This is a genomic window from Pseudomonas sp. 1D4, assembly GCF_001728925.1.
GTDB classification, from domain to species: domain Bacteria; phylum Pseudomonadota; class Gammaproteobacteria; order Pseudomonadales; family Pseudomonadaceae; genus Metapseudomonas; species Metapseudomonas otitidis.
The window spans coordinates 1-54,729 of the sequence record NZ_LXJQ01000003.1 but is presented as its reverse complement, the minus strand read 5'-3'; the positions used below and the strand labels follow the sequence as shown (position 1 = coordinate 54,729).

Sequence of the window (54,729 nt, the reverse complement as noted above, 5' to 3'; positions counted from 1 at the left end):
ACCGCCCCTGCCCTGTCCGGCCCGCAATACCTCGGCGAAGGCCTGAAACTGATCCTCCGTCCCGGCCTGCGCCTGTTCGTGCTGCTGCCGCTGACCCTGAACCTCGTGCTGTTCATCGCCCTGATCGGCTTCGCCATGCGCGAATTCGGTGGCTGGGTCGATGCCTTCATGCCCAGCCTGCCCGACTGGGCGAGCTTCCTCGAATACCTGATCTGGCCGCTGTTCGTGGTGCTGGTGGTGCTGCTGGTGTTCTTCAGCTTCACCATGATCGCCAACATCATCGCTGCGCCCTTCAACGGCTTCCTCGCCGAGAAGGTGGAAGTGGTGGTACGCGGCCAGGACGACTTCCCGCCCTTCAGTTGGGCCGAACTGGTGGCCATGGTGCCGCGCACCATCGGCCGCGAACTGCGCAAACTGGGCTACTTCCTGCCGCGCGCGGCGGGCCTGCTGATTCTCAGCTTCATCCCCGTGGTGAACCTGGTGAGCACGCCGCTGTGGTTCGTCTTCGGCATCTGGATGATGGCCGTGCAGTACATCGACTATCCGGCGGACAACCACAAGCTGGGCTGGAACGAGATGCTCGCCTGGCTGCGCGAGAAGCGCTGGCAGAGCCTGGGCTTCGGCGGCTCGGTGTACCTGGCGCTGCTGATCCCCTTCGTCAACATCGTGATGATGCCCGCCGCCGTTGCCGGCGCCACCCTGTTCTGGGTGCGTGAAGGCGGCGACAAGGCCCTGCCCCGCTGATGCACCGGCGCGGGCCGGGCCCGCGCCGCCCTCACCTGCCGTCACCGGTCGGTCACATAAAATTCACACAGGCTAAACGGCGGGCGTCGACACTGAAGCCATGAGCCTGCCTGCCCTTCGAATCGCCCTTGTCAGCGAAACCTATCTGCCGGAAATCAACGGCGTCGCCAACACCCTGTCGCGACTGTGCGAGGGCCTGCGCGCACGCGGGCACCAGTTGCAGTTGGTGCGACCCCGCCAGGCCGTGGACCAGGGCGTGAAGAGCAGTGACGAGCTGCTGCTGGTGCGCGGCTGGCCACTGCCCGGCTACCCCGGGCTGCAATGGGGCCAGTCGAGCCTGCACAAGCTGCTGACACGCTGGAAGCAACGCCGCCCGGACGTGCTCTACATCGCCACCGAAGGCCCCCTCGGCCTGTCCGCCCTGCGTGCGGCTCGGCGCCTGGGAGTGCCGGTGATCAGCGGCTTCCATACCAACTTCCAGCAGTACACCGGCCACTACGGTATGGGCGTGCTGACGCGCCTGCTGACCAACTACCTGCGCTGGTTCCACAACACCTCGCAACTGACCCTGGTGCCCAGCGCCAGCCAGAGCGAAGAGCTGCGCCGTCGCGGCTTCGAGCGCTTGGCGCTGCTGGCACGCGGTGTCGACGGCCAGTTGTTCACCCCGGCCCGACGCTGCCAGGGCCTGCGGGAAGCCTGGGGGCTGGAGCCGGACGACATCGCCGTGCTGCATGTCGGCCGCCTGGCCCCGGAGAAGAACCTGCGGCTGCTGGCGCCCACCTTCCAGGCCCTGTGCAAGGCCCATCCCCAGCGCCGCCTGAAGCTCATCGTGGTGGGTGACGGCCCGTCGCGCGCTGCCTTGCAGACCGAGCTGCCGGAGGCGTTGTTCTGCGGCGTCCAGCGCGGCGAGGAACTGGCCCGCCATTACGCCAGCGCCGACCTGTTCCTCTTCCCCAGCCAATCCGAGACCTTCGGCAACGTGGTGCTGGAGGCGCTGGCCTCGGGCCTGGCGGTGGTGGCCTTCGACCAGGCTGCCGCCGCCCAGCACATCCGCCATGGGCACAACGGCGCCCTGGCGGTGCCCGACGAGCCGGTTACCTTCAGCGATGCCGCCTGCTGGTTGCTGGAAGACGACGAGACCCTGCGCCGGGTGCGCCTCAACGCCCGCCAGCACGCCGGCCGCCAGGGCTGGGACAGCATCGTCCAGCAGTTCGAGCAGCACCTGCGCAGCGTGGGCCCCGCCGAGACGGCCCTGCCCGCCGAAGCTCGCCTGCAGCCGCCCTCGCCCTGAGGCATCAGCCGAACGGCCGGGCCGGGGCGGCGAAGGCCAGGCTAAGGGCACCACGCCCGAGGTTGATGGCGCCGGTGGGGCTGAGCATCGCCACCTGCAGCACCACATCTCGCGCGAGGCAGGCCGCCTCCAGCTCGGCAAAGCCCGCCAGGTCACGCACCAGGGACAGTTCCCCGGCATAGCTGATGCACAGCTGCGGCGCCAACAGGTCGCCTGCCATCACCCGTGCGCAGGCGTGGGCGAACAGTTTCTCCGCCGCCCGCTCGAAGCTGGGCGCCAGGGTCACGGGCTTGTCCTCGCCCTGCTGCACGCTGATCACCGGTTTCACGTCCAGCAGCGAACCGATCCCCAGGGCCGCGCCACGCATACGGTCCAGCAACCCGCTGCGCTCGCCCTTCTGGAAGCCACGCTTGCGCAGGTGGCCGAGGTCATCGGCGATGAGGAAGGTACACACCGACTCGGCCAGTTGCTCCAGCCGGGCCCGCACGGCACTGGGGTGGCCGCCCCCGGCAATCAGCCGCACGGCCTCGGCGGCCAGCACCGCGCTGCCGGCAAACAGCGTGCGACCGTCGATCACCCGCATGGCGAACGGCGTGGCCAGCCCGGCCGCACTGCGCCGCTCGCGGTAGCACTGCAGTAGGCCGAAGGAAGCCTGGGTGGCGTGCTCGAAGATGGCGCTGCGCTGGGCGGAAAGGGTCAGGCAGATGACGTGGTCGTACTGGGTCACCAGCTCCTCCAGGAACCAGGCCTGGGTTTCCGCAGCGCTCAGCGGCTCGCTGCCATCGCCGGGGCCGACCCGGGGCAATTGGTCGACGTAGAAACGCCCGGTGACTTCGGGAATGCGGCGGTCCACCAGGGTGTCCTGGCCGAGGCGGATACGGATGGGCAGAACGCGGATGCCCCGCTCCGCAATGAAGGCCTGAGGCAGATCGCAGGTAGCATCCACCACCAATCCGGTGCGCATGGGACGACTCCTAGGGCCGGTGGACCGGCCGCTTGTTGTGGTGCCCGGACCATGCGCCTTCGTCCGGGACAAGTCAGCCCAACCGATTGAGGGTTTGTGGTGAGGGTGGCGTGTCGAAGGCCGTGCCCTAGCCCACTAGTTGAGGGACAAAGCTGATTATCGAGTTCTGCGGATGTTCTTTGTTTCGCCTTCCCAGGCGAGTTTCTTTTTTCAATCGCCAAAAAAGAAACCAAAAAGGCTCGCCCCGCCATCCGGGTCCCGCTGCGCGGGACTTCCCTCGCTCCGTCGCTGCTACGGGGGCCAGCGCGATGGGCCATCCATGGCCTGACGCGCCTCTCGCGGCATCCATGCCGCTCGTCCCCCTACGCAACGACTGCGCTCGGCCTCCTGAAGGGGCAGTTTCCCTGCCTCACCCTCTTGGCAAGCACGACCACCGAGTGCGCTCATGACTTGCTGCCTCAGAGCGTTCGGCGCCGGCGAGTTGCAAAAACCGTAGCCACAAAAAAGCCCCGCACGAGACGGGGCTGGAAATGGGTGCGCCGGCCAGGCCGGCGCACCGGGGGTCGTGCTCAGACCAGGCTGGTCAGGGCGTCGCGGCTGAACGGCAAGATGTCCTGCATGCGGCCTTCGCGGACCTTGGTCGCCCAGTCCGGGTCCACCAGCAGGGCGCGACCCACGGCCACCAGGTCGAACTCCTGCTTGTTCAGGCGCTCCAGCAGGCCTTCGATGTTGGCCGGCTGGGCGACCTTGTCGGTCTTGACCATGAACTGCAGGAACTCGCCATCCAGGCCGACGCTGCCGACGGTGATGGTGGGCTTGCCGGTGAGCTTGCGGGTCCAGCCGGCCAGGTTGAGGTCGGAGCCTTCGAACTCCGGCTCCCAGAAGCGACGGGTGGAGCAGTGGAAGATGTCCACACCGGCCTCGGACAGCGGCTTGAGGAAGCCTTCCAGCTCTTCCGAGGTCTGCACCAGGCGGGCGGTGTAGTCCTGCTGCTTCCACTGGGAGAAGCGGAAGATGATCGGGTAGTCAGGGCCGACGGCTTCGCGCACGGCCTTGATCACTTCGATGGCGAAGCGCGAGCGGTTGGCCTGGCTGCCGCCGTAGCCGTCGGTGCGCGGGTTGGTGCCGTCCCAGAAGAACTGGTCGATCAGGTAACCGTGGGCGCCATGCAGCTCCACGCCGTCCATGCCGATGGCCTTGGCGTCACGGGCGGCCTGGGCGTAGGCGGCGACGACGTCGTCGATGTCCTGCTGGGTCATGCCGTGGACCACCACCTGGCCGTCCTTGAGCTTCTCGCTGGGGCCGTAGCCGGGGACGCTGGCGTCCGGCTCGGTGCCCAGGCGACGGACGTTACCGACGTGCCACAGCTGCGGGACTATCTTGCCGCCTTCGGCGTGCACGGCATCGACCACCTGCTTCCAGCCGGCCAAGGCGTCCTCGCCGTAGAAGCGCGGGACATGGGGGTAACCGTTGGCGGCCTGGTGGCCGATGGTGGTGCCTTCGGTGACGATCAGGCCGACACCGGCCGCGGCACGGCGGCGGTAGTACTCGACCACCTGCTCGGTGGGCACGCCGCCCGGGGAGAAAGAGCGGGTCATGGGCGCCATCACCACGCGGGTCGGCAGCTCCAGGGCGCCGAGGCGAAAGGGGGCGAACAGGGCGTCTACGGATGCGGTCATCGGGGTCTCCTGATTCCGGCCAAGTGACCGGTCGTCTCGTTTGAAGGCTTTAGGGGGTCACACCCGCAGCAGGCGCTGCAGGCGGGTCATGAAATCGAGCAGGGGCCGGGCGCCGGCACCGACCTTGAGGCGGGTCAGCACGCCCTGCCAGGCGTTGGCGATGAAGCCGGCGAGGTTGGCGCAGTCTTCATCGGCCGGGAGTTCGCCGGCACGCTGGGCCTCTTCCAGGCAAGCCTGGAGGATGTCCGCCGAGCGCTGCAGAATGGCGTCCACCTGGGCGCCGATGGCCGGCGACAGTTCGGCCATCTCGAAGCTCAGGCTGCCAATGAAGCAGTGGTACTCCAGCCTCTCGTGGCGGGTGAAGTGGCTGACCAGCTCGCCGTAGTAGTCGAGCACCCGCTGGCACGGGCTTTTCGCCGAGTCGGACAGCGCCTGTGCATAGCGCTCGAGACGCGGCTGGTACAGGTAGTCCAGGGCCTGGAGGGCGAAGTCTTCCTTGCTGGCAAAGTAGTGGTAGAACGAGCCCTTGGGGATGCCGGCGGCCTGGACGATCTCCTGCACGCCGGTGCCGTGGTAGCCGGCACGGGTCATCACCTGGGTGCCCTTGGCGAGGATGAGGTCACGCTTGTCGAGTCGGGTGCTGTTCATGGCGGCGAGCATATGACCGGTCGTCTCGCTCGGCACAGCACTATTGATCAGGGTGATCTCGGGCCAGAAAGCCCGCGCAGCTTACCCCGCAGTAATGGCCTGCGCCGGAGTAACCCTTGAGCGACTTCAGTCGCCATCCGGTCAGCAGAACTGCTCCACTGGACTCCCCAGCCACCTCGTTTGGTGGATGGGAGGAGCGCCATCCACCCGGGGTGCTGCCATAAGAAGAGGGGAAAGAAGCGTCAGCCCAGCGCTTTCTCGATAGCCGCCACCAGGGCGGGGTCTTCGGGGGGGGTGCGGGGCGAGAAGCGGGCGAGCACGCGGCCGTCCTTGCCCACCAGGAACTTCTCGAAGTTCCAGGTGATGTCGCCGGGGAACTCGGCCCCCTCGCCAGCCAGCAGGCGGTAGAGCGGGTGACGGTTGGCGCCGTTGACGTCCATCTTGCTGCCAAGCGGGAAGGTCACGCCGTAGTTCAGGGTGCAGAACTCACGGATCTCCTCCTCGCTGCCCGGCTCCTGGGCGGCGAACTGGTTACAGGGGACACCCAGTACGCTGAAGCCCCGGTCCTGGAACTGCTGGTGCAGTTTCTCCAGCCCGGCGTACTGCGGCGTCAGGCCACAGCGAGAAGCAACGTTGACCACCAGCACCACCTTCCCCTTGTAGGGAGCAAGCGGCAGTTCCTGGCCGTCGAGGGCACGCAGCTTGAGGTCGTGGAAGGCACTCATCTCACAGACTCCTGGATCGACGCGGGTTTGCACGAGAGACGAAAAAGGCGCCCGAGGGCGCCTTTCCGGTGAGCTTGAGCTTAGCAGCCGATCCGCGTCGTCGCGCGCCGCAGATCGCCTGTCATCACTCAGTGGTGGTGACCACCTTCGCCGTGGATGTGACCGTGGGCGATCTCTTCGGCGTTGGCTTCACGCACGTTGACCACCTTCACTTCGAAGTTCAGGCGCTGGCCGGCCAGCGGGTGGTTGCCGTCGACGGTGACGTCGTCGCCGTCGATGTCGCGGATGGTGACGATCTGCATGCCGCCGTCCGGAGCGGAGGCGTGGAACTGCATGCCGACTTCCAGCTCGTCCACGCCTTCGAACATGGCGCGACTCAGGGTGGCGACCAGCTCGGCGCTGTATTCGCCGTAGGCGTCTTCGGGCTCGATGGCCACTTTCACTTCGTCGCCGGCCTGCTTGCCTTCGAGGGCACGCTCCAGGCCGATGATGATGTTGCCCGCACCATGCAGGTAGACCAGCGGCGCGCCGCCACGGGAGCTGTCGATCACCTCACCGGCGTCGTTGGTCAGGGTATAGTCGATGGAGACTGCCTTGTTGGCGGCGATCAGCATGGTGCGAGACCTTTTGGATAAGAGTGGAAAGGTGGCAAGTCTAACTGCCAAACCGGCCGATGGCGACCCGCCGATTGACGGACGGGGCTCGCGGTTGCTGGGTTTCCGCCAGGACGAGGACGGCCACTGGGTGGCCCTGCTTTCCTGCGGGCACACTCAGCATCTGCGCCATCAGCCGCCGTGGCAGTCGCGGGCCTGGGTCCTCGACCCACGGCAGCGCGAGGCGCACCTCGGCCAGCCTTTTATCTGTGGCTGGTGCGCCAGGGAGCAGGACACCGAGGACAAGGACTAACCGACAAGGAGGCGAGATGCCCGCACGCAATATCCTGGTGATCAACTGTGGCAGCGCGTCGATCAAGTTCGCCCTGGTCAGCGAGGCCCATTCGCAGTTCCCCCTGCGCGGCATCGCCGACCGCCTGGGCACGCCGGAGGCCGAGCTGCGCTGGCAGCGCGGTGGCGAGAAGGACAGCCTGATGCTGCCCAACGGCGACTACCGCGCCGCCCTCGCCCAGTTGCTGCCGCTGGTGCAGGCCGTTACCGGCGGCAAGCTCCATGGCATCGGCCACCGCGTGGTGCACGGCGGCGAGCGCTTCACCTCGGCGCGGCGGCTGGATGCCGACGTGCTCGCCACCATCCGCGCCATCTCGCCCCTGGCGCCGCTTCACAACCCGGCAGCACTGCAGGGGATCGAAGCCGCCATGAGCGTCTACCCGCAATTGCCCCAGGTGGCGGTGTTCGACACCGCCTACCACCAGAGCCTGCCCGAACACGCCTACCGCTACGCCCTGCCCGAGTCGCTCTACCGCGACCACGGCGTGCGCCGCTACGGCTTCCACGGCACCAGCCACCGCTACGTGAGCCATCGCGCGGCAGAGATCGCCGGGCTGTCCATCGGCGACAGCAGCTGGCTGTCGGCGCACCTGGGCAACGGCTGCTCCACCTGCGCCATCGTCAACGGCCAGAGCCGCGACACCAGCATGGGCCTGACGCCCCTGGAGGGCACGGTGATGGGCACCCGCAGCGGCGATGTCGACCCCAACCTGCACAGCCACCTGGCCCGCACCCTGGGCTGGGGCCTGGACGAAGTGACCCGTGTGCTGAACCACGAGAGCGGCCTCAAGGGACTCTCCGGGCTGTCCAACGACATGCGCACCCTGGAGCAGGCCCGCAGCCAGGGCCACCCCGGCGCGACCCTGGCCATCGAGGTGTTCTGCTATCGCCTGGCCAAGAGCCTGGCGGCCATGAGCTGCGCCCTGCCCCAACTGGACGGGCTGATCTTCACCGGCGGCATCGGCGAGAACTCGCCGCTGATCCGCAGCAAGACCGTGGCCCACCTGCAACTGCTGGACCTGGCCATCGACCAGGAGGCCAATGCCCGCTGCGTGCAGGGCATCGCCGGGCCCATCCACCGCTACGGGCGGACCCGCATCCTCGTCGTCCCCACCAACGAGGAGCGGCAGATCGCCCTCGACACCCTCGCCCTGCTCAACTGAGGCACCCATGCATACCTTCTTCATCGCCCCCACCGGCTTCGGTGTCGGCCTGACCTCCATCAGCCTCGGCCTGGTCCGCGCCCTGGAACTGGCCGGCCTCAAGGTCGGCTTCTACAAGCCCATCGCCCAACCCCACCCGGGTGACCTCGGCCCGGAACGCTCCAGCGAACTCATCGCCCGCACCCACGGCCTGACCCCGCCCAAGGCGATGGAGCTGCCCCAGGTCGAACGCCTGCTCGGCGACGGCCAACTGGACGAGCTGCTGGAAGAGATCGTCGGCCGCTACCAGCAGGTGGCCGAAGGTCGCGACGTGGTCATCGTCGAAGGCATGGTGCCGACCCGCCACGCCAGCTACGCGGCGCGGATCAACGCACACCTGGCACGCAGCCTGGACGCCGAGGTGATCCTGGTCTCCGCCCCGGAGGACGAGACGGTCACCGAGCTGGCCGACCGCCTGGAGATCCAGGCCCAGCTCTTCGGCGGCCCGGACGATCCCAAGGTGCTTGGGGTGATCCTCAACAAGGTGCGCGACGACACCCTCGGCCCGAAGTTGCAGGACAACACCGCCCTGCTGCGCGCCAAGCACTTCCGACTGCTTGGCTGCATCCCCTGGGAAGAGGAGCTGAACGCCCCGCGCACACGCGACGTGGCCGACCTGCTGGGCGCGCGGGTGATCAACGCCGGCGACTACGACCAGCGCCGGGTGCAGAAGATCATCCTCTGCGCACGCACCGTGCCCAACACCGTGCCCCTGCTGAAACCCGGCGTGCTGGTGGTGACCCCGGGCGACCGCGACGACATCATCCTCGCCGCCAGCCTCGCCGCCATGAATGGCGTGCCCCTGGCCGGCCTGCTGCTGTGCAGCGACTTCCCGCCCGACCCGCGCATCATGGAGCTGTGCCAGGGCGCACTGCAGGGCGGCCTGCCGGTGCTCAGCGTGGCCAGCGGCACCTATGGCACCGCCACCGATCTCAACCGCATGAACCGCGAGATCCCGGTGGACGACCGCGAACGTGCGGAGAAGGTCACCGAGTTCATCGCCCGCTTCCTCGACCACGACTGGCTGCGCGAGCGCTGCGGCACGCCGCGCGTGCCACACCTGTCGCCACCGGCGTTCCGCCACCAGTTGGTCAAACGCGCCCAGCAGGCGGGCAAGCGCATCGTCCTGCCGGAAGGGGCCGAACCGCGCACCGTGCAGGCCGCCGCCATCTGCCAGGCGCGCGGCATCGCCCGCTGCGTGCTGCTGGCAAAGCCCGAAGACGTGCAGGCCGTGGCCCGCGCCCTGGGCATCGTCCTGCCCGAGGGGCTGGAGGTGCTCGACCCGGACCTGGTGCGCCCGCGCTACGTCGAGCCCATGGTGACCCTGCGCCAAGGCAAGGGCCTCAATGCGCCGATGGCCGCCGCGCAACTGGAAGACAACGTGGTGCTGGGCACCATGATGCTGGCGCTGGACGAAGTGGACGGCCTGGTATCCGGCGCCATGCACACCACCGCCAACACCATCCGCCCGGCCCTGCAACTGATCAAGACCGCCCCCGGCTACAAGCTGGTGTCCTCGGTGTTCTTCATGCTCCTGCCGGAACAGGTGGTGGTCTACGGCGACTGCGCGGTGAACCCCGACCCCAGCGCCGAGGAGCTGGCCGAGATCGCCGTGCAGAGCGCCGCCTCCGCCGCCGCCTTCGGCATCGACCCGCGGGTGGCGATGATCAGCTACTCCACCGGCGACTCGGGCACCGGCGAGGACGTCGAGAAAGTGCGCGAGGCGACCCGCCTGGCCAAGGCCGCGCGGCCCGAGCTGTCCATCGACGGCCCGTTGCAGTACGACGCCGCCGCCATCGACAGCGTCGGCCGGCAGAAAGCGCCGGGCAGCGCAGTGGCCGGGCGCGCCACGGTGTTCGTGTTCCCCGACCTGAACACCGGCAACACCACCTACAAGGCCGTGCAGCGCAGCGCTCAGGTGGTCAGTGTCGGTCCCATGCTGCAGGGCCTGCGCAAGCCGGTGAACGACCTGTCCCGCGGGGCACTGGTGGACGACATCGTCTACACCATCGCCCTCACCGCGATCCAGGCCGCCACCACCAGACCCGGTGCCTGAGCCGCATGCCCCCTCCCGCCGGGAGGGGGTCGGGCAGCGCCGAATCCGCCGCGACCGACCGGTCACTCTTCGCGCTTGCAGTCCAGTGAACAACCGTTAACCTTGCCCACCAACGGGCGCCTACCAGCACGGCGTCCACCGAACAGGGCGGCACAGACCGCCCAGACACGAGGTTCCCATGCTCAGCGTCCTTCCCGCGCCCCTGCGCGGCGTCCTCGCCTCCCTGCTGCTCGCCCTCAACACCCTGTTCTGGTGCTGGCCGCTGTTCGCCATCACCCTCTTGCGGCTGTTGCTGCCGTTCCAGGCAGTGCGCCAGGCGCTGAACCCGCTGGTGAGCTTCATCCACGAGTCCTGGGTGAGCTGCAACAAGACCTGGATGAACCTGGTCCGGCGTACCCGCTGGGACGTGCAGGGCATGGAGGGGCTGGACTATCAGCACTCCTACCTGGTCACCAGCAACCACCAGAGCTGGGTGGACATCCTGGTGCTGCAGTACGTGTTCAACCGGCGCATCCGCCCGCTGAAGTTCTTCCTCAAGCAGGAACTGATCTGGGTCCCGGTGATCGGCCTGTGCTGGTGGGCGCTGGATTTCCCCTTCATGAAGCGCTACTCCAAGGCCTACCTGGCCAAGCACCCGGAGAAGAAAGGCAAGGACCTGGAAACCACCCGCCGCACCTGCGACAAGTTCCGCCACAACCCGGTGGGCATCTTCAACTTCCTTGAAGGCACCCGTTTCACCCCGGCCAAGCACGCCCAGCAGGCGTCGCCCTTCCGCTACCTGCTCAAGCCCAAGGCCGGTGGCGTGGCCTTCGTGCTGGACGCCATGGGCGAGCAACTGGAGGCGCTGCTGAACATCACCATCCACTACCCCGGCGGCAACCCGAGCTTCTGGGCGCTGATGGCCGGCCAGGTCGGCGAGGTGGTGGTGCGCATCGAGGCGCTGCCGATCCCCGCCGGCTTCCTCGGCCGCAGCTACGACCAGGACGAGGCCTACCGCAAGGATTTCCAGCTCTGGGTCAACCTGCTCTGGGAGCGCAAGGACGCCGAGCTGGCGGCCCTGCACCAGAGCCACCCGCCCCGCTCCTGACCCCGGAACGCAGAAGCCCGCCAATCGGCGGGCTTCGTCATTCAGCAACTGGCAGCCTCAGTCGCCCAGCACCTCGTTCACCTGCAGCAGCGGGGCAATGCTGGTGTAGCGCGGGATGTCGTCGTTGATGGCCTGGCCATGCGTGCGCAGGGTGGCCTGGAGGGTTTCGATGGAGCGAATCCAGATGTGCGCGGTACACAGGAACGGTGCCGCCGAGCCGTCGCCGGAGGTCAGGCCCTTCTGCACCTCCACCTTGACCAGGTTGTCTCCCAGCAGCTCGCGCACCAGGGGGATGTGCTTCTCCAGGTAGTAGGTGAAATCGAAGGTACCCCCCTCGTTGTTGGGGTAGGCGACTAACAGGCAATACATAGGATGCTCCTTGCGAATGCGGCGACCTCACGCGCCGTCGGCGCAAGTGTAGGCCGCCTTCGCCGGCTTTACCGCGAGGCGTCGAACGCCTGCCAATCGAGCTGCAGTGGAAACTCGTCCGCCTTGGCCGCGGGCAGGCCGGGCGCCACCAGGAAGCCTTGCATCACCGAGCAGCCATGCTCGATCAGCCAGTCGCGCTGTGCCACCGTCTCCACCCCTTCGGCGATCACCTCCAGCCCCAGGTGGCGGCCCAGGTCGATGATGGTGGAGACCACTGCCGCATCACGGGGCGACTCCAGCATGTTGGCGATGAACAGCCGGTCGATCTTCAGGGTGTCCAGCTCGAAGTGGCGCAGGTAGGCGAGCGAGGAGTAGCCGGTGCCGAAGTCGTCGATGGCCACCCGCACCCCCAGTTCGCGCAACTGGCGCAGTTGCTCGCGGGTGATGTCCAGGTCCTGCATCAGCGCGCTCTCGGTCACCTCCACCTCGATCTGCGAAGGGTGCAGACCACGCTGCTCCAGCGCCCGGCGCAAGTCCTCCACCAGGTGCGGCATGCCGAACTGCACCGGGCTGACATTGAGGCTGATGACCAGCTCCTCGCCGAAGCGCTCGCGCCATTTCAGCCCCTGGCCAACCCCCTGCTGGAAGATCCAGTCTCCCAGGCGGTTGATCAGCCGGGTCTCCTCCAGCAGCGGGATGAACACGTTGGGCGCGACCGTACCGGCCACCCGGTGCTCCCAGCGCAGCAGCGCCTCGAAGCCGCGCAGGCGCCCGGTGGCGAGGTACACCTGGGGCTGGTAGACCAGCACGAAGTCGTCCTGCTCGATGGCGTTGCGCAGGCTCTCCTCCAGCATCAGCCGCGAGCGCGCGCGGCCGTTCATCTCCGGCGAGAAGAAGCGGTACTGCTGGCGCCCGGCGCGCTTGGCCTCGTACATGGCAATGTCGGCGGCACGCAGCAGGCCGTCCACCGTCTGCCCGCACTCGGGGAAACAGGCGATGCCGACGCTGGCACCGAGGGTGACGTCAATGCCGTCCACCCGGTAGCGCACCGAGACCAGCTCGATGAGCTTCTCCGCCACCCGGGCCGCATCCTCCGGGTGGTCGAGGGAGTCGATCAGCGCGGTGAATTCGTCGCCCCCCATGCGCGCGAGGATGTCGTAGGGGCGCATGCAGGTCTTCAGTTGCTCACCCACGCGGCGCAGCACCTGGTCGCCGGCGTCGTGGCCGAGGGAATCGTTGATGCGCTTGAAGCCGTCCAGGTCCAGGTACAGCACGGCCATGCGCTTGCCGTTGCGCTCGACCCGCGCCAGGGCTGACTCCAGGGCCTGGTAGAAACCGCGCCGGTTGAGCAGCCCGGTGAGCGAATCGGTGATGGCCTGGGCCTCCAGCTGGGCGTGCAACTGGCGCACCGCCGACATGTCCAGGCCGATCACCACCATCGAGCGCTGGGCCCTGGGCAGCGGCGCGCATGACAACGCCACCGGCAGACTGCCGCCGGTCTGGGTCTTCAGCGCCGCGTCGTGGAGACGGTAGGGCTCGCCGCGCTTCCAATGCCGGTAGAAGTCCGACAGGCGCCAGTCTCCGGCGTACTCGGGGGCAGCGATCAGGCTGAGGAACTCGCGCCCTTCCAGGTCGCTGACGGTGCCCTGGAGCATCAGCGCCATGGCCGGGTTGGCGAAGCTGATCACCCCGTCCTCGCCCACCACCAGGATGCCTTCGGCGGCGTTCTCCAGCACCGAGGCGTTGAACGCCCGGGCACTGTCCAATTGCTGGGTGAGCTGCAACAGGTCGCGCCGGTTGCGCTCGTGGTCCAGCAATGCCTGCACCTTGTGCCGCAGTACCTGCGGATCGAACGGCTTGAGGATGAAGTCCACTGCGCCCGTGGAGTAGCCGCGCAACACCGCTTCCTGGGTGTGGGCAATGGCAGAGATGAAGATGATCGGCGTATAGCGTGTGTTCGGGCTGCCACGCATCAGCCGGGCCACTTCGAAGCCATCCATGCCGGGCATCTGCACGTCCAGCAGAACCAGCCCCACCTGCTCCTCCAGCAGCACCTGCAGGGCCGCTTCGCCGGAGTCGACGGTGCGTACCTCCCAGGTGGAATCGCCCAGCACCGCCTCCATGGCGGCAAGGTTCTCCGGGCGGTCGTCCACCACCAGGAGGATGCTCTCGGGGGCCTTGAGCCTAGGCAATGGCTGCGTCATGGCGACCTCCGGCGGCTGCCAGCCAGCGCTCCAGCATGTCCAGCAGCTCCTGACGGTTCACCGGCTTGGCCAGGTAGTCGTCGGCCCCGGCGGTGATGCATTTCTCCCGGTCGCCCTTCATGGCGTGGGCCGTCAGGGCTATGACCGGGATGTGGCAACCGTGTTCCTCTTTCAGCGTCCGTGTCGCGGTGTATCCGTCCATGTTGGGCATCGCCATGTCCATGAGAATCAGGTCGAAGGGTTCGCGCTGGAAACAGGCGATGGCCTCCCTGCCATCGCGCGCCGGGGTGACCCGTAGCCCGGCTTCGTCCAGCACGGCGGTGAGGGCGTAGATGTTGCGCACATCGTCGTCCACCAGTAGCACCCGCGCGCCTTCCAGGGCGGAATGCCCGTTCGGTGCCGGCTGCGTGTGCAGGCTGTCGAGAAAGCCCTGAACCGCCTCGCCGAGCGCAGCCTGGTCGGTGGCGGACTTGGGCACCAGCGTCGCCGAATAGCGGCGCAAGCGCTGCAGGTGCTGCTGGCCGACATCGAGCCCGGTGTTGACCACCACGCGCACGCCCTGCAGGGAGCGGTGGGCGTCCAGGCGATCGAGCAACTCGAAGCCGTCCAGGTCCGGCAGGTTCAGGTCCACCACGATGGCGGCGAAGGTGGCGGCCTCGTAGGCGACGATGGCCTGCTCTGCAGTGCCCACCGCCACCACCTCGAAGCCCTGCTGCTGCAGGTGCTCGCGGTAGCGGTCGCGCTCCACCTCCACGTCTTCCACCAACAGCACCCGGTGACCCTGCTGGTCCGGCTCGCCAAGGCCGCCGAAGACCTGCTCCAGTTCCGTGCGGCCGATGGGTTTGACCAGGTAGCGGGTGTCACTGTCGTTCCAGTCCGGCGGCTGCGGCACGCAGGAGATGATGTGCACCGGGGTGCCACGGTGGGCGGGCAGACCGCGCAGGTGCCGGTAGATCTGCCAGCCACTGAGGTCGGGCAGGAGGATGTCGAGGATGACCGCTGCGTAGTGCTCCTCCTGCAACAGCGCCATCGCCTGATGACCATTACCGCAGAGCACGGTGGAGAAGCCGTGTCCCTGGGCCGCTTCGGCGATCACCGCAGCGAAGCCGGCATCGTCCTCGACGATCAGCACCGGCGGCCCCTCACCATTGCGCACCGGTTCGGCCTGCTCCACTTCCGGCTCCAGCGCCCCCACGGCCACCGGCAGGCAGACCGTGAAGCAGGCGCCTTCGCCGAGGCGACTGCGCAGGCTGATCTGCCCGTCCAGGGCCAGCACCAGTTGGCGGGTGATGGCCAGGCCCAGGCCGGTGCCACCAAAGCGCCGGCTGGTGGAGCCGTCGATCTGCTGGAAGGCCTGGAACACCCGCTCGTGCTGCTCGGGGTCGATGCCGATGCCGGTGTCGCGCACGCTGAAGCGCAGCATCTCGCGGCCGGGACCAAGGTCCTGGGTGTCCACCGAGACGGTCAGTTCCACCTCACCCCGGTCGGTGAACTTGAGGGCGTTGGAGAGCAGGTTGCGCAGGATCTGGTGCAGGCGCACCCGGTCGCTGTGGATCACCCGTGGCACTCCGGGGTCGGCCCGGCTCACCAACTGCAGCCCCTTGAGCTCGGCCATCGGTCGCAGGCTGGCGTCCAGCTCCACCAGCATGTCGCGGACGTTGAGCGGCTCCAGCCTGAGCTGCATGCGCCCGGCTTCCACCTTGGACAGATCGAGCACGTCGTTGATCAGTTGCAGCAGGTCGTTGCCAGCCCGGTGAATGATGTCGGCATGACGCGACTGCTTGTCGGACAGATTACCGGCGGCGTTCTGGCGTAGCTGGTCGCTGAGGATGAGAATGCTGTTGAGCGGCGTGCGCAGTTCGTGGGACATGTTGGCGAGGAACTCGGACTTGTAGCGATTGGCCAACATCAGTTGCTCGGCCTGCTCGCGCAGGCGCTGCTCGGCGACCTTGCGCTCGGTGATGTCGATCACCACGGCCTGGACCCAGGTCTCGCTGTCGCCGCGGATCGGCGACAGCCCCACCTCCAGCGGGATCATATGACCGTCCCGGTGCTGGCCGAACAGCTCGCGGTTGCCACCCATGCGCCGCGGCTCGGGGTTGGCCTGGAACCCCTGGCGCAGTCCCACATGGGCCTCACGCAGGGCCACCGGCAACAGTCGCTCGACCCGCTCGCCCAGCAGTTCCTGCCGGCTGTAGCCGAACATCTGCTCCACCTGGCGGTTGACCATGGCGATGCGCCCGCCGGTGTCCACCAGGAGGATGGCGTTGGGCGAAGCCTCGACCACCAGGCGGAAACGCTCCTCGGCACTGCGCCGGGCCTGCAGGTCGAGCAGATTGATCAGGTAGCGGGGACCATCGGCGCGGTCGATACGGGTCAGGCGCAGGGCCACCGGCGTGCGCCGGCCGTCGTCACAGCGCGCCTCGTATTCGCCGCCCGACGCGCGTTCGCTTTCGAGGGCCAGGGCCTGCAACCCGCTGGCACCCGGCAGGAAGCGCAGGGCATGCTGCCCCACCAGCCAGCCAGAATCGCAGCCCAGCAACTCCCCGGCGCTGTCATTGGCCAGCTCGATGCGCCCGTCGCCTTCACACAGCAGCGTGGCCACCGGCAGCCGTGCCACCAGGGCGCGCAGGTGTGCTTCGCGCTCCTGCAGCAGGGCGGCGGCCTTGCTGCTCGCCAGCAGTTCACGCTCGCGCAGGTACAGGAAAGCCCCAGCCAGCAACGACAGCAGCAGCGCGGCCGACAACCCGGCGACCAGGGTGAAGCGCAGGCCGCCATCACTCTGCAGGCTGACGTAGGCCGCTGTGCCGGTGACCTGCAACTGCCAGTCGCGGCCGAACAGGCGCAGCTCCCGGCGCCCCTGGTAGAGGGCGGGCACGACAGCGTCGTGCGGGTCCAGCAGGGACTGATCGGGGTATTGCAGGTCCACCAGTTCGATGTCGAACAGCCGCGCCTGAGCCCCGAGAATGCCAGCCATCAGGTCCTGGACGCGGAAGGCGCCGTAGACGGTGCCGATGAACGCCTCGCGGCGCTCGGTCGCGGTGGCCGGCGCGTCGTGGCCATACACCGGCATGAACAGCACCAGGCCCTTGAGCGGCGAGTTGTCCTCGTCCTGACGCAGGACGATGGGGCCGGTCAGCCGCATCTCGCCGCTATCTATCGCGGCCTGCACGGCCTGCCGACGCATCGGCTCGCTGAGCATGTCGAAGCCCAGGGCACGCTTGTTCCGCCAGTCCAGCGGGCTGATGTAGGTGATGACCAGGTAGCGCTCACGCTCGCCGGGCGGAAACGGGCGGATCTCCGCTCGGCCGCCCTCTTCATCCGCCTGGGCCGGGAGGTCGGCCGGCGCCAGGTAGCGGCTCCAGCCAAGGGCCTGGATGCCGGGGTAGCGGTCCTGCAACTGGAGCTGGTCCACGGCCTGTGCCCACTCGTCGGCCGACACTTCCTCGCTGCCGGCCAGCAGCCCCGACATACCGCGCAGCACCATTTCATAAGCGCGCATCCGGTCGCTGATGCGCTGGGCCACCTCGTCGACCGCCATGTCGAAACGCTGCTGGTTCTCGGCCTCATAACGGGCCCGTTGGGCCTGCCATTGCCAGACCACCAGGGCTCCCAGCGCAACCAGCAGGACCAGCGCGGCTGCCACGGGCAGCCAGGGTTTCCTGTCGGGAATCCAGGGTCGGTCGTCCATGCATGCTCCTGTCCTTGTGGCGACACGCAGGGGGAACAATCAAGGGGCGTCGCTGATGATCAGCATTGATTCGCGGTCACCTTTCGGCAGTCTAGTCAGGATTCCGCGCACTAGCCCCGTGCCAGCAATGAGACGACAGACGGCAGGCAGGGGACGAAAGCCGGGGCCGGTAGCAGCGGTGAAAACGCGGGGATAGGCACTTCAGGCCCCGGCGGCGCCATCCCGGGCGGGTGCGCGAGGCCATGAAGTGGTGGCCTGTATCAGGCCGGGAGGATCAATACTGCTGGGGAGCCTGGGCACCGGGGATGGGGGTCAGCCTGATTTCCACCCGGCGGTTCTGCGAGCGGCCGGCTTCGGTGGTGTTGCTGGCGACCGGCTGGTCCGGCCCCATGCCACGAGAACTCAGACGACCGGGCTCGACACCCTGAGCCATCAGGTAGTTGGCCACGCTCTGTGCCCGCAACTGCGAGAGGTTGACGTTGTACTGGTGGCTGCCGGTGCTGTCGGTGTGGCCGACGATCTCGATGTTGTTCTGGTTGTACTGCTTGAACGACGAGGCGAGGTTGTTCAACGGGCCATAGAAGTTGCTGGCGATGTCCGCCGAGTTGGTGGCGAAGGTGATGTTGCCGGGCATCACCAGGTTGATGCTGTCGCCCTGGCGCTGCACCTGGACGCCGGTGCCTTCCATGCTGCGACGCAGCTCCGCTTCCTGCTTGTCGACGTAGTAGCCGTAGCCCGCGCCCGCCGCACCGGCGACCGCTGCGCCGATCAGCGCGCCCTTGCCCCGGTTCTTGTGGTTGATGGCAGCACCGGCGACGGCACCGGCCAGGGCGCCCAGCCCGCCGTAGGTGGCGGTCTTGCTCATGCCCTGGCGGGGCGCCTGGCCCTGGTTCTCATAGGGATTCTGCGAAGCACAACCTGACAAGGTGGCCACGGCGAGGGCGGCGACGATCAGGCGACGCATGGTGAACATGGACTCTCTACTCCTGTGTGACAGGCAACCCAGTGGACTGCCGACGGATAAGCAGGCAATTGAAAAACTAACTGCATTGCCGCTGCGGCGTTGAAAACGCCCTCAAAATGCTCATTTACACACGTAAACTGCGCCTTTTTCGGCCGATTTCGCCTGGCATCGGCTGCCTCGTCTACGTTTTTCAACAGCCTGTTAGAGCATGGCCCCCTACGGAAATTCCGTGCCTCAGGCTCGGACGAACGGGTTTTCGCGCATTTCGTCGCCCAGCCGGGTGTCGGGGCCGTGGCCGGTGACCACGGTGGCCTCCTCGTCCAGGGTGTAGAGGCGACCCTTTATGGAGCGTTCGATAGTGGCGTAGTCACCGCCCCACAGGTCGGTGCGGCCGATGCCCCGGCGGAACAGGGTATCGCCGGCGATCAGCAGCCTGGCCTCGGGGAACCAGAAGCTCATGGAGCCAGGAGTGTGCCCAGGGGTGTGCAGTGCCACGCCACAGCCACAGGCCAGCTCCTCATCGTCGGCCAGCCACTGGTCGGGCGCCGGCACCGGTTTGTAGGGCACGCCGAACAGGCGGCACTGCATCTCCAGGTTGTCCCAGAGGAACTGGTCTTCCTTGTGCAGGTGCAGAGTGGCGCCGGTGGCCTTCTTCAGCTCGCCGGAGGCGAGGAAGTGATCCAGGTGCGCGTGGGTGTGGATGATGCTGACCAGCTTCAGGCCATGGGCCTCCAGGCGGGCGATGATCTGCTCATGGTTGCCGCCCGGGTCGACGACGATGGCCTTCTTGCTGACCGGGTCACCGATCAGGGTGCAGTTGCACTGCAGCGGGCCGACGGGGAAGGTTTCACGGATCAGGGCGGTGGACGGGTTCATCGGGCATCTCCGGGGCGGCGCTCTGCGGCGCCTGGTGCGGGTCGATCAAGGGTCGGCACGATAATCGCTCGGCAGCCTGCCCGTCCATTTGCGAAAGGCGCGGCGGAAGTTGGAGGGGTCGCTGAACCCCAGCAGCGCGGCGATCTCGAACAGCGGCAGGTGGGTGGTGGTGAGGTACTGCAGGGCCAGCCCCTTGCGCACTTCGTCGAGCACCTGCTGGTAGCTGGTGCCCATGGCCGCCAGGTGCCGGCGCAGGCTGCGGCCGCTGGTGTGCAGGGCACGGGCGGCGCTGTCCAGGTCGGGGAAGCCGCCGGGGCGGGTGAGCAGCAGGCGGCGCACGCGGGTCAGCAGCGCGTCCTGCACGTCGAGGGTGGCGAGGATGGCCTCGCACTGCTGCTCGCACATCTGCACCGTGGCCGGGTTGGCCAGGGCCATGGGGCGGTCAAGGTAGTGCGTGGGCAGGCTCATCCAGTGGCAGGGCTGGTCGAAGGCCACCGGGGCGCCGAACACCGCTTCGTAGCGCTCGGCGTAGTCCGGCGCGGGGTGGGCGAAGCCCACCTGCAGCCCCAGCAGCGGCTCGGCGACGAGGAAGCGGGCGATGGTGCAGAAACTGGTCAGCAGGCCCTCGCCGGCGAAGCGCCCCAGTGGCCCCATGGGGAAGGACTCGGTGGCCTCCAGCCGCAGGCAGTCACCCTGCTCCACCAGCTCCAGCTCATAGGCCAGGCCCAGCACCCGGTAATACTTCATGGCGAACTGCAGCGCCCGCCCGAGGTTGGCGCTGGAGAGCACCGCGTAACCGAGGATGCCGTGGGTGGAGACGTTGAGCCGCTGGCCCAGCACCAGGCCCAGAGCCGGCTCGTTGCACTGCACCAGGGCAGCGGTGGCCAGCAGATTGAAGTCGACGAAGGAGAGCCGTGCGTTGGGGCTCTGCAGCACTTCCGGGCGCACGCGGGCGGCGCTGAACAGCGCCTCGCGGGTGACGCCCAGCTCTTCGGCCAGGCTCAGCAGGGCTTCGGCATAGGCAACCGGAACGAGCTCGGCGGAGAAGGTCAGCGGCTGTTTCATGGGGTCTTCTTATGGGTCGGCCGTGGCCAGATATGACCTGACAATTGGCAGAAGATAACCTTGTCCGACAAAGCCCCGCAAGCGAGAGTGCGGCCGTGGTTTGAACCGACTCAGGGAGTCCCCATGACCAGCACGACCCCAGAAGGTTTGGTAATCCGCCCGCGTCACATGGATTTCGACCTGCCCAATCCGATGCCCCGCCACTGGCACAGCGGCGATGCCTTCAAGACCCACCTGTTCGACGCCATGTCGGTGCTCTTTCCCGATGGCGAGCGCTTCTTCATCGACTCGGTGCGGCACTTCCGCGACGAGATCACCGACCCGGTGCTGAAGGAGCAGATCCGTGGCTTCATCGGCCAGGAAGGCCACCACAGCCGTGAGCACCTGGAGTACAGCGCCCGCCTGCGCGACCTGGGTTATGACGTGGGGCGCATCGAGCGCCGCGCCCAGGCGCGCATCCGTTACACCCAGAAGAAGTTCTCGCCGCGCCGGCAACTGGCCGCCACGGCGGCCTTGGAGCACATCACCGCGATCATGGCGGACGGCCTGCTCAAGCACCCCGAGCACATCGCCGGTGCCCACCCGACCCTGGCCCGCCTGTGGCGCTGGCACGCCCTGGAGGAGACGGAGCACAAGGCGGTGGCCTTCGACGTCTACAACCAGGTCTGTGGCAGCCGCAAGCTGCTGCGCCGGGCAATGATCATGGGCACCTTCTTCTTCATGCTCGACACCCATCGCGGGCTGATCCACATGCTCAAGCGCGACGGCCTGCTGTGGAACTGGCGTGTCTGGCGCGATGGCCTGAGCTGGATGTGGGGCAAGAACGGCATGTTCCGCCAACTGATCCCGGCGTACATGGACTTCTTCAAGAAGGGCTTCCACCCCTGGATCCACGACAACCGGGACCTGATGTACAAGACCCGGGAAGAGTTCGACGGGCTGCCCGCAGCGGCCTGATCCACCGGCAGTGATGCGCAACGGCCCTTCGGGGCCGTTTCGTTTCCAGGTTCAGGCCCCGTAGGGTGGGCTGAAGCCCACCCTACGCCTCCCCTACGCCAGCGCGATGACTACTCCACATACCTGACCGAAAACGCAGCTCCCGGGTGTTATCCACAGGCGGAAGCGGCGCTCGCTTGGTTGCTGTGCTCGGGCTCAGCCCTGCAGGAACCGCAGTGCATCGGCAGCCGTCTGCTCGGGGATTTCTTCCATGGGGATGTGCCCGACGCCCGGGTAGGTGAGCACCTGGATGCCCGGTACGTCGCGCTGCCAGAGCGGTACGTGCTTGGGCGAGATCCAGCGGTCGCGCTCGCCCCACATCAGCAGGGTGGGTGCCTGGAGGGCCGCGACGCGCTCGGGGGTGCCTGCCAGCTCGTCCTTGTTGACCTTCAGCAGCACGCGGAAGATCTCCATCATCGCGCGGCGGTTGCCGGGACGGCGGGTCAGGTCGTAGTAGCGGTCCACCACGCCGGGCTTGATCCGCCCCGGCTCGCCGTAGACCTCCTTGATGCCCTGGGCGATCAGCGCGCGGGGCATCCACATCGGCATCGCCACAGTGGCGCCCGGCAGCGCAGCGGCGGCGATCATCCAGGGCACCTTGCGCATCGGGTAGCCGGCCGGGTCCACCAGCACCAGGCGGTTGACCCGGTGCGGCTGCGCCAGGGCGAAGTTCCAGGCGATGTAACCGCCCAGGGAGTTGCCGGCGATGGAGGCCTTATCCACCCGCAGGTGATCCAGCAGCAGGCCGAGGATGCGCACCATGCGCTCGCCGGAGTAGTCACCGCTGCGCTTGGGGCCGGTCAGGCCGAAGCCGGGGACGTCGAAGCGGATGATCCGGTAGTGCGGCGCGAAGGCCTTCACCCAGCCATCCCAGGTGTGCAGCGAGGCGACCACGCCGTGGATCATCACCAACGCCGGTTTGTCCCGGCTGCCTTCGTCGCGGTAGTGGACGTTGAAGCCGTCCAGTTCGATGTAGCGCGAGCCGGACTCGGCGTTGCCGTAGCGGGACTTGAGCCGGTCGAGCGGCAGCGAACCGAAGCCCAGGCGGGCAACGCCGACGGCCAGCGGGGGCATCATCGGCAGGCTGGTGGCGGTCATGGGAGGCACCTCGTGGTTGTTATTGTCGGTGCCTTATCAGAGCACGCCCCCACGGAGCCGGTGGCCCAGCCTAAGGTTGTGTCACACCGGCCCGGCCTGGGGGCGCAGGGCGGCGATCAGCAGGTCGCCGAGCACCGCCGTGGCCTGCTCGATCTGCGCACGGGGCGCGGCGCTGGCGAGCAGGTCGAGGGAGGCGGCCTCCAGCGCCCAGATCAACGCCCGCCCGGTGAGTGGCTCCAGGGCCGGCCCGCTGATCCGCAGGCGTTCGTCGAGCAGCGCCACCAGCGCTTCATGGGCCCGCCGGCGGTGGCTGGCAAGGGGCGAGCCGCTGCGCATGGCCTCCTCCTGCATCAGGCGGATGATCGGCCCGACGGCCAGGTGGTAGTCGAAGAAGCAGCGCACCATGGCGCGCAGCCAGGCCTCGTCGCTGCCGCTGGCTTCGCGCAGGGCGCGGAAGCGTTCCAGCAGCAGCACCACCGAGGTCTGGTAGATGCACGCCAGCACGTCCATCTTGTTGGCGAAGTGCTTGTAGAAGGTGCGCCGCGACACCCGCGCCGCCTCCAGCAGGTCGTTCACCGTGGTGTCGTCGATGCCCTTGCGGGCGAACACCGGGATGGCCGCCAGCTGGATGTTGGTCTTCAGCAGGTGCCCCACCAGCGGACCGCCGCCCTCCCCTTGCTGGCGCGCCACGGCGCCGTAGCCGCCGAGGTCCTCGAACACCGCCAGAACGGCCCCACGCTCGCCCCCTTCCATCACGTCTCCTCACCGAACCAAGGCGCGGGTGACGGCGCCACGCCGCCTCGCTACTCTTGGCGCGCCCCTTCCCGCCGGACCCGAATGCCGATGACGCTATCACGCCGCCTGCCCTGGCCGCTGGCCATCCTTTTGCTGGTGCTGTGCCTGCCGGCCGGCGCTGCCGACCTGTACTACCTGGGGCAGAAACTGCCGGACCTGCAGCGCCCCTGGGGCAGCCTGGAGTACCAGCAGCTGATCGAGGCCCTGGAGCGCATCGACAAGACCCAGGCCAACGCCCTGCCCCGCCGCAGCGGCGAGTTCACCGGGCCGATCTACCAGCGCATGGTCAATGAAGAGAACTTCAAGCCGCAGCTGAACATCTACGCCCCGCTGGAGCTGCGCCAGAACGAGGCGCGGGAGGTGCTGTTCCGCCTCAAGGAGCTGATGCGCCTGTACTTCGACTTCAAGGCCCCACAGCAACCCTACGGCGCCGAAGCGCTGGGGCTGATGAGCTACTCCCTGCGCCAGCAGGCAGTGCTGTTCTCCTTGACGGTGGAGTTCTGGATGACCCTCTCGGAGAGCGAGCAGACCAGCGCGATCCGCCTCCAGGGCCTGCAGGAGACCAAGGACGCCGCCGCCATGCTCACCTCCAGCGCGCTGGACTACCTGGGCCTGACCAAGCAGTTCAACCGCGAGGACCTGGTGCTCTACGGCGCCGAGCTGGCCAAGCAACTGCCGGAGCTGTACATCCACCTGCGCAGCGAGGTACGCGCCCAGTTGCTGGCACGGGTCGGCGAGCTGGCGGAGAAGCACCCCTATCCCGAGGTGCGCGCCAGCATGAGCAGCCTGCTGCCGGTGCTGGCCGGCATCCAGCAGGATGTGGAAAAGCAACTGGCACAGCCACCGAAGGCCAAGCCGGCGGCACCGGCCCTGGACCTCAGCGCGCCGCCGGCAGCCTCAGCGCAATAGACCCAGGGCCTTGGCCCGGGCCACGGCCTGGGTGCGCCGCTCGACCCCGAGCTTGCCGTTGATGTGGCGGGCGTGGGTCTTCACCGTGTGCAGCGAGATGAACAGCCGCTCGCTGATCTCCTGGTTGGAGCAACCCTGGGCGATCAACTGCAATACCGCCAGCTCGCGGGTGCTGAGCATCTCCCCACTGCCCAGCGACTCGCCAGGCACGTCGCCCGCCGAGTCGCCGAGGTGCTCCAGCAAGGTGGCCTGGGGGCCATCCGGGCGCGCGGCGATCTGTTCACGCAGCCAGCCGCTGCGCTGGCTCAGCAACAGGTGGAACGGCAGCAAGGCGCCGCCGGCCATGGCGTCGAATGCGCTGCCCAGGGCGAGCGACGCTTCGCGCTCCTTGCCCATTTCCAGCAGCAGGTGCACCAGCGCGACTTGCGCGAACTGAGCCAACAGCAATGCCCCGGCTTCCCGGGCGCGCAGTGCCAGGGCCCGCAGGCGACGCTCGGCCTCGGCGGCACGCCCCTCCGCCCGGGCCAGGGCGGCCTGCTGCAATTCGACGTACATCGGCAGTTGCGGGTGGAACTCCGGCGCGGCGGCCGGCTGCTCGCCGCCATAGGTTTCCGACAGCCGCACCAGCCAGGCGTTGGCCAGTTCCAGTTGTCCCTGGGCCAACCACAGCTCGCACTTCACCAGGGTGGCCATGGCCAGGTAGTAGACCGGGGGAATGTCCCAGATGTGCATCAGCCGCTCGGCCTCGGCGAGCAGGGCGAAGGCGGTGGCGAAGCGGCCTTGGCGCCCTTCCAGGCTGGCCAGCACGGCGTAGCCGGTGAGCAGGCTGATGTCGCGACAGGCACGGGCTTCGGCGATCCCGGCGAGCAGGCGGCTGCGCGCCGCCTCGGGTTGCAGCCGCTGGGCCAGCAGGTAGCCCTCGTACATCATCAACCGTGCCCGTGCGGCGTAGTGGCGTTGGGGTGACAGGTCGCGCAGGCAGTCGAGGCCCAGTTGCACCTCCAGGCAGGCCCGGTGCACCTCACCACGGGCGTGCAGCAGGCGCGAGCGGTCGTAGTGTGCGACGGCTTCGAACAGCGGGTTGCCGATGCGCTGGGCCAGCTCCAGGGCATCCCGGCTCAGGCCCCGGGCACGCCACAGGTCGCCGCGCACCACGGCGATATTGGCCAGGGTCGACAGGCACAACAGACGCTGGCCGTAGCGTTCGGGACTGAGGGCGGCGACCGCTTCGGCACAGTGACGCTCGGCCAGGTCGATGTCACCACGACCTCGGGCGATCACGCCGCTGAGAGTGAGCCACTGGGACAGCAGGTTCTGCTGGGCCTGGGCGCTGGGCGCGGGCAGGAAGCGCGACAACTGAGCACCCAGCTCCTCGGCTGCATCCAACTGGCAGGCCAGGGCCAGCGAGAGGCTGTAGAGCATGATCAGCCGCGGGGTGCTGACCAGCAGGCTGTCGGGCAGGTCCATCTTCCAGCGCAGCAGCATGGCGATGTTCTGCTCGGCCAACAGCTGCTCCTCGGAGAGGTTCTGCACCAGGCTGGCGGCCACGTCGGGCTGGCCGGCGCGCAAGGCCTGTTCGATGGCTTCGTCCAGCAACCCCTGGGCGCTGAACCAGCGGCAGGCGCGCAGGTGCAGGCTGGCCTGGGGCAGGCTGCCGGCGCCGGTCGGCCGCGCCCGCAGCAGGTCGGAGAACAGGTGGTGGTAACGGAACCAGCGGCCGTGCTCGTCCAGCGGGACGAGGAACACCTGGTTGGCCTGCAGCTGCTGGAGCAGCGCGGCACTGTCGTGGCTGTCGCGCACGGCATCGCAGAGTTCGGCACAGAAGCGGTCGAGGCAGGCGGTGTCATAAAGGAAGGTCTGGATGTCCGCCCCCTGCCGCTCGATCACCTCTTCCAGGAGGTAGTCGCGGATCAGCCCCTCGTCACCGTGGGGGCCACGGGCCAGGGCCTGGGTATCGCCTTCGTCCTGGCTGGCCAGCAGCCACAGACGCAGGCCGGCGGCCCAGCCTTCGCTGCGCGACAGCAGGTGTTCGAGGCCGGCGCCCTCCAGCTCGATGCCCTGGGCCTGGAGCAGTGCGGCGCTCTCCGCCTCGGTCAGGCGCAGGTCCTGCTCGTTGAGTTCCACCAGTTGCCGCGACAGGCGCAGGCGCGCCAGGTGCCAGTCCGGGCGCTGGCGGCTGGTCACCAGCAGCACCAGGCCGGCAGGCAGGTGGTTGAGGACGAACTGCAGGCAGCGGTCGAGCACGGCGCCCTGGGCCAGGTGGTAGTCGTCGAGCACCAGCAGCACGGGTTGGTGGGGATCGAGCCGGGCGGAAAGTTCGTCCAGCAGTCCGTCGATCCATTGCTCGAAGGCAAAGGGCTGGTGGCGCTGGCGCAGTTTCAGCAGGCCCATGGCCTCCTCGCCCAGCCCGGGCAGGATCTGGCGCAGGCCGTCGAGCAGGCGTTCGAGGAAGCGCCCGGGGTCATTGTCCCGACACCCGAGCCCGAGCCACAGCGTGCGCCAGGCTTGGGGCAACCCTTCGCAGAACTCGATGGCCAGGGAACTCTTGCCGAACCCGGCCGGGGCGCTGACCAGCAGCAGGCGGCCGGAAAGACCGTCGACCAGGCGGTCACACAGACGGGGGCGGGACAGGTGTCCGGCCGGCAACGGAGGTCGGAAGAAGCGTTCGCCCACCACCGGCATGGCAGTGGGCGCGAAGGACCGCGAACTGGAAAGGTCTGTCATCACCCGGCTTCTAGTAATGGTTATGCCGCGGGGGCGGGACGTGGTGGCAGCCTATCCCCTCGGCCGATTCATTTGAAGTACCCGGGGAAATCATGGACAAGAAAAAGCCGGCCCGAGGGCCGGCTTTTTTACAACGTCCTACAGGATCAGCGAACGCCAGCTTGACGCAGGGCCGCCGGGGTGTAGTCGCTCTCGGACGCGCTGTAGTTGAAGTCGTAGGACTGTTTCTCCTCGTTCTTCATGCCCAGGGCCAGGTAGCGGCCGGAGAGCAGGTCGTACAGGGTTTCCACGGCGTACCAGGGCACCTGCTTGTCGTAGTAGTACTCGGCATGAGCCTCGGCGACGCGCCACAGGGTGCCACGGCCGTCGTAGTGGTCGATGGCAGCGGCTTGCCAGGTGTCTTCGTCGATGTAGAAGTCACGCTTGGCGTAGATGTGGCGCTCGCCCGACTTCAGGGTGGCGACGACGTGCCACACGCGGTGCAGCTCGTAGCGGGCCAGGTCCTGGTTGATGTGGCCGGCCTTGATGATGTCGTCGTACTTCAGCTTCGGCGAGTCCAGGCGGTAGCTGTTGTAGGGGATGTAGATCTCCTTCTTGCCTTCCAGCTTCCAGTCGTAGCGGTCGGGCGCACCGTTGTACATGTCGAAGTTGTCGGAGGTACGCAGGCCGTCGGCGGCGGTGCCCGGGCCGTCGTAGGACACCTGCGGTGCACGACGGACGCGGCGTTGGCCGGCGTTGTACAGCCACGCCAGGCGCGGCTCCTTCACCTGGTTGAGGGTTTCGTGCACCAGCAGCACGTTACCGGCCAGGCGCGAGGGCGCTGTCACGCGCTGCTTGAAGTAGAACAGCACGTTGCTGGGCTTGTTCGGGTCGTAGTCCTTCAGCTTGTCGCGGAAGGTGAACTCGTCCTGGAAGTACACCAGGCTGTAGGAGCCGTTGGGCTGCGGGGTTGCCTGGGTCACCAGGCGACGCACGCTGCCGCCCCGGTAGCGGGTGATGTGGTTCCAGATCGCTTCCAGGCCGTTCTGCGGGATCGGGAACGGGTTGGCGAGCTTGAAGTTCTCCAGGCCGTTGCCACCCTCCACCAGCTTGGTGGCCGTGGCGTTGGCCTTGGCGGCGGCGAGTACGTCAGCCGGTACGGTGGCCGAGCGATGGGTGGGGAACACCGGCATCCTGTAGGAGTCCGGGTAGCGCTTGAACATGGCGTACTGGCCGGGGGTCAGCTTGTCCTTGTACTGGTCCACGTTCTGCGCGGTGATGGTGAACAGCGGCTTCTCGCTGGCGAAGGGGTCGGCGAGGAAACCACGGTCATCCACCGCACCGGCGTTCTGCGGCAGGCCGCCTGTCCACTCGGGGATGCTGCCATCAGCATTGCCGGCCTTCTCCGCACCCAGCGGGGTCAGGCTGGTGCCCAGCTTGGCCGCCTCGTCGGCCGGCACCGCCGCCATGACGGCGGAGGCCAGCAGCGACAGCGCCAGGGCACCGGTTTGCAGAAGAGTCTTTGTTGTTTTCATGGTGAGTCCTTGTCTTCCGGAGCCGCTTAGAAGTTCATGCCGAAGCTGAGCGCGAGGAAGTCGCGGTCAGTCAGGGTGTTGTACTTGCCGCCGAAGAAGTCGGTGTAGCTGAGGCTGGCGGTGTAGGTGTTCTGGTACTCGGCGTCCAGGCCCAGGCTCACGGCCTTGGCGCCTTCGGTGAAGGAGCCGTTCGGGCCATGGCCATGGACGTCATGGGACCAAGCCACGTTAGGCTTCAGGTTGATACCAGCGAAGACGTCGTTGTAATCCCAGACTGCGCGGGCGCGATATCCCCAAGAGTTACTGGTAACGAAACCTTCGTCCTCACAGTACTTGGTCAGGTTCTTGGCGCTGGCACTGCCCAATGTACTTAGATTGAGGGCGCGGCACTGATCGTTCGGCAGCGGCCCGGGACCGTAGATGGGGTCACGGCCGTAACGGGCCTTGCTGGTGCTTTCGAGCCCCCCGACATGGGTGAAGCCCACCTCGCCCACAAGCGTTAACCGCTCGGCCCCCATCACTTGATCAAAGAAGTGAGTAAAGGTGGTCTGGAACTGGCTGATTTCCTTACGGCGGTAACCATGCTGAACGGTATCTGGCCTTCCGGTCAGAACCGATGCACTGGGATTAAGAGGTGATAGCCCCGAATAGAGAATGTCCGTGCTATTCAGCTGTACAGGAGCATTTGGCCGATAGCTGAACTCGCCACTCCAGGCAGTGCCGGTAGGCAGCGTGGTAGAGAAGCTGATGCCATAAAGCCTGATGTCTTCGGGGTACTCCATGAAGTACTTACCATTACCTGCCACGACAACTGGCAGCAGGCTCGGCGCCAAGGCACTCGCAGTTCCCAGCGGAATGCCGGCGGCAACAAGCTGCCCAACCAGGGATGCCGCACTGTAAGAGCCAGCCGGAGACCCAATACCACTGAAGATCGGCGCTCGGCTGTGATAGTTCATGAAATAGAAGCCGAACTCGGTGTCCAGACTCGGCGAGAAGTAACGAAGCGCCGTCCCCCACTGCCCGCTGTCACGGGCATCGTCGTCACCTGCACGGGCAACGATCGCTCCCTCATCGGGATTTCCCCAGCGCACTCCGTTGTTCTGAATGACATTGAGTGCAGAGCTCGGAATACCAGCCGCTTGGAGCGAACTGCGAGTCCCTAGAACCGCGAGATTGCTGTCGCAGCCATCCGCGACGATGTCAGGCTGAGCAAAGAAAGTGCCGCAGTTGTCGGTAACGGTCTGGTCCCACTCCAACTGATAGAAAGCCTCAGCAGACAGATTCTCGGTCAGGCTCTGGGACACGTAGAACATGTTGACCGGAATCAGACCCTCCTTGACCTCCGCGCCCGGGCGACGGAAGGCGGAAACGTCGATCGGGTTGATCGAGTTGATGCCGTTCTGGATGAAGGTGCTCTCACCCCAGCTCACCACCTGCTTGCCCAGGCGCACGGAGCCCGGCAGGTCAGCGATGTTGTAGTTGTGATAGATGAAGGCGTCGAGGATCTGGCCACCGGAGGACTGAGCAGCTTCCTTGCGGTTGCTGTCGTCGATGTCCTTGAACAGGCGGCTCTCGTCCTTCAGTTCGAAGTCGTACCAGTACTTGCCACGGATGAAGACGCCGGTATCCCCATACTTCAGCTCCAGGTCGTGGATGCCCTTGAAGATCTTCGAGAAGGTCTCGCCGCGCTTGAAGTTCAGGTGCGAGTCGTCGGAGGTCTGCGACAGGCCGCGACCGCCATTGTTCGAACCGATCAGATCCTTGTCCGGGCTGGCCATGGACCAACTGGCCCCCACGGACAGCGACGAGTCGAACTGCCCCTCGATCTCACCGATGTTGAAGGTCACGCCGAATGCCGGAGCGGCGAGGGTGGATGCGAGGCTGACGGCTACGGGCAGCCGCGCCAGTCGCCAGATGGGTTTTCTAATTGTTGTCATCGACGCTACTCCATTTGTGTTTTTTGTTATGGAATGAGCGGACTATAGCCAGCGGGCTATACCGCTTGATCCCTCTAAAGTGTGATTTGCTGCCCTGCGTACGGCCCGAGTCGCTCTGGCTCGCAGGTTTGAAGACTAGACCGAAGTTGCGATAGGTAAAGGCGGGGGTGACGCGGCAAGAGGCCGCAATCACTGGGCCAAGCGTTTGCTTGGTGGCTGGGCCGGGCCTTTCGGCCCGACCCGAGGGTGGGTCAGAGAGCGGAGAGGAAGGCGCTGCCTGAGGCCTGCCATTGGGCGACGTCGACGCGGATACGTTTCTTGTCCAGTTTGCCCACGCTGGTCTTGGGAATTTCAGTAACAACGGCGATCTGGCTGGGAATGGCCCACTTGTTGATGTGGCCCTGCTCGACGAAGGGCTTGAGGTGCTCCTTCAGTTCCTTCGCGTCCAGGGCGCAGCCATCGCGGAGCACCAGCAGCGCGAACGGGCGCTCGCCCCACTGCGGATCGGGCACCCCGACCACCGCCACCTCGCGCACCGCCGGATGACGGCTGACCAGATCCTCCAGCGCCAGGGAAGAGATCCACTCGCCCCCGGTCTTGATCACGTCCTTGATGCGGTCGCGGATGTCGATGAAGCCCATGCCGTCCAGGGTCGCCACATCACCGGTGTGCAGCCAGCCGTGCTCCCACAGTTCCTCGCTCTTCTGCGGCTCGTTGAAGTAACCCTGGGTCAGCCAGGGTGCGCGCAGCACCAGCTCGCCCTGGGTCTCGCCATCCACCGGCAGCAGGTGCCCCTCGGCGTCCATGATGGCCGCCTCCACCAACGGCACCGGTACACCGGCCTTGATGCGGTAGGTGGTGCGCTCGTCCTCGCTGCCGGCACGCAGCTCTTCGTTGAGGTGGGCGACGGAGATCAGCGGGCAGGTCTCGGACATGCCGTAGGCTGCCGTGAGCTGGATGCCCCGGGCCTTGGCGGCTTCGTACAGGGCGCGGTTCAGCGCGCTGCCGCCGATGATCACCTTGAGCCCGCCGAAGTCATGGCCCTGGGCGCTCGGGGTGTTGAGCATCATCTGCAGGATGGTGGGCACGCAGTGGGAGAAGGTCACCTTCTCCTCGCGGATCAGCCGGCAGAGCATCTCCGGCTCGTAGCGCCCCGGGTAGACCTGCTTCACCCCCAGCATGGTGGCTACATAGGGCACGCCCCAGGCGTGAACGTGGAACATCGGGGTGATGGGCATGTAGACGTCGTCGGTGCCCATCAGGCGGATGCTGTCCAGCGCACCGATGGTGGAAGCCATGGACAGGGTATGTAGCACCAGTTGCCGATGGGTGAAGTACACCCCCTTCGGGTTGCCGGTGGTGCCGGTCGTATAGAAGGTGGTGGCGACGGAATCCTCGTCGAAATCCGGGAAGGCGTAACGGGGGCTGGCGGCGGCCATCAGCGTCTCGTACTCGCCGACGAGGTTCGGCAGGTCGGCGTGCTTGTCGGCCGTGTCGGTCAGCAGCAGGGTCTTCTCCACCGTGGCCAGCTGGCCTTCGATGGCCTTGTAGATCGGCACGAACTCGCTGTTGACCAGCACGAAGCGGTCCTCGGCGTGGTTCATGGTGTAGAGGATCTGGTCCGGGGAGAGGCGGATGTTGATGGTGTGCAGCACCGCGCCGATCATCGGGATGGCGAACATGCACTCCAGGTAGCGGTGGCTGTCCCAGTCCATCACCGCCACGGTGTCGCCGGCCTTCACTCCGGCCTCGGTCAGCACGTTGGCCAGGCGCGCCACGCGCTCGACGAAGGTGGCGTAGCTGTAGCGCACCTGGTCGCGGTAGACGATCTCCCGGGTCTTCTCGTAGCGGCTGCCGGAGAGCAGCAGACGCTTGATCAACAAGGGGTAGGTGTAGGCGTTGTCGGCCGGTTTGATGACTCGGGTCTGCACCATGGGAAAGCACCTGCGTACAAAGGGGTTTCATGTAGTCATGCGCACTCTAGAGCCCTCCGTCGAGGCCTCAATCAGTCAAAAGAATGATTTGCCACGTGACCCTTTGGCCACTTCCGGTCACGAGATAGAATCGCCCCACCCGGCCGGTCGCGGCCTGTCTCCACAGAGGAATCAAGAAGATGTCCGAGATCGTAATCGTCAGCGGCGCCCGCACCCCCATGGGCGGTTTCCAGGGCAGCCTCGCCGGTGTGTCCGCGGTCGACCTGGGCGCCCTGGCCATCCGTGAGGCCGTGGCCCGCGCCGGTATCGACGCCGCCGACGTGCAGGAAGTGATCATGGGTTGCGTGCTGCCCGCCGGCCTCAAGCAGGGCCCGGCCCGCCAGGCGTCCCTGAACGCCGGCCTGCCCGCCGCCATCGGCTGCACCACCATCAACAAGCTCTGCGGCTCCGGCATGAAGGCCGTGATGCTGGCCCACGACCTGCTCAAGGCCGGCACCAACAGCGTGATGGTCGCCGGCGGCATGGAGAGCATGTCCAACGCCCCCTACGTGCTGGAGAAGGCCCGCACCGGCCTGCGCATGGGCCACGGCGAGATCAAGGACCACATGTTCCTCGACGGCCTGGAAGACGCCCGCACCGGCCGCCTGATGGGCTCCTTCGCCCAGGAGACCGCCGACACGTACAACATCACCCGCGAGGAGATGGACGCCTACGCCATCGAGTCCCTCAAGCGCGCCCAGGCGGCCATCGCCGAGGGTGCCCTCGCCGCCGAGATCGTCCCGGTCACCGTCACCACCCGCAAGGGCGAGACCCTGGTGAAGGACGACGAGCAGCCGCTGACCGCCAACCTCGACAAGATCCCGACCCTGCGCCCGGCCTTCCGCAAGGACGGCACCATCACCGCCGCCAACGCCAGCTCCATCTCCGACGGTGCCAGCGCCCTGGTGCTGATGACCGCCGAGGAAGCCCAGCGCCGCGGCCTCAAGCCCCTGGCGAAGATCGTCGGCCACGCCACCCAGAGCCAGGACCCGAGCGAATTCACCCTCGCCCCCATCGGCGCCATGACCAACCTGTTCAGGAAGACCGGCTGGAGCAAGGACGACGTGGACCTGTTCGAGATCAACGAAGCCTTCGCCATGGTCACCATGCTCGCCATGCGCGAACACGGCCTCGACCACGCCAAGGTCAACGTCTACGGCGGTGCCTGCGCCCAGGGCCACCCGGTGGGCTCCACCGGCTCGCGCATCATCCTCACCCTGATCAACGCCCTGCGTAACACAGGTGGCAAGCGCGGCGTCGCCTCGCTGTGCATCGGCGGCGGCGAAGCCACTGCGGTGGCGGTGGAACTGCTGTAACCCGCCCGCGCGGCCAACCAGAAGGGGCTCCCGGACCAACGTCCGGGAGCCCCTTTTTCATTCCGCCCGGGCGCGCCTCAGGCGGGCACCGCCTTGGGCGCGTGGGCCGGCGTCCTCGGGAACACCAGCGCCGCCGCGAAGGTCAGCGCACCGAACACCGCCAGCACCAGGTACAGCCCCACCAACCCATGGCGCGGTTCGATGAAGGCGATCATCGGGATGGCCGCCGCACTGGCGCCGAAGGACAGGAAGTAGCGCAACGCGAAGACCCGCGCCTGCCACTGCGGCGCGACGAAGTTGGCCACCATTGCATCGTTCACCGTCACCTGGCCGAACACCGCGAACATGAAGGCGGCGCCCAGGGCGATCACCGCCCAGCCATCGGCATAGGCCATGGCCACCAGCAACGGCCCCTGGCAGAGGGTCATCACCACGAACGGCAGCTTCAGGCTGTAGCGATCCAGCACACGGCCCATCAGCAACTGCGCCACGGCACCGAAGGCGTAGGCGATGCTGACGACGATGCCGAGGCTTTCCGGCGAGGCGAACAGGTCCACCAGGCGCTCCTGGAACAGCTTCGGGTAGGTCATGGTCGAGGCGTTGAAGATCACCCCGCCGGTGGCCGTCACCAGCGCCAGCACACCGAACACCAGGCGCATCGACACCTGCCCCGCCCCGCCAGCCCGATGGGTGCCGGCCGCGGCGACGGGAGACGCCTCGTCCCGCACGCAGAGGGCGAACCACACGCCAATGGCCACCGACAAAGCGCCCGGCAGGATGAACGCCGCGCGCCAGCCGAAATGGGCGGTGAGAAAGCCCGTGACCAGCGCCGAGAACGCCACGCCCAGGTTGCCCCACATGCCGTTGATGCCGATCTCGCGACCACGGTTCTGCGCATGGGCCACCAGCATCGCCGTGCCCACCGGGTGGTAGATGGCGGCGAACACGCCCATCAGCGTCAGCCCCAGCACCAGCATCGGCGTGCTGCGGCTCAGCCCGGTGAAGATCGCCGCGCCGCCGATGCCGAGGAAGAACACCAGCATCATGTGGCGGCGGCTCCATTTATCCCCCAGCCAGCCGGCCGGTAGCGAGCAGGCCCCGAAGGCGATGAAGCCGCCGAGGGACAGCCCGATCAGTTCGGCGTAGGACAGCTCGAAGGTAGCGGTCATGCCCAGCACGGCGGCAGGGAAGATGAGCATGAACATGTGGTCGATGATGTGGGCGGCATTGATGAAGCGGATGACGGTACGCGGTCGGTTCATGGCAGTTTCGCTGCTGTTTGGTTGTTGTGGACCGCCATGCTAGGTTGGCCGCCTAGCAACGTTCTGCCAAAAAGATCATCGGAACAGCCATGTTCATCGAGCATCTGCCCCAGTGCCGGATCGGCGCCGTCGCCCTCGACTACCCCGACGGCGCCCATGTCGACCTGCACCTGCACAACCAGGCGCAATTCCTCTACGCGGCGCAGGGGCTGATGCGCCTGGTCACCGAGGCCGGCGCCTGGGTCATCCCGCCGACCCGCGCGGTGTGGATCCCACCGGGTATCGAGCACCAGATCTTCATGTCCGGGCAGGTGCAGATGCGTACCCTGTTCATCGCCGCCGAAGCCGCACCGCCGAGCCTCGATGCCTGCTGCGTGCTGGCGGTACCGCCGCTGCTGCGGGAGCTGATCCTGCGCCTGGTGGCGCTGGAGGCCGGCGATACCGATGACGAACACCGCAGCCTGGTGCAGCGCCTGATCCTCCACGAAATCGCCGCCCTGGAGCGCATGCCCCTGCACCTGCCGATGCCCCAGGACCGACGCCTGCAAGCCATCTGCCTGGCCCTGCTGGAAACCCCGGAGAGCACCCGCACCCTCGACGACTGGAGCCTGGAGGTGGGCGCCAGCACCCGCACCCTGAGCCGGCTGTTCGCCCAGGAGCTGGGCATGAGCTTCAACGACTGGCGCCAGCAGCTGCGTCTCACCGAAGCCCTACCGCGCCTGCTGGCCGGGCACAGCGTGCAGCAGGTCGCCCACGACCTGGGCTACGGCAGCGGCCGCGCCTTCAGCGCCATGTTCCGCCGCCTGCTGGGGGAAAACCCGAGGGAATACGTGGCCAGCCTGGGGTTGCTGGCCACGCTGGAGAAAGGCTGATGTGCCAGATGCCGCCTGGTGGGGCGCGGGTGGCAGTGATGCGGTTCGCCGAGCTCACCGCATCCTACGGGGCACACCACGCTCCGTAGGATGGGCTGAGCTGTGCGAAGCCCATCGTTGCAAGGTACGGAGCCACGATGCGGTTCGCCGAGCTCACCGCATCCTACGGGTGCGCACCACGCTCCGTAGGATGGGCTGAGCTACGCGAAGCCCATCATTGCAAGGTGCGGAGCCACGATGCGGTTCGCCGAACTCACCGCATCCTACGGATGCACACCACAGCTCCGTAGGATGGGCTGAGCTGTGCGAAGCCCATCGTTGCGAGGTGGAGCACTTACTTCATCGAGGTAAAGGCCAGCTTGATCCCCAAGCCCACCAGCACAGCGCCCATCAGACGGTCGAACCAGTGGCCCAGGCGGGCGAAGCCGCTGCGAACCCGCTCCTGGCTGAACAGCATCGCCACCAGGCAGAACCACACGGCGGTGGCAAAGGCCAGGTAGAGGCCGTAGCCGGCCTGCACCGCCAGCGGGGTGTGGGGGTTGATGACCACGGTGAACAGCGAGAGGAAGAACAGCGTCGCCTTGGGGTTCAGCCCATTGGTGACGAAGCCGGTGACGAAGGCACCGCGCGGGCTGCGCACCTCGCGGGTGAGTTCCACTTCGGCCGCCGCCGGGTCGGCCGGGCGCGCCCGCAGGGCCTTGATGCCGATGTACAGCAGGTAGGCCGCCGCCAGCCATTTCAGCGCGTTGAACAACACGATGGACTGGGAAACGATCAGGCCGATCCCCAGCAGCGAATAGGCCACATGGACGAAGATTCCCATGCCCACACCAATCGCCGTCCAGGTCCCGGCGCGCCGTCCGTGGGCCACGCTCTCGCGCACCACAATGGCGAAGTCCGGTCCCGGACTGGCCACAGCCAGCACGTGGATCAGGGCAACAGTGAGAAATTCCGTCCAGTACATGGCGCCTCCAGATTCGAGCCAAGGGTCTGTTAGGCTGGCCACCTTACGCCTACACAAGCCTCGGAAAAAGGTACAGCTGATGACCAACAGCCTCCGCGCCGTGTTCCTCGACCACGCCTCCCTCGACCTCGGTGACCTCGACCTGACGCCCCTGCGCCAGCTATTCGGCGAACTGGTGCTGCACGAGCAGAGCACCCGGGCCGAGGTGGTGGAGCACCTCCGGGGCGCGCCGGTGGCGATCACCAACAAGGTGGTGATCGACGCCGAAGCCATGGCCGCCCTGCCCGACCTGCGGCTGATCCTGGTCAGCGCCACCGGCACCAACAACATCGACCTCGCGGCGGCCCGCCAGCACGGCATCACCGTCAGCAACTGCCGGGGCTATGGCACGCCCTCCGTGGCCCAGCACACATTGATGCTGATGCTCAACCTGGCCACCACCTTCCTCGACTACCAGCGCGACGTGCGCCAGGACCGTTGGCAGAAGGCGAGCCAGTTCTGCCTGCTGGATCACCCCATCGTCGAACTGGAGGACAAGACCCTCGGCCTGCTCGGCCATGGCGAACTGGGCGGCGCGGTGGCGCGCCTGGCCGAAGCCTTCGGCATGCGCGTGCTGCTGGGTGCCCTGCCCGGCCGCCCGGACCGGGCCGACCGCCTGCCCCTGGAGGACCTGTTGCCGCAGGTGGACTTCCTCAGCCTGCACTGCCCGCTGACCGAGCACACCCATCACCTGATCGACGTCCACGCGCTGGCGCGGATGAAGCGCGGCGCCTTCCTGGTCAACACCGCCCGGGGCGGCCTGGTGGACGAACACGCCCTGGCCGACGCCCTGCGCAGCGGTCACCTGGGGGGCGCCGCCACCGACGTGCTGACCCAGGAACCGCCGAAGGACGGCAACCCGCTGCTGGCGGTGGACATCCCGCGCCTGATCGTCACCCCGCACAACGCCTGGGGCAGCCGCGAGGCACGCCAGCGCATGGTGGAGCAGATGGCCGAGAACACCGAGGCCTGGCTGGCAGGCACCCCGTGCCGTACGGTCGTCTAGGGCGGGTGAGTTTCTGGTAAAGTTCGCCGCTTTTATCAGGACCGACCCATGGACCCGCGCAGCGAAGTCGTGCTTCGACAGGCCGAACTGTTCCAGGGCCCGCTGCTGGCAGCGGGTCTTCCCGCCGACGACCTGCTCGGCACCCTGCCCCAGGCCCGGGGCTGGAGCTGGCACGCCGGCGAGCACGCCAGCCTGGAGGCCCGTTTCGCCGGCCGCACCACCTTCGCGGTGCAGGCGCCGGACGAGCCCTTCGAGCAGGCCCTGCTGTTTCTGCCCAAGTCCCGCGAACTGACCGATTACCTGCTGGCTGCCCTGGCCGCACGCCTGCCCGGCCGCAACCTGTTCCTGGTGGGCGAGAAGCGCGGCGGCATCGAGCGTGCAGCCAAGCAGTTGGCGGCCTTCGGCACCCCGCGCAAGCTGGACAGCGCGCGCCACTGCCAACTGTGGCAGGTCCGCGTCGACCAGGCCCCCGAACGCCTCGACCTGGACAGCCTGGCTCAGCGCTACAGCCTGGAGCTGCCCGATGGGCCGCTGCAGGTGGTCAGCCTGCCCGGCGTGTTCAGCCATGGTCGCCTGGACCGGGGCACCGCCCTGCTGCTGCCGCACCTCGACGACCTGCCCGTCGGCCCGGTGCTGGATTTCGGCTGCGGAGCCGGCGTCATCGGCGCCAGCCTCAAGCGCCGCTACCCGGCCAGCGAACTGCTGCTGCTGGACGTGGACGCCTTCGCCGTCGCCAGCAGCCGCCTGACCCTTTCCGCCAACGGCCTCGCTGCCGAGGTGATCGCCGGCGACGGCATCCACGCCGCGCCCAAAGGGCTGGCGGCCATCGTCAGCAACCCGCCCTTCCACCAGGGCGTGCACACCGACTACCAGGCCAGCGAAACCCTGCTGCGGGCTGCTGGCCAGCACCTGCGCCCCGGCGGCGAGCTGCGCCTGGTGGCCAACAGCTTCCTGCGCTATCCGCCCCTCATCGAACAGGCACTCGGCAATTGCCGGACCCTGGCGGAGGGCGACGGTTTCCGCGTCTACCGTGCCCGCCGCTGAGCGGCGGGCGTTCCTGCATCTACCCACGACGAGCGGCCCCGGCCGCCGCGCCCATCCGGCATGAGACCGGACCCCTGGAGTTCTACCTTGACCGACCACACTGCCAACCCGCCGGCCGCCCACGGCCTGCACCGGGCGCTGAAGCCCCGACACCTGAACATGATCGCCATCGGCGGCTCCATCGGCACCGGCCTGTTCGTCGCCTCCGGCGCCACCGTCGCCACGGCTGGCCCCGGCGGCGCCCTGCTGGCCTACGCACTGATCGGCCTGATGGTCTACTTCCTCATGACCAGCCTGGGAGAAATGGCTGCACACATGCCGGTTTCCGGCTCGTTCAGCACCTATGGCAGCCGGTTCGTCGACGATGGCTTCGGTTTCGCCCTGGGTTGGAACTACTGGTACAACTGGGCGGTGACCATCGCCGCCGAACTGGTGGCGGCCCAATTGATCATGAACTTCTGGTTCCCGGACGTGCCCGGCATCTACTGGAGCGGGCTGTTCCTGGCGCTGATGTTCGCGCTGAACGTGGTCTCGGTTAAGGGCTTCGGCGAGAGCGAGTTCTGGTTCGCGCTGATCAAGGTGGTGACGGTGGTGATCTTCATCGGCGTCGGCCTGGCCACCATCTTCGGCCTGATGAGCGGCATGCAATCCCCGGGCTTCAGCAACTTCACCCAAGGCGAGGCGCCCTTCGTCGGCGGCCTGCAGGCCATGGTCGGCGTGGCGATGATCGCCGGCTTCTCGTTCCAGGGCACCGAGCTGATCGGCATCGCCGCCGGCGAGTCGGAGAACCCGCGCAAGAACATCCCCATCGCCATCCGCCAGGTGTTCTGGCGAATCCTGATGTTCTACATCCTGGCGATCTTCGTGATCGGCATGCTGATCCCCTACACCGAGCCCAGCCTGCTGCAGAACGAGGCCAGCGACATCAGCGTGTCGCCCTTCACCCTGCTGTTCGAGCGCGCCGGCTTCGCCGCCGCCGCCAGCGTGATGAACGCGGTGATCCTCACGGCCATCCTCTCGGCGGGCAACTCGGGCATGTACGCCTCCACGCGGATGCTCTACACCCTGGCCCTCCAGGGCAAGGCGCCGAAGCTGTTCGCCCGCCTCTCCGACAACGGCGTGCCGCGCAACGCGCTGTACGCCACCACCCTGGTGGGCGCGCTGTGCTTCTTCACCTCCATCGTCGGCGACAGCACCCTCTACACCTGGCTGCTGAACACCTCCGGCATGTGCGGTTTCATCGCCTGGCTGGGCATCGCCATCTCCCACTACCGCTTCCGCAAGGGCTACCTGCTGCAGGGCGGCCGCCTGGAAGACCTGCCCTACCGCGCCAAGCTGTTCCCCTTCGGCCCGCTGTTCGCCTTCGCCCTGTGCCTGGCGATAACACTCGGGCAGAACTACGAGGCACTGGTGGGCGAGCAGATCAACTGGGTGGGCCTGGCAGCCACCTACATCAGCCTGCCGCTGTTCCTGGTGATCTGGCTGGGTTACCGCCTGCGCAAGGGCAGCCGCTTCGTGCGCTACGCCGAGATGGACGTGCGCGCCACCCTCGACTGACACAGCGGCGGGCTTGCCCGGCGAGCCCGCCTTGTGCAAAATGCGCCCCGTCCTAGGGGAGTAGTCTCCCGCGAGCGCCCTGCTCGCCCGGTCCGCGTCAACACACTTGGTCCACAGACCATGGCGCGGACGACCCCGAGCCTGCACAGACAGGCCAGCGGTTTGACAAGACCTATGACACACACAAGCTGACCCGGGGCGGGCAGGTTGCGTGTGTCATGGTGATTAGTCGACCCGCCCCCCGTAGGAACCCTGATGCTGGAATCCCTGTTCGTCCCCACCCTGATCGTTGCCCTGGCCGAGATCGGCGACAAGACGCAATTGCTCGCCCTGCTCCTGGCCGCGCGCTTCCGCAAACCCTGGCCGATCATCTGGGGCATCATCGCCGCCACCCTGGCCAACCACTTCGCGGCCGGTGCGGTGGGTAGCTGGGTCGCCGGCTTCTTCTCCCCCGCCACCCTGAGCTGGGTCCTCGCCGTCTCCTTCGCCGCCGTGGCCCTGTGGACCCTGGTGCCGGACAAGCTGGACGACGACGAAGCCTCCGGCCTGAAGAAATACGGTCCCTTCCTCACCACGCTGATCGCCTTCTTCCTCGCCGAGATGGGCGACAAGACCCAGGTCGCCACTGTGATGCTGGCCGCGCAGTACCCGCACTTCGTGCTGGTCGTCGTCGGTACCACCCTGGGCATGCTGATCGCCAACGTCCCCGTGGTGCTGGCAGGCAACTTCGCCGCTGATCGCCTGCCCCTGGCCCTGATTCGCCGTCTCGCGGCCGCGGCTTTCGGCATCCTCGCCGTCTACGCCGCGTGGCAGGCCTGGATGCTGAGCACCGCGAGCTGATTCGCCACTTGGCTGACGCCGGAACTCCGGCGTTTCGGCCAATGGCAGGCGGTTGGCAACTGGTAGATTTCCGCCGATCTGCAGAAGCGGCGAAGGAGACAGCGGATGTCGATCGAAGACCTGAAACGTGTAGTCCGCCAGCACATCGACCTCACCTGGAACAAGGGTCGCCTGGCACTGGCCGAGCAGTTGCAGAGCAAGGATTTCCTCTACAAGAGCTCCTTCCTCGGGCAGACGCTGGACAGCGCCGGCTACGCCGGGATGGTGCAGGAAATCCGTGAGGCCATGCCCGATCTGGAAGTGGTGGTGGAGGAATGCATCGCCGAAGGTCACAAGGTGTTCACCTGGAGCACCCTGATCGGCAGCATCCAGAAGCCCGCCCTGGGCTACCCGCCCAGCGACCGGGTGCTGAGCATCTCGGCCATGGCCTTCTGGACCTTCAACAGCCGCGGTGAGGTGCAGGAGCTGTGCACCATGTTCGACATGGAAAGCTTCCGTGCCCAACTGGGATTGGCCAACCGCGCCTTTGCGGAAAAGACGCTGCCCTGAGGCAAGGAAAACCGCCGACTCGGCGAGCCGGCGGTACCAATGGAGCGATCAGTTGCCCTTGGCTTGCTTGTAGAAGGGCATCACCTTCGGAATCGCCGCCTGCAGCGAGGCAATCCGCGAGCCGGACGAGGGGTGAGTGCTCATGAACTCCGGCGGAGCCCCTTCGCTGGCCTTGCTCATCTTCTGCCACAGGCTGATGGCCGCGTTGGGGTTGTAGCCGGCGCGGGCGGACAGTTCGAGCCCGATCAGATCGGCCTCGTTCTCGTTGGCGCGGCTGTTGGGCAGCGTCATCAGGTATTCCACGCCGGTGTTGGCCATCTGCAGGCTGTCGTTGCCTGCCCCCAGCAGCGAACCCAACTGGGTCGCCATCTGCACGCCATAGGCCTTGGACATGGCTTCACGGCCGTGCTCGCGCAGGGCGTGGGCGATCTCGTGGCCCATCACCGCCGCCAGCTCATCGTCGGTGAGCTTGAGCTGATCGATCAGGCCGCTGTAGACGATGATCTTGCCGCCCGGACCGCAGTTGGCGTTCAGCTCGTCGCTGTCGATCACGTTGGCATCCCAGGCCCATTGGGCGGCATCGGGACGGAACACGGACACCTGCGCGATCAGCCGCTTGGCAATGGCCGAGACGCGCTTGGCGTTGGCGCTGCTCTTGTCCAGCACACCGGCCTGGGACGCCTTGTTCAGGGTTTCCTGGTAGGACTGGGCGTACATCTGGTTCACCTGCTGCTCAGACAGCATGCTGAACATGTACTGCTTGCGCTCGACACCGACGGCGCCGCCGCTGGTGGTATTCACGGCCTGGCATCCTGCCAGAAGGACGGACAGCGCAAGACTGCCGAGGATAAGGGGCTTGGCCACGTGTCATTCTCCTGCTTGAACTGCGCGGTACTGTAAGGACCGGACCGATGCCAGGCAACCATGAAGCGGACTGGTGGCCAGGTGACTATCTTTTGTTGTGACAACGGGCTCATGCTCCCGCCCGGTCCGGCCGATAAACCCAGCGCTGGCTGAATAAAGACGCGAACGGAGTTCCCATGAAATTCAGATCGATCCAGTTTTCGGTAGCCACCCTGGCCGGTGCCAGCGTGCTCGCCGTGGTAGTCGCCCTGGTGCTCTACGCCCTCTTCGCCGGCGCCCGGACCCAGGAGCTGGTGCAGTCCCGGACCGAAACGCTGCTGGAGCAGGCCATCGCCGACCGCCTGCAGTCCCTGGCCGCCGCCCAGGTCTCGGACATCCAGCGCGAGCTGGCAGCGCCCATGAGCATCGCCACCACCGTCGCCCAGACCAACGCCCTGCTGGGGCAGACTGCCGAGGACGGCAGCCCGGCCCTCGAAGCCTCCCGCAAGGAGGTGCTCAACCTGCTGCGCCACCTGCTGTCGAGCACCCCCTGGCTGATCGACCTCTACATCGGCTGGCAACCCAACGCCTTCGGCAACGACGCCGACAGCATCGGCCTTCCCGGCCATGACGAGGCCGGGCGTTTCATGCCCTGGTTCTACCGCGACGGCAACGCGCTGAAGGTCGAACCGCTGGGCGCCACCCTGGAAAGCGACAAGCTCCTCCCCACCGGCGTGCGCGAGGGCGAGTACTACCTGTGCCCGCGCGAAACCCTCAAGCCCTGCGTGGTGGACCCGGCCCCCTACGAGTTCGCCGGCAAGATGGTGATGCTCTCCAGCTTCAACGCCCCAATCCTGGTCAACGGCCAGTTCAAGGGCTCAGTGGGTGCGGACCTGTCCCTGGACTTCATCCAGCAACTGCTGGTCGAGGCCAACAAGAAGCTCTACAACGGCGCCGGCGAGCTGGCCCTGCTGGCCAACAACAAGCGCCTGGTGGCCTATACCGCCAATGCCGCCAAGCTGGGCGAGCCGGCGGACCAGGTGCTGGGCAGCGTGATCGCCGACAACCTGCGCAACCTCAGCGGTGACCAGCCGGCCTACGAGATCGACCGCGAGAACGGCCGCATCTTCCTGCTGGTGCCGTTCAAGGTCGCCGGCACCGAGTCGCGCTGGATGCTCAGCCTCAACCTGCCGCTGGAAACGGTGATGGCCGACCTGCACAAGCTCGAAGGCGACCTCACCGCCCAGCGCGACAGCGACATCCTCGGCATGAGCCTGGTGGGCCTGCTGATCGCTGCAATCGGTCTGGTGATCATCTGGTTCGTCGGCTATGGCATCGCCAGCCCGCTGCGGCAGATGGTGGCCATGCTCGACGACATCGCCAAGGGCGAGGGCGACCTCACCCGCCGCCTGCATTCCGACCGCGCCGACGAACTGGGCGCCATCGCCAACGGCTTCAACACCTTCCTCGCCAAGCTGCAGGCGATGATCAGCCAGGTGGTGACCTCGGTGCAGAAGGTCAGCGACTCCTCCGAGCACACCGCCGACATCGCCATCCGCACCAACCAGGGTGTGCAGAAGCAACTGGCCGAGATCGAGCTGGTGGCCACCGCCGTCCACGAGATGACCGCCACCGCCCAGGACGTGGCGCGCAACGCCACCCTGGCAGCCGAGGCAGCCAACAACGCCGACCAGGCTGCCAACGACGGCAAGCGCATCGTCCAGAGCACCACGGGAGCCATCAGCGCCCTGGCTGAGGAAATCGCCCGCGCCGTGGGCGTGGTGCAGAACCTGGCCAAGGACAGCGAGAACATCAACGCCATCCTGGTGGCCATCCGCGGCATCGCCGAGCAGACCAACCTGCTGGCCCTCAACGCCGCCATCGAGGCCGCCCGGGCCGGCGAGCAGGGCCGCGGCTTCGCCGTGGTGGCCGACGAGGTGCGCAACCTGGCGCAGAAGACCCAGCAGGCCACCGAGGAAATCCAGACCATGATCCAGCAGCTCCAGCAGGGCACGCGCGACGTGGTGCGGGTCATGCAGGACAGCCAGACCAAGACCGACACCAGCGTGCAGTCCGCCAGCGAGGCAGCCCAGGCGCTGGAGTCCATCACCCAGGCGGTATCGGTGATCAACGACATGAACACCCAGATCGCCAGCGCCGCCGAGGAGCAGAGCGCCGTGGCAGAGGACATCAACCGCAACGTCACCAACATCGGCCAGGTGGCCAACGAGGTGGCCGGCGGTGCCGACGAAGCCTCCGCCGCCAGCGCCGAGCTGACCAAGCTGGCCGAGCAGCAACGCCGGCTGATCAACCAGTTCAAGGTCTGATCGTCCACTCCCCGGCCCACAGGGCCGGGGAGGCTTTCGGAAGATGAACGGCCCGGCACTTCGTCGGAAACGCCCCGCCCTCGCCCCGCCCCTCCGTTAGACTCGCCGCCGTTTTCGTGGCCCGCCCCGGGCCCGCTGGTCGTAGTCGCAGGCTGTGCCTGCCGCGGAGTTGATGATGTCCCTGCAGGCACTCTGGTCCCTCTACCAGGCCCACCCGCACCAGGCGGTCAACGGCCTGGCCCTGTTCTTCGCCGTCATCGGCAGTTGGCTGCTCATGGCCACCCGGCTGCGCGAGCAACGCGCCTCGGCCCGCCTGGTGGTGGAGAGCGATCTGGAAGAACTGGAGCAGGACGCCCCGGTCGACGAACGCAGCCAGAAGATCAACCGCTTCTTCTACGCCTTCGGCAGCTTCACCCTGGCCGTGGCCCTCGGCGTCTCCTGGGCCAGCACCCAGCTCTGACCGCGCAGCGCGCTGCAGAACGAAAAACGGCGACCCAAGGGTCGCCGTTTTACTGTGGCCTGCTCGCCCTCAGAGCGGCAGACCCGCCTGGGTGCGGTACTGGTTGCGCACCGGGTTGGCGTACTGCAGCACCAGCCAAGGGCGATGCGCCTCGGGGCAGGCGTCCAGGCGGCGCTGCCACTCGGCCCGCGCACGGGCGATCTCCTCGGCCCCGAACAGGCTGTCCAGCACCGGTACGCCCAGCGCCTCGTCACGCCCCTCCCACATCGCGTAGGCGAGGTAGTGCACCGGGAACAGCCGGTAGCCGGTGAGAATGCGCCGGTCCATCTCTGCCGCCAGTTGCTTGGCATCCACCGCCTGGTCGACGATCTCGCCACCGAAGGCCACGTGCACCCGGCCCTTGTAGCCGGTGATGCCGAGGGCGATGCTCGCGTCATCCTCGCCCGGCGCCTTCTCGTAGCCGCCGGTGGTCGCGCGGATGTACAGCTCGCGGGCCTTGGCCTGGTCGCAGGGGTCGTATTCGTAGCTGATGGACACCGGAACGATGTGCAGGTCGCGGACCACGTCGGCGAACGGCTCGTCCTTGCGGCTCATGTGGAACATCTTGAGGATCGCCGAATCGGTGCGGTCATCCCCGTCCTTGGCGCGGCCCTCCGCCTGGGCGATCCAGATCGACTGGCCGTCCTCGCGGATCGAATGGTTGATGTAGGCGGACAGCAACTGGTAGGCCGCCAGCTTCTCGCGGCGCCCGGCCAGGTTGCGGTGCACGATGAAGCTCTTGTTCAGGCGCATCAGGTCGCTGACGAAGGGCTTCTGCAGCAGGTTGTCGCCGATGGCGATGCGCGGTGTGGGGATGCCGGCGTGGTAGACCGCATAGTTGACGAAGGCCGGGTCCATCACGATGTCGCGGTGGTTGGCGACGAACAGGTAGGCCCCGCCGGCCTTGAGCCGGTCCACCCCGGAGTAGGTGACGCCGTCGGTGGCACGCTCGATGGTGGTGTCCACGTAGGGCTCGATCTTGTCCTGCAGCGCATGCACGGACTCGATGCCCTGGAATTCACGGCGCAGGCGATGGGCTATAACAGGCCTCAGCAGCCAGCCCAGCGGACCCGCCAGCCGGGGGAAGCGGTAGCGGGTGAGCGTCCCGATGAAGGCCGGGTCGGCGAACAGGCGTGCCAGAACCGCGGGCACCTCGGCGTCGTCATAGGGTCGGATGGCTTCGAATTCGCCCATCGTGTTCTCTTGTTCTGCTGCGGCTGTGGATAAGGATGTCGCCCCGCGATCCGGGGCCAGAAGTAGACCGGCGATTATACCTTCAAGTCACAGGGGAGTATGGCGACATGCTGGAGACACAAGCGTACGACTGCCCGTATTGCGGCGAAGCGGTGGACACCCTGCTCGACCTGTCCGGCGGCGACCAGCAGTACATCGAGGACTGCCCGGTGTGCTGCCGGCCCATTGTCTTCGAGCTGCGCACCGACGGGCTTGACTGGAATCTGGACGTGCGCCGGGAGGACGAGTGATGCAGCGCATCTACGAACCCCGCGACCTGATGGAGGCCCAACTGCTGCTGGGCATGCTCGCCAGCGAAGGCATCACTGCCCACCTGGCCGGAGCCCACCTGCTGGGCGGCGTTGGCGAGCTGCCCGGTGTCGGACTGCTGGGGCTGATGGTGGACGAGGCGGACGCCGAACAGGCACGCCGCCTGATCGCCACGTACAATGCCGCCTCGCCCGTGCCCGGAGACGAGCCGCAAGGCTGCCCCGGCACCCTGTTGTGCTGAACCGAGAAGCCCATGTCCGGACGTTTCGCCCTGTTCCGCTGGTCCCCCGACTTCGCCGCCCTGCCCGGCTTCCCCGCCGACCAGCGCCCGCACTGGAACCTCGCGCCGAACATGCAGGTGCTGATGCTGCGCCAGCAGGACGGTAGCCAGCGGCTGGACCTGGCGCGCTGGGGCCTGACCCCGGCCTGGCTGACCGACCTGTCGCGCACCCCCGCCCACGCCAGGGCCGAGACGGTGGCCGAGCAGCCGATGTTCCGCGACGCCCTGCGCCGCCGCCGCTGCCTGGTACCGGCCAACGGCTTCTATGAATGGCGCGGGGTGCGCAAGCGGCCCTACTGGGTCAGCGGCGAGACCTCCCTGTTGCATTTCGCCGCACTCTGGGAGCCCTTCCCGGTCGGCGACACCGAGTACCTCAGCCTGGCCCTGATCACCCGCCCGGCCGCCGACCTGCGCCGCCCCCTGGTGCTGGATGCCGACGGCCAGCGCGCCTGGCTGGACGCCGATGCACCGCAGGAAACGATCCACGCCCTGCTCGACGGCACCGCCCCGCCCCTGCGCGAGCGCGCCCTGGCTACCCTGGTCAACGACCCGAAGCTGGACGGCCCCGAGTGCCTGACCCCGGCTTAGCGCGAATCGCAGGCACAAAAAACCCGGCTCAAGGCCGGGTTTTTCGTAGGCGACAGGCTTACTGCAGCAGCAGTTGGCCGATGGTCGGGTCCTTGAAGGCGCGGGTCAGCGCATCGCTCAGGACATTGCTCACCAGCTTGGTGTTGGTCTCCTGATTCGGCGCGGTGCCGAAGCGCTGGTTCAGCGAAGCACCGTAGCGGCCGCTGTAGCGACGGGTGGCGTTCTGCACGTCGACGCGGAAGGTGGCGCTGATGTCCGCCTCGGTCACGTACAGGCCTTCCTTCGGCGACTGGTACTTCAGCTCGGCCAGGGTCAGGGTCAGCTGGGGGGCATTGTAGGCGTTGGGCGACGGGGTGAAGCCCAGCAGACGCACGGCGGCCTCGGCCTCGGCCTGCAGGCGCGGCAGGATGTCCTGGCCCTGCACCGTCACGTTGCTGGTGTCGGCGTACAGGCCGCCACGGGTGCCCAGCACCGGCGAGGGGCGACCATCGGCGACCCGCACCACCACCGGCTGGCCCTGGCCGACCGGAGTCAGCGGGCCGGTGAGCTTGGGTTGCGGGCTGAGTTGTTGCGGGCTGAGGGCACAGCCGACCAGGGTCAGGCTGAGGGCGGCCAGCAGGCCGAGCAACGCGCGGTTCAGCATGCTTGATTCTCCAGGTTCGGAAACGAAAGGCCGGCAGTATAAGCGAGCCGGCGGGCCCGCCGACAGAGCACACGCCGATGGCGTTCTGACAGCGCCCGGGACCGTGCGGTTCCTGTCATGACCCTGTCACGCCCCAGTGGGATAACTGTGCCGAACCCAAGGAGAGCCCGACGATGATGTCCCTCTGGTCCCTGCTGGCACCCCGCGCCAAACCCCGCCACTTCGCCCTGCTGGACGAAGCCGGTATCTGCCGTGGCCTGCACCTGGCCACCCAGGCCCCGGCGTGCGGTCATTGGGTCGAAGTGAACGAGCCCTCTCCGTCCTGGATCGGCCAGCCCCTGCCGGCCCGCGCACGCCTGCCGCAGACCGATCGGAACGCCCGCAGGCCCCGCGCGTTGGCGGCCTGACCGATGGATGAATAAAAGTCACGGGAAACGCTCAACACGCCCGTTTTCTCCGCTACAATCGCCCCCCGATTATAAGGTCGACTCCTGATCGGGCCCCGCAACACCCGCCGCGCCTCGCGCCGGCACTTCACACAGCCCCACAGAGAGCCGCCCACTATTCGCGCTGCCAACTGCTGGCCTGCTGCTGTTTCCGCCCGATATGCAAACGCTTTTGCATGGACGTAGCGTGTCATCGCGCGATGGAAGCGGCCTGCCTCCAGGCAGGCGATTCTTTTGAGGTTCACGTCTCCAAAAGAGCGTGAGATGACGGTTTTTCACTACTTCACGAGAGAGTGGCGAGCAATGGCGCAAAACGAGAACGAAGCAGTGGACGTGTTGCTGGTCGGGGCCGGCATCATGAGCGCCACCCTGGCGGCACTGCTGAAGGAACTCGATCCGGGCATCAAGCTGGAAATCGCGGAGCTTCGCGAATCCGGTGCCGTCGAGAGCTCCAACCCGTGGAACAACGCCGGTACCGGCCATGCCGGACTGTGCGAACTGAACTACACCCCCCAGGCCGCCGACGGCTCCATCGACATCAAGAAAGCGGTGCTCATCAACACCCAGTTCGAAGTGTCCAAGCAGTTCTGGGCGTACATGAGCGGGAAGCCGGCCTTCGGCAGCGCCCGTGACTTCATCAACCCGGTTCCGCACCTGTCCTTCGTGCGCGGCAAGGACATCCCGTTCCTGCGCAAGCGCTTCGAGGTGATCAGCCAGCACCACGCCTTCTCGCACATGGAGTATTCCGAAGACCGCGAGACCCTGGCCAAGTGGATGCCGCTGATGATGCAGGCCCGCCCGGCCGACGAAGCCGTGGCCGCGACCCGTGCCGAAAACGGCACCGACGTGAACTTCGGCGCCCTGACCAACAAGCTGCTGGCCTACCTGACCACCCTCCCGGGCACCGCGGTCAGCTACTTCCAGAAGGTCACCGGCCTGAAGCGCACCGACAGCGGCTGGTCGGTCAGCATCCGCAACACCCGGAACGGCAGCACCCGTGAGGTGTCCGCACGCTTCGTCTTCCTCGGAGCCGGCGGCGGCGCCCTGCCGCTGCTGCAGATGTCCGGCATTCCGGAAGGCAAGGGTTTCGGCGGTTTCCCGGTCAGCGGCCAGTGGCTGCGCTGCGACAACCCCGAGGTGGTCAAGCGCCACCAGGCCAAGGTCTACAGCCAGGCCGAAGTGGGCGCCCCGCCGATGTCCGTGCCACACCTGGATACCCGCGTGGTGGACGGCAAGAAGTCCCTGCTGTTCGGGCCCTACGCCGGCTTCACCACCAAGTTCCTCAAGCACGGTTCCTTCCTCGACCTGCCGCTCTCGGTACGTCCCGGCAACCTCGGCCCGATGCTGGCCGTGGCCCGCGACAACATGGACCTGACCCGCTACCTGATCAAGGAAGTGATGCAGTCCCAGGAGCAGCGCCTGGACGCCCTGCGCAAGTTCTACCCGGACCTGGACCCGGCGGACTGGCGCCTGGAGATCGCCGGCCAGCGCGTGCAGATCATCAAGAAGGACGCCAAGAAAGGCGGCATCCTGCAGTTCGGCACCGAGCTGGTCTCGGCCGAGGACGGCAGCATCGCCGCCCTGCTGGGCGCCTCCCCGGGTGCTTCGGTCACCGTGTCGATCATGCTCAACCTGATCGAGCGCTGCTTCGGTGAACAGGCCCGCTCTGCCGAGTGGAGCAGCAAGCTGAAGGAGATCTTCCCGGCCCGTGAAAAGGCGCTGCAGGACGACGCCGAACTGTACCGGCAGATCAGCCGCCAGTCCGACGCCCGCCTCGGCCTGATCGACGCCCAGGCACCGGAAGCCACCGCTTCGGCCGGCTGAGCCGGGTGCCAATGAAAAAACCGCCCTTTATGGGCGGTTTCTTCATGGCCATGCCGACTCTCCGTTACGACCGCCGCTTACCAGGCCAACGGGCGCTCCTCACTCTTCCAGAACAGCCACCGCCGCCGCTCCCGGTGATTGCCGGTGCCGATCTGCCACGCCGGGCGTCCGGCTTCCAGGTCGATGATCGACACCACCCCGGCGTAGCTGGCCGCCACCAGGGTGCGGCCGTCGGCGGACAGGTCCATGGCGCTCAGGGTCGAGCCCAGGTAGTGCTGCCACACCGCATTGCCTGCCGCATCCACGCAGCGCAGGTAGCCACAGGCATCGCCGAGGACGAAGCGGTCGCCCATGGACACCCCGGCATACACCCGCGCGCCCGGTTCGATCAGGGTCACGCCCTCGACGTCCTCGTAGTAGTCGGAATCCAGGCCCGCCGCGCGCGCCAGGTCCACGGCAATGGTGCCGCCGTTGTAGAAGTGGCAGGCATTGAAGGCCACGCTGCGGCCATCGCCGCTGAACAGCGCGAAGTGCGGGTACTCACCATGGGGGCCGATCTGGGCCACGGGGTTCAGCTCGCCGTCGAACAACTGGTGCCGCCCGTCCTGCGCGCCGAAGGCGATCCAGCGGCCATCCGCCGATACCGCGCCGTGCTCCATGGACAGGCCGGTGCCCTGGGGCTCGTCCGGCTCGGCGGACTCCAGCAGCATCGCGTTGTCCGGGTACAAGCGCCGAGCGCCGTCGGCCGCCAGCACGAAGATGCCGTCGGCACTCACCAGCAACACACGCTTGCCATCCGGGAACGGTTGCAGGCGCGTCGGCCGGGGATAGCCCTCGATGGGTTGCAGCGCCACGCCCTCCGGGGCGTCCTCGGTGCCACGGGGCCAGGCGCAGCGCAGCACCTCGGGGCCTTCCCAGCCCTCACGCACCACCACGCCGGCGGCATCGGCGGTGGCGTGGAAACGGCGGTTCGGGCAGGCACCGAAGAACTCCAGCCCCGGCAGTTCCTCCACCCGGTCGGCGTGGATGCGCACCACCCGGCCGGCTTCCCAGGTGGCGCCGATGCGGGCGAGCACCGAACCGTCGTCCAGCAACGCCAGTTGGGCGATGCATTGCCCTTCTTCGTTGACGTGCTCGAACAGCGGCTCGTGGGCCGGCGGCCAGGCAGCGCGCAGTGCCTCCACCTGCCCACTGCGGTTGGCGTCGCGCAGCGCTTCCAGCAACTGCGGCACCAGCACCTCGCGCCCCTCGGCGCTGGGCTCCTTGCCGGCGTTGTCCCAGCCGTCGCGCAGGCCGCGCTCAACATAGGCGTTGATCGCCTGGGCGTAGGCGAGGGTCTGTTGCTGCCACTGGCGCTGGGCGTCGTCCCTGGTCATGGTTCACTCCGTTCGGTTCGGGGGTTCGTGTGCTGGGTCACGGTTTTTCCGGGGCCCATATAGGCAGAAACCCGCACGAGGGCGGGTTTCCGGTGGACAGGTCGTGGCGCGTCAGCCACGGGCCGCCTGGACGGCTTCGATGTAGGGCTCGGCCTGGCGCTGATCGCGGATCAGCGCGATGAAGTCCTGGCCCTGAGCGTCGCGGGCGTCGAAGTCCAGGCCCGCTTCGCGGAAGAAACCGAGGAAACGCTCGAAGTCGTCGATACGCAGGCCACGGTAGGCCTTGACCAGCTTGTGCAGGGAGGGCGGGGTGCCATCGGCAGGCTCGAAGTCGAGGAACAGCTTGATCGCGTCGTCGCTCATCTCTTCGCCAATCACCTGCTTCTTGTCTTTGCGCATCGTTCGCTCTCTCTGGCCGCACGTTGGAGGCCGGCAGTGTACCCCCGGGCCGGGCCGGGGCTCAACGCACCCGCACCGGCCCCAGGTGCAGGTCGGCCCACACGTGGCCGTTGGGGTAGCTGAGGAACTGGCAGTAGATCGACCCGCCGTTGCGCAGCAGGTCGAGCACCGGGCGGTACCGGGACAGCGGGTAGTTCAGCGTGAGGGTGCGCGACGTGGCGTCGTAGGCGGCCTTCTTCAGGCTCTTGCCGTCCGCCTCGAAGTGGATCAGCACCGTGCTCAGGTCACCGGCCTTGGCCGCCTTGCTCACCGGTTTGGCGCGCAGCTTGACCAGGGTCGGCGTGGTGATCGGGATCGGCTGCTGGCTGGACTGGCGCTGGTTGCCGAGGGTGACGCTGAAGTCCACCACCTGCAGCAGCACCTGCTGCTCCGGCTGTTCGCTGCGCAGCCCGGCATCGTCGGGCGGCAGGAAGCCGGCGTGGGGCAGAGCGGCGGGAGCGGTCGGAGCCGGTGCGGCGGCCAGCGGCAGGCTGGTCAGCAGCAGCAGGGCACAGGCAAAGCGGGTACGGCGAGACATCGGCAACTCCCGGCTGGGTCGAGCGGGGCACTCTAGGGGCTGTCGCTTCCCTGACGCAAGCCGCCAGGTCAACACCGCTCAGTGGTGACCGCCCTATAATCCGGCCTTCAGCCGAGGAGCCACCATGACGCCCAACGTGCCGCTGTTCGCCGCCCTGCGCCAGACCCTGCGTGCGGGTTACTCGTGGCAGAGCCTGCGCAACGACCTCACTGCCGGGGTCACCGTCGGCATCATCGCCATCCCCCTGGCCATGGCCCTGGCCATCGCCGTCGGCGTGGCGCCGCAGCACGGGCTCTACACCGTGCTGGTGGCGGCGCCGCTGATCGCCCTCAGCGGCGGCTCGCGCTTCAACATCTCCGGCCCCACGGCCGCCTTCGTGGTGATCCTGCTGCCGATCACCCAGCAGTACGGTCTCGGTGGCCTGCTGCTGTGCACGCTGATGGCCGGGCTGATCCTCCTGGCCATGGGCCTGGGCCGGCTCGGTCGGCTGATCCAGTTCATCCCTTACCCGGTGATCCTCGGCTTCACCGCCGGCATCGGCATCGTCATCGCCACCCTGCAGGTGAAGGACCTGTTCGGCCTGAGCCTGCCGCACACGCCGCAGCACTACCTGGAGCAGGTGGAGCTGCTGGCCCTGGCACTGCCCGGTGCGCACCTGGGCGACACCCTGGTGGCGATGGTGTGCCTGGCGGTGCTGCTGGTCTGGCCGCGCGTCGTGCCCAAAGTGCCGGGGCACCTGGTGGCCCTGGCGGTGGGCGCCCTGCTGGGCCTGCTGCTGGACACCCTCGGCCTGCAGGTGGCAACCCTGGGCGAGCGTTTCAGCTACACCCTGGACGGCGTGAGCCACCCCGGCATCCCGCCCTTCCTGCCGGACTTCGCCTGGCCGTGGAATCTGCCCGGTGCCGATGGCCAGCCGCTGCGGCTGTCCTTCGAACTGATCCGCCAGTTGCTCGCGCCGGCCTTCGCCATCGCCATGCTCGGCGCCATCGAATCCCTGCTCTGCGCTGTGGTGGCCGACGGCATGGCCGGTACCCGGCACGACCCCAATGCCGAGCTGGTTGGCCAGGGCCTGGGCAACCTGGTGGCGCCGCTGTTCGGCGGCATCACCGCCACCGCCGCCATCGCCCGCACGGCGGCCAACGTCCGGGCCGGAGCCTTCTCGCCGCTGGCGGCGATCATCCATGCCGGGGTGGTGCTGACCGCCATGCTGCTGCTCGCCCCGCTGTTCAGCTACCTGCCGATGGCCGCCCTTGCCGCGCTGCTGGTGATGGTGGCGTGGAACATGAGCGAGGCGCGCCATGTGCTGCACACCCTGCGCATCGCCCCGCGCAACGACGTGGTGGTGCTGCTGGTGTGCCTGGTGCTGACGGTGCTGTTCGACATGGTGCTGGCGGTGGGTGTCGGCCTGCTGCTGGCGGCGGGCCTGTTCATCAAGCGCATGAGCGAGCTGACCGACACCCAGCCCATGCCCGGCCATGCCCAGCGCGCGCTGGGGGAACTGCCGGCCAGCGTGGTGCCCT

Annotated in this window: 48 protein-coding genes, 1 pseudogene and 1 riboswitch (1 of these 50 only partly in view); of the genes and pseudogenes, 24 read left to right on the top strand and 25 right to left on the bottom strand. The window is 67.3% G+C overall.

The annotated features are described in order from the left end of the window. Positions 1 to 744, top strand: the 3' portion of a protein-coding gene (gene cysZ / locus A7D27_RS02385; RefSeq protein WP_069562293.1) for a sulfate transporter CysZ. 3 nt of this gene lie to the left of the window's left edge; the window shows 744 of its 747 coding nt (coding positions 4-747); the start codon falls outside the window, past its left edge; the stop codon is at positions 742 to 744. A gap of 100 nt (positions 745 to 844) precedes the next feature. Beyond that, on the top strand, positions 845 to 2,035 hold the full coding sequence (locus tag A7D27_RS02380) for a glycosyltransferase family 1 protein (RefSeq protein ID WP_069562292.1): 1,191 nt from the start codon (positions 845 to 847) through the stop codon (positions 2,033 to 2,035). 4 nt (positions 2,036 to 2,039) lie between these two features. On the opposite strand, the gene A7D27_RS02375 is transcribed toward A7D27_RS02380, so the two are convergent. The 5 genes from A7D27_RS02375 to A7D27_RS02355 all read right to left on the bottom strand — a co-directional run bounded on the left by A7D27_RS02375 (position 2,040) and on the right by A7D27_RS02355 (position 6,665). Further along, a complete protein-coding gene (locus A7D27_RS02375; protein WP_069562291.1) occupies positions 2,040 to 2,999 on the bottom strand; it encodes a DegV family protein in 960 nt (319 codons plus the stop codon). Positions 3,000 to 3,568: 569 nt separating this feature from the next. Then, positions 3,569 to 4,678: an NADH:flavin oxidoreductase gene (locus A7D27_RS02370; protein ID WP_069563977.1), complete on the bottom strand. Its 1,110-nt coding sequence runs from the start codon at positions 4,676 to 4,678 to the stop codon at positions 3,569 to 3,571. 57 nt (positions 4,679 to 4,735) lie between these two features. Then, on the bottom strand, positions 4,736 to 5,326 hold the full coding sequence (locus A7D27_RS02365) for a TetR/AcrR family transcriptional regulator (RefSeq protein ID WP_170832266.1): 591 nt from the start codon (positions 5,324 to 5,326) through the stop codon (positions 4,736 to 4,738). A gap of 242 nt (positions 5,327 to 5,568) precedes the next feature. Then, a complete protein-coding gene (locus tag A7D27_RS02360; protein ID WP_069562288.1) occupies positions 5,569 to 6,051 on the bottom strand; it encodes a glutathione peroxidase in 483 nt (160 codons plus the stop codon). A 128-nt stretch (positions 6,052 to 6,179) separates the two neighbouring features. Further along, complete coding sequence (locus tag A7D27_RS02355) at positions 6,180 to 6,665, bottom strand: peptidylprolyl isomerase (RefSeq protein ID WP_044411461.1); 486 nt, start codon at positions 6,663 to 6,665, stop codon at positions 6,180 to 6,182. Here A7D27_RS02355 and A7D27_RS02350 point away from each other — a divergent pair. The 4 genes from A7D27_RS02350 to A7D27_RS02335 all read left to right on the top strand — a co-directional run bounded on the left by A7D27_RS02350 (position 6,634) and on the right by A7D27_RS02335 (position 11,340). Beyond that, a complete protein-coding gene (locus tag A7D27_RS02350) occupies positions 6,634 to 6,957 on the top strand; it encodes a DUF3565 domain-containing protein (protein WP_083265505.1) in 324 nt (107 codons plus the stop codon). The genes A7D27_RS02355 and A7D27_RS02350 overlap by 32 nt on opposite strands. Positions 6,958 to 6,973: 16 nt before the next feature. Then, the gene (locus A7D27_RS02345) at positions 6,974 to 8,158 is read left to right on the top strand and encodes an acetate kinase (RefSeq protein WP_069562286.1); all 1,185 of its coding nucleotides are present in this window, start codon (positions 6,974 to 6,976) and stop codon (positions 8,156 to 8,158) included. A 7-nt stretch (positions 8,159 to 8,165) separates the two neighbouring features. Beyond that, positions 8,166 to 10,253 carry a phosphate acetyltransferase gene (gene pta / locus A7D27_RS02340; RefSeq protein ID WP_069562285.1) on the top strand — a complete coding sequence of 696 codons (2,088 nt, stop codon included), beginning with the start codon at positions 8,166 to 8,168 and terminating at the stop codon, positions 10,251 to 10,253. Between the two features lie 178 nt (positions 10,254 to 10,431). Further along, entirely contained in the window at positions 10,432 to 11,340 is a 909-nt protein-coding gene (locus A7D27_RS02335) for an acyltransferase (protein ID WP_069563976.1), read from the top strand. 57 nt (positions 11,341 to 11,397) lie between these two features. Here A7D27_RS02335 and A7D27_RS02330 read toward each other — a convergent pair whose 3' ends face one another. The 6 genes from A7D27_RS02330 to A7D27_RS02305 all read right to left on the bottom strand — a co-directional run bounded on the left by A7D27_RS02330 (position 11,398) and on the right by A7D27_RS02305 (position 20,509). After that, positions 11,398 to 11,709, bottom strand: a complete 312-nt coding sequence (locus A7D27_RS02330) for an EthD family reductase (protein WP_069562283.1) — start codon at positions 11,707 to 11,709, stop codon at positions 11,398 to 11,400. A gap of 68 nt (positions 11,710 to 11,777) precedes the next feature. Next, a complete protein-coding gene (locus tag A7D27_RS02325; RefSeq protein WP_069562282.1) occupies positions 11,778 to 13,913 on the bottom strand; it encodes a bifunctional diguanylate cyclase/phosphodiesterase in 2,136 nt (711 codons plus the stop codon). Then, complete coding sequence (locus A7D27_RS02320; protein WP_069563975.1) at positions 13,894 to 17,604, bottom strand: response regulator; 3,711 nt, start codon at positions 17,602 to 17,604, stop codon at positions 13,894 to 13,896. The genes A7D27_RS02325 and A7D27_RS02320 overlap by 20 nt, the downstream gene beginning before the upstream one ends. Positions 17,605 to 17,878: 274 nt before the next feature. Beyond that, a complete protein-coding gene (locus tag A7D27_RS02315; RefSeq protein ID WP_069562280.1) occupies positions 17,879 to 18,577 on the bottom strand; it encodes an OmpA family protein in 699 nt (232 codons plus the stop codon). 225 nt (positions 18,578 to 18,802) lie between these two features. Next, positions 18,803 to 19,444: an MBL fold metallo-hydrolase gene (locus tag A7D27_RS02310; RefSeq protein ID WP_069562279.1), complete on the bottom strand. Its 642-nt coding sequence runs from the start codon at positions 19,442 to 19,444 to the stop codon at positions 18,803 to 18,805. A 45-nt stretch (positions 19,445 to 19,489) separates the two neighbouring features. Beyond that, on the bottom strand, positions 19,490 to 20,509 hold the full coding sequence (locus A7D27_RS02305) for an AraC family transcriptional regulator (protein ID WP_069562278.1): 1,020 nt from the start codon (positions 20,507 to 20,509) through the stop codon (positions 19,490 to 19,492). A 123-nt stretch (positions 20,510 to 20,632) separates the two neighbouring features. Between A7D27_RS02305 and A7D27_RS02300 the strand changes: the two genes are divergently transcribed. Continuing rightward, positions 20,633 to 21,466, top strand: a complete 834-nt coding sequence (locus tag A7D27_RS02300) for a metal-dependent hydrolase (RefSeq protein WP_069562277.1) — start codon at positions 20,633 to 20,635, stop codon at positions 21,464 to 21,466. A gap of 195 nt (positions 21,467 to 21,661) precedes the next feature. Here A7D27_RS02300 and A7D27_RS02295 read toward each other — a convergent pair whose 3' ends face one another. Beyond that, a complete protein-coding gene (locus A7D27_RS02295; RefSeq protein ID WP_069563974.1) occupies positions 21,662 to 22,603 on the bottom strand; it encodes an alpha/beta fold hydrolase in 942 nt (313 codons plus the stop codon). A gap of 81 nt (positions 22,604 to 22,684) precedes the next feature. Then, entirely contained in the window at positions 22,685 to 23,356 is a 672-nt protein-coding gene (locus A7D27_RS02290; protein ID WP_069563973.1) for a TetR/AcrR family transcriptional regulator, read from the bottom strand. An 84-nt stretch (positions 23,357 to 23,440) separates the two neighbouring features. Here A7D27_RS02290 and A7D27_RS02285 point away from each other — a divergent pair, with 84 nt between their 5' ends. Continuing rightward, positions 23,441 to 24,307, top strand: a complete 867-nt coding sequence (locus tag A7D27_RS02285; protein WP_069563972.1) for a hypothetical protein — start codon at positions 23,441 to 23,443, stop codon at positions 24,305 to 24,307. Here A7D27_RS02285 and A7D27_RS02280 read toward each other — a convergent pair. From A7D27_RS02280 to A7D27_RS02265, 4 genes are all read right to left on the bottom strand, one after another. Continuing rightward, entirely contained in the window at positions 24,296 to 27,031 is a 2,736-nt protein-coding gene (locus tag A7D27_RS02280) for a LuxR C-terminal-related transcriptional regulator (protein ID WP_069563971.1), read from the bottom strand. The genes A7D27_RS02285 and A7D27_RS02280 overlap by 12 nt on opposite strands. A 146-nt stretch (positions 27,032 to 27,177) precedes the next feature. Beyond that, a complete protein-coding gene (locus tag A7D27_RS02275) occupies positions 27,178 to 28,545 on the bottom strand; it encodes a DUF1329 domain-containing protein (RefSeq protein ID WP_069562272.1) in 1,368 nt (455 codons plus the stop codon). Positions 28,546 to 28,571: 26 nt separating this feature from the next. After that, entirely contained in the window at positions 28,572 to 30,482 is a 1,911-nt protein-coding gene (locus A7D27_RS02270) for a DUF1302 domain-containing protein (protein WP_069563970.1), read from the bottom strand. A gap of 251 nt (positions 30,483 to 30,733) precedes the next feature. Further along, a complete protein-coding gene (locus A7D27_RS02265) occupies positions 30,734 to 32,416 on the bottom strand; it encodes a fatty acid--CoA ligase (protein WP_069563969.1) in 1,683 nt (560 codons plus the stop codon). Positions 32,417 to 32,595: 179 nt separating this feature from the next. On the opposite strand from A7D27_RS02265, the gene A7D27_RS02260 reads away from it, so the two are divergent. Further along, positions 32,596 to 33,771, top strand: a complete 1,176-nt coding sequence (locus A7D27_RS02260; protein WP_069563968.1) for an acetyl-CoA C-acyltransferase — start codon at positions 32,596 to 32,598, stop codon at positions 33,769 to 33,771. 77 nt (positions 33,772 to 33,848) lie between these two features. On the opposite strand, the gene A7D27_RS02255 is transcribed toward A7D27_RS02260, so the two are convergent. Next, on the bottom strand, positions 33,849 to 35,033 hold the full coding sequence (locus A7D27_RS02255) for an MFS transporter (RefSeq protein WP_069563967.1): 1,185 nt from the start codon (positions 35,031 to 35,033) through the stop codon (positions 33,849 to 33,851). A gap of 89 nt (positions 35,034 to 35,122) precedes the next feature. On the opposite strand from A7D27_RS02255, the gene A7D27_RS02250 reads away from it, so the two are divergent. Continuing rightward, positions 35,123 to 35,905, top strand: coding sequence for a helix-turn-helix domain-containing protein (locus A7D27_RS02250; RefSeq protein WP_069563966.1), 783 nt, complete (start codon positions 35,123 to 35,125; stop codon positions 35,903 to 35,905). A 334-nt stretch (positions 35,906 to 36,239) separates the two neighbouring features. Here the strand turns inward: A7D27_RS02250 and A7D27_RS02245 are convergent, their stop codons facing one another. Next, a complete protein-coding gene (locus tag A7D27_RS02245; protein ID WP_069563965.1) occupies positions 36,240 to 36,869 on the bottom strand; it encodes a LysE family translocator in 630 nt (209 codons plus the stop codon). Positions 36,870 to 36,948: 79 nt separating this feature from the next. Between A7D27_RS02245 and A7D27_RS02240 the strand changes: the two genes are divergently transcribed. From A7D27_RS02240 to A7D27_RS02220, 5 genes are all read left to right on the top strand, one after another. Further along, positions 36,949 to 37,914, top strand: a complete 966-nt coding sequence (locus A7D27_RS02240; RefSeq protein WP_069563964.1) for a 2-hydroxyacid dehydrogenase — start codon at positions 36,949 to 36,951, stop codon at positions 37,912 to 37,914. 48 nt (positions 37,915 to 37,962) lie between these two features. Continuing rightward, the gene (locus A7D27_RS02235) at positions 37,963 to 38,958 is read left to right on the top strand and encodes a class I SAM-dependent methyltransferase (RefSeq protein WP_069563963.1); all 996 of its coding nucleotides are present in this window, start codon (positions 37,963 to 37,965) and stop codon (positions 38,956 to 38,958) included. 60 nt (positions 38,959 to 39,018) lie between these two features. Continuing rightward, positions 39,019 to 40,515 carry an amino acid permease gene (locus A7D27_RS02230; protein ID WP_069562263.1) on the top strand — a complete coding sequence of 499 codons (1,497 nt, stop codon included), beginning with the start codon at positions 39,019 to 39,021 and terminating at the stop codon, positions 40,513 to 40,515. 43 nt (positions 40,516 to 40,558) lie between these two features. Next, a riboswitch (yybP-ykoY riboswitch) is annotated at positions 40,559 to 40,753 on the top strand. 20 nt (positions 40,754 to 40,773) lie between these two features. After that, complete coding sequence (locus tag A7D27_RS02225; RefSeq protein ID WP_139134041.1) at positions 40,774 to 41,355, top strand: TMEM165/GDT1 family protein; 582 nt, start codon at positions 40,774 to 40,776, stop codon at positions 41,353 to 41,355. A gap of 105 nt (positions 41,356 to 41,460) precedes the next feature. Next, on the top strand, positions 41,461 to 41,904 hold the full coding sequence (locus A7D27_RS02220; protein ID WP_069563961.1) for a ketosteroid isomerase-related protein: 444 nt from the start codon (positions 41,461 to 41,463) through the stop codon (positions 41,902 to 41,904). Between the two features lie 48 nt (positions 41,905 to 41,952). Here the strand turns inward: A7D27_RS02220 and A7D27_RS02215 are convergent, their stop codons facing one another. Continuing rightward, positions 41,953 to 42,768 (bottom strand): M48 family metallopeptidase, encoded by an 816-nt coding sequence (locus tag A7D27_RS02215; RefSeq protein WP_069562260.1) that lies wholly within the window; start codon positions 42,766 to 42,768, stop codon positions 41,953 to 41,955. A gap of 176 nt (positions 42,769 to 42,944) precedes the next feature. On the opposite strand from A7D27_RS02215, the pseudogene A7D27_RS29010 reads away from it, so the two are divergent. The 3 genes and pseudogenes from A7D27_RS29010 to A7D27_RS02205 form a co-directional block, all read left to right on the top strand. After that, a pseudogene (locus A7D27_RS29010) lies at positions 42,945 to 44,219 on the top strand (HAMP domain-containing protein); the annotation flags it as partial. Positions 44,220 to 44,231: 12 nt separating this feature from the next. Next, entirely contained in the window at positions 44,232 to 45,074 is an 843-nt protein-coding gene (locus tag A7D27_RS29005) for a methyl-accepting chemotaxis protein (protein ID WP_371320969.1), read from the top strand. Positions 45,075 to 45,249: 175 nt separating this feature from the next. Next, positions 45,250 to 45,534, top strand: coding sequence for a hypothetical protein (locus tag A7D27_RS02205; RefSeq protein ID WP_069562258.1), 285 nt, complete (start codon positions 45,250 to 45,252; stop codon positions 45,532 to 45,534). Positions 45,535 to 45,603: 69 nt separating this feature from the next. On the opposite strand, the gene A7D27_RS02200 is transcribed toward A7D27_RS02205, so the two are convergent. Beyond that, positions 45,604 to 46,767: a 1-acyl-sn-glycerol-3-phosphate acyltransferase gene (locus A7D27_RS02200; protein WP_069563959.1), complete on the bottom strand. Its 1,164-nt coding sequence runs from the start codon at positions 46,765 to 46,767 to the stop codon at positions 45,604 to 45,606. 107 nt (positions 46,768 to 46,874) lie between these two features. Here A7D27_RS02200 and A7D27_RS02195 point away from each other — a divergent pair, with 107 nt between their 5' ends. The 3 genes from A7D27_RS02195 to A7D27_RS02185 are packed head-to-tail and all read left to right on the top strand — an operon-like array spanning position 46,875 to position 47,944. After that, positions 46,875 to 47,057, top strand: a complete 183-nt coding sequence (locus tag A7D27_RS02195; protein ID WP_069562256.1) for a CPXCG motif-containing cysteine-rich protein — start codon at positions 46,875 to 46,877, stop codon at positions 47,055 to 47,057. Then, the gene (locus A7D27_RS02190) at positions 47,057 to 47,317 is read left to right on the top strand and encodes a DUF2007 domain-containing protein (RefSeq protein ID WP_069562255.1); all 261 of its coding nucleotides are present in this window, start codon (positions 47,057 to 47,059) and stop codon (positions 47,315 to 47,317) included. The genes A7D27_RS02195 and A7D27_RS02190 overlap by 1 nt, the downstream gene beginning before the upstream one ends. Before the next feature lie 12 nt (positions 47,318 to 47,329). Beyond that, positions 47,330 to 47,944, top strand: coding sequence for an SOS response-associated peptidase (locus tag A7D27_RS02185; protein ID WP_069563958.1), 615 nt, complete (start codon positions 47,330 to 47,332; stop codon positions 47,942 to 47,944). A 58-nt stretch (positions 47,945 to 48,002) separates the two neighbouring features. Here the strand turns inward: A7D27_RS02185 and A7D27_RS02180 are convergent, their stop codons facing one another. Then, positions 48,003 to 48,587 (bottom strand): YajG family lipoprotein, encoded by a 585-nt coding sequence (locus A7D27_RS02180; RefSeq protein WP_069563957.1) that lies wholly within the window; start codon positions 48,585 to 48,587, stop codon positions 48,003 to 48,005. Between the two features lie 176 nt (positions 48,588 to 48,763). On the opposite strand from A7D27_RS02180, the gene A7D27_RS02175 reads away from it, so the two are divergent. Further along, the gene (locus A7D27_RS02175) at positions 48,764 to 48,994 is read left to right on the top strand and encodes a hypothetical protein (protein WP_069562315.1); all 231 of its coding nucleotides are present in this window, start codon (positions 48,764 to 48,766) and stop codon (positions 48,992 to 48,994) included. 342 nt (positions 48,995 to 49,336) lie between these two features. Continuing rightward, the gene (gene mqo, locus A7D27_RS02170; protein ID WP_069562252.1) at positions 49,337 to 50,857 is read left to right on the top strand and encodes a malate dehydrogenase (quinone); all 1,521 of its coding nucleotides are present in this window, start codon (positions 49,337 to 49,339) and stop codon (positions 50,855 to 50,857) included. Between the two features lie 77 nt (positions 50,858 to 50,934). Here mqo and A7D27_RS02165 read toward each other — a convergent pair whose 3' ends face one another. The 3 genes from A7D27_RS02165 to A7D27_RS02155 form a co-directional block, all read right to left on the bottom strand. Then, complete coding sequence (locus A7D27_RS02165) at positions 50,935 to 52,233, bottom strand: WD40 repeat domain-containing protein (protein WP_069563956.1); 1,299 nt, start codon at positions 52,231 to 52,233, stop codon at positions 50,935 to 50,937. A 111-nt stretch (positions 52,234 to 52,344) separates the two neighbouring features. After that, positions 52,345 to 52,632, bottom strand: coding sequence for a PA4642 family protein (locus A7D27_RS02160; protein ID WP_069562250.1), 288 nt, complete (start codon positions 52,630 to 52,632; stop codon positions 52,345 to 52,347). Positions 52,633 to 52,693: 61 nt separating this feature from the next. Continuing rightward, positions 52,694 to 53,209: a hypothetical protein gene (locus A7D27_RS02155; protein ID WP_069563955.1), complete on the bottom strand. Its 516-nt coding sequence runs from the start codon at positions 53,207 to 53,209 to the stop codon at positions 52,694 to 52,696. A 124-nt stretch (positions 53,210 to 53,333) separates the two neighbouring features. Here A7D27_RS02155 and dauA point away from each other — a divergent pair. Beyond that, positions 53,334 to 54,729, top strand: a 1,396-nt coding sequence (dauA, locus tag A7D27_RS02150; RefSeq protein ID WP_069563954.1) for a C4-dicarboxylic acid transporter DauA, incomplete at its 3' end; no start/stop codon positions are given.

What these genes read in the sequence shown, in the direction of transcription:
- A7D27_RS02380 (WP_069562292.1), top strand. Translation starts at nt 845, where the DNA reads ATGAGCCTGCCTGCCCTTCGAATCGCCCTTGTCAGCGAAACCTATCTG.
- A7D27_RS02375 (WP_069562291.1), bottom strand. Translation starts at nt 2,999, where the DNA reads ATGCGCACCGGATTGGTGGTGGATGCTACCTGCGATCTGCCTCAGGCC.
- A7D27_RS02370 (WP_069563977.1), bottom strand. Translation starts at nt 4,678, where the DNA reads ATGACCGCATCCGTAGACGCCCTGTTCGCCCCCTTTCGCCTCGGCGCC.
- A7D27_RS02365 (WP_170832266.1), bottom strand. Translation starts at nt 5,326, where the DNA reads ATGAACAGCACCCGACTCGACAAGCGTGACCTCATCCTCGCCAAGGGC.
- A7D27_RS02360 (WP_069562288.1), bottom strand. Translation starts at nt 6,051, where the DNA reads ATGAGTGCCTTCCACGACCTCAAGCTGCGTGCCCTCGACGGCCAGGAA.
- A7D27_RS02350 (WP_083265505.1), top strand. Translation starts at nt 6,634, where the DNA reads ATGGAGACTGCCTTGTTGGCGGCGATCAGCATGGTGCGAGACCTTTTG.
- A7D27_RS02355 (WP_044411461.1), bottom strand. Translation starts at nt 6,665, where the DNA reads ATGCTGATCGCCGCCAACAAGGCAGTCTCCATCGACTATACCCTGACC.
- A7D27_RS02345 (WP_069562286.1), top strand. Translation starts at nt 6,974, where the DNA reads ATGCCCGCACGCAATATCCTGGTGATCAACTGTGGCAGCGCGTCGATC.
- pta (WP_069562285.1), top strand. Translation starts at nt 8,166, where the DNA reads ATGCATACCTTCTTCATCGCCCCCACCGGCTTCGGTGTCGGCCTGACC.
- A7D27_RS02335 (WP_069563976.1), top strand. Translation starts at nt 10,432, where the DNA reads ATGCTCAGCGTCCTTCCCGCGCCCCTGCGCGGCGTCCTCGCCTCCCTG.
- A7D27_RS02330 (WP_069562283.1), bottom strand. Translation starts at nt 11,709, where the DNA reads ATGTATTGCCTGTTAGTCGCCTACCCCAACAACGAGGGGGGTACCTTC.
- A7D27_RS02325 (WP_069562282.1), bottom strand. Translation starts at nt 13,913, where the DNA reads ATGACGCAGCCATTGCCTAGGCTCAAGGCCCCCGAGAGCATCCTCCTG.
- A7D27_RS02320 (WP_069563975.1), bottom strand. Translation starts at nt 17,604, where the DNA reads ATGGACGACCGACCCTGGATTCCCGACAGGAAACCCTGGCTGCCCGTG.
- A7D27_RS02315 (WP_069562280.1), bottom strand. Translation starts at nt 18,577, where the DNA reads ATGTTCACCATGCGTCGCCTGATCGTCGCCGCCCTCGCCGTGGCCACC.
- A7D27_RS02310 (WP_069562279.1), bottom strand. Translation starts at nt 19,444, where the DNA reads ATGAACCCGTCCACCGCCCTGATCCGTGAAACCTTCCCCGTCGGCCCG.
- A7D27_RS02305 (WP_069562278.1), bottom strand. Translation starts at nt 20,509, where the DNA reads ATGAAACAGCCGCTGACCTTCTCCGCCGAGCTCGTTCCGGTTGCCTAT.
- A7D27_RS02300 (WP_069562277.1), top strand. Translation starts at nt 20,633, where the DNA reads ATGACCAGCACGACCCCAGAAGGTTTGGTAATCCGCCCGCGTCACATG.
- A7D27_RS02295 (WP_069563974.1), bottom strand. Translation starts at nt 22,603, where the DNA reads ATGACCGCCACCAGCCTGCCGATGATGCCCCCGCTGGCCGTCGGCGTT.
- A7D27_RS02290 (WP_069563973.1), bottom strand. Translation starts at nt 23,356, where the DNA reads ATGGAAGGGGGCGAGCGTGGGGCCGTTCTGGCGGTGTTCGAGGACCTC.
- A7D27_RS02285 (WP_069563972.1), top strand. Translation starts at nt 23,441, where the DNA reads ATGCCGATGACGCTATCACGCCGCCTGCCCTGGCCGCTGGCCATCCTT.
- A7D27_RS02280 (WP_069563971.1), bottom strand. Translation starts at nt 27,031, where the DNA reads ATGACAGACCTTTCCAGTTCGCGGTCCTTCGCGCCCACTGCCATGCCG.
- A7D27_RS02275 (WP_069562272.1), bottom strand. Translation starts at nt 28,545, where the DNA reads ATGAAAACAACAAAGACTCTTCTGCAAACCGGTGCCCTGGCGCTGTCG.
- A7D27_RS02270 (WP_069563970.1), bottom strand. Translation starts at nt 30,482, where the DNA reads ATGACAACAATTAGAAAACCCATCTGGCGACTGGCGCGGCTGCCCGTA.
- A7D27_RS02265 (WP_069563969.1), bottom strand. Translation starts at nt 32,416, where the DNA reads ATGGTGCAGACCCGAGTCATCAAACCGGCCGACAACGCCTACACCTAC.
- A7D27_RS02260 (WP_069563968.1), top strand. Translation starts at nt 32,596, where the DNA reads ATGTCCGAGATCGTAATCGTCAGCGGCGCCCGCACCCCCATGGGCGGT.
- A7D27_RS02255 (WP_069563967.1), bottom strand. Translation starts at nt 35,033, where the DNA reads ATGAACCGACCGCGTACCGTCATCCGCTTCATCAATGCCGCCCACATC.
- A7D27_RS02250 (WP_069563966.1), top strand. Translation starts at nt 35,123, where the DNA reads ATGTTCATCGAGCATCTGCCCCAGTGCCGGATCGGCGCCGTCGCCCTC.
- A7D27_RS02245 (WP_069563965.1), bottom strand. Translation starts at nt 36,869, where the DNA reads ATGTACTGGACGGAATTTCTCACTGTTGCCCTGATCCACGTGCTGGCT.
- A7D27_RS02240 (WP_069563964.1), top strand. Translation starts at nt 36,949, where the DNA reads ATGACCAACAGCCTCCGCGCCGTGTTCCTCGACCACGCCTCCCTCGAC.
- A7D27_RS02235 (WP_069563963.1), top strand. Translation starts at nt 37,963, where the DNA reads ATGGACCCGCGCAGCGAAGTCGTGCTTCGACAGGCCGAACTGTTCCAG.
- A7D27_RS02230 (WP_069562263.1), top strand. Translation starts at nt 39,019, where the DNA reads ATGAGACCGGACCCCTGGAGTTCTACCTTGACCGACCACACTGCCAAC.
- A7D27_RS02220 (WP_069563961.1), top strand. Translation starts at nt 41,461, where the DNA reads ATGTCGATCGAAGACCTGAAACGTGTAGTCCGCCAGCACATCGACCTC.
- A7D27_RS29005 (WP_371320969.1), top strand. Translation starts at nt 44,232, where the DNA reads ATGATCAGCCAGGTGGTGACCTCGGTGCAGAAGGTCAGCGACTCCTCC.
- A7D27_RS02205 (WP_069562258.1), top strand. Translation starts at nt 45,250, where the DNA reads ATGTCCCTGCAGGCACTCTGGTCCCTCTACCAGGCCCACCCGCACCAG.
- A7D27_RS02200 (WP_069563959.1), bottom strand. Translation starts at nt 46,767, where the DNA reads ATGGGCGAATTCGAAGCCATCCGACCCTATGACGACGCCGAGGTGCCC.
- A7D27_RS02195 (WP_069562256.1), top strand. Translation starts at nt 46,875, where the DNA reads ATGCTGGAGACACAAGCGTACGACTGCCCGTATTGCGGCGAAGCGGTG.
- A7D27_RS02190 (WP_069562255.1), top strand. Translation starts at nt 47,057, where the DNA reads ATGCAGCGCATCTACGAACCCCGCGACCTGATGGAGGCCCAACTGCTG.
- A7D27_RS02185 (WP_069563958.1), top strand. Translation starts at nt 47,330, where the DNA reads ATGTCCGGACGTTTCGCCCTGTTCCGCTGGTCCCCCGACTTCGCCGCC.
- A7D27_RS02180 (WP_069563957.1), bottom strand. Translation starts at nt 48,587, where the DNA reads ATGCTGAACCGCGCGTTGCTCGGCCTGCTGGCCGCCCTCAGCCTGACC.
- A7D27_RS02175 (WP_069562315.1), top strand. Translation starts at nt 48,764, where the DNA reads ATGTCCCTCTGGTCCCTGCTGGCACCCCGCGCCAAACCCCGCCACTTC.
- mqo (WP_069562252.1), top strand. Translation starts at nt 49,337, where the DNA reads ATGGCGCAAAACGAGAACGAAGCAGTGGACGTGTTGCTGGTCGGGGCC.
- A7D27_RS02165 (WP_069563956.1), bottom strand. Translation starts at nt 52,233, where the DNA reads ATGACCAGGGACGACGCCCAGCGCCAGTGGCAGCAACAGACCCTCGCC.
- A7D27_RS02160 (WP_069562250.1), bottom strand. Translation starts at nt 52,632, where the DNA reads ATGCGCAAAGACAAGAAGCAGGTGATTGGCGAAGAGATGAGCGACGAC.
- A7D27_RS02155 (WP_069563955.1), bottom strand. Translation starts at nt 53,209, where the DNA reads ATGTCTCGCCGTACCCGCTTTGCCTGTGCCCTGCTGCTGCTGACCAGC.